This window comes from Mesorhizobium sp. M4B.F.Ca.ET.203.01.1.1, from assembly GCF_004791025.1.
Taxonomy (GTDB): domain Bacteria; phylum Pseudomonadota; class Alphaproteobacteria; order Rhizobiales; family Rhizobiaceae; genus Mesorhizobium; species Mesorhizobium abyssinicae.
In genome coordinates, this window is sequence record NZ_SRUO01000001.1 from 632,855 (window position 1) to 689,837 (window position 56,983).

The window sequence follows — 56,983 nt, forward strand, 5'->3', positions numbered from 1 at the left end:
GGTGACGTAGACCTTCTGCCGCTCGATATCGGCATCCTCTAGCGTGGCGTCGAAGATCCTTCCGGCCGGTCCGACGAACGGTTTGCCGGCCAGATCCTCCTGGTCGCCCGGCTGCTCGCCGACGAACACAAGCTCGGCGCTGTCCGGTCCTTCGCCGAAGACGGTCTGCGTCGCATTGCGCCAGAGCGGGCAACGGCGACAGGCTTTCGCCGCCTCGCGCAAGTCGCCGATCGACGCCTTCTCGCCGGGTGTCGGCTCGATATCGTCCGAACCGCGCCTGGCCGGTGCCTTTGCCTGGGTCGTTGCGGCCATCCTGTGCCTCATCCATTTCAGGGTGAAATGGACCGGGCGGGCTATGGTTCCGCTCAGACCTCGTGCAGATAGAGGTGGTAGTCGAGCTCGCTGACGGTGCGGGCGACGCGCAGATATTCGGCCTGCTTGATGGCGACGAAGGTGCGATGCAGGTCGTCGCCGAGCGCTTCCTTCAGAAAGCTCGATGCCCTCGCCGCCTCGATTGCGGCGCGCCAGTCCACCGGCATGGCGCTGTGCCCGGCCGCCTGCTCATAGCCGTTGCCGGTGGTTTCCGGCCCGGGATCGAGGCCTTCGTCGAGCCCCCTGGAGACACCGGCCAGCACCGTCGCCGCCACCAGATAGGGATTGGCGTCGACGCCCGACGGCCGATGCTCGATGCGCCGGTTCCTGGCGTCGCCCGCAGGCACACGCAGCGCCACCGAACGGTTGTTGACGCCCCAGGTCGGCGCCACCGGCGCGTAGGATTGCGAGACGAAGCGGCGCCAGGAATTGGCGTGCGGCGCAAACACCAGCATCGATTCCGCCATGGTCTGGATCAGGCCGCCGAGGGCGCTCAGCAGTTTCGGCGACCATTTTTCGCCTTCGGCCTCGGCGAAGACGTTCCTGCCGGCATCGTCTTGCAACGAGACATGGAAATGCATGCCGGAACCGGCATATTTCTCGATCGGCTTGGCCATGAAGCAAGCGGTGACGCCGTGGCGGCGCGCCTGTGCCCTGACCAGACGCTTCAGCATGACGAGGTCGTCGGCCGCCCGCATCACGTCCTTGCGGTAGTTCAGCGTCAGCTCGTATTGGCCCGGCGCATATTCGGAAATCACCGTCTCGGCCGGAATGCCTTGTACCCTGGCGGCGGCATAGATGTCGGAAAACAGCGGCTCCATGCCGTGCAAATGGTCAACCGAATAGACCTCGGTCTTGGCCGAGCGGCGCCCGTCGAGAACGGCATGCGCCGGCTGCACCTTGCCGTCGGCATCGCGCTCATTGGCGAGAAGAAAAAATTCGAGCTCGAAGGCGCCGGCCGGATGCAGGCCCTTGGCCGCCAGACGCTCGACCTGCCGCTTGAGCGCCAGACGGGGATCGGAGCTCATCGGCTGGCCGTCGAGATGGTACATCGCCATCAGCACCTGGCCGCGCGGCGGGCTGGTGCCGTGGAGCGGCACCAGCGTGCCGGGGATCGGCCATGCGCGGAGGTCGCCGTCGCCGGTGTCCCAGACCAGGCCGGTCTCGTGCACGTCCTCGCCGGTGATGTCGAGGCCGAGGATCGAGATCGGCAGGTGCCGGCCGCCCTCGAAAATGCCCATCAACTCGTGCCGGCGCACGATCTTGCCGCGGCCGATGCCGTTGGCGTCGGTCAAGACGATGTCGAAAGCCTCGATTTCCGGATGGGTGTCGAGAAAGGCTTTCGCCTCGGTGGGCGTCGAGCCCGAAGGTGAAGTCATGATGGAACTCTGCTTTGGCTGGCCGCCGATCTTCCAGCCGCTTGTCTCATGCCACTTGTCTCATGCCGCTTGTCTCATGCCGCAAGCCTTGCCGCAACGGCGGCGAAAGCGGTGATCAGCCGGTTGACCTGGGCCGCCGTCGTGGCCGGCGAGATCAGCATCATGTTGTGGAAGGGCGCGATCAGCACGCCCTGGTTGACCAGCGCGACATGAATGGCGGCTTCCAGCTCCGGCGCATGCGCCGCCTCCGCCTCGCCGCCGTTGCGCAGTGGTCCCGGCGCGCAGATGAACTCGACACGGGCGCCGACGCGGGCGACATGCCAGGGCAGACGGCAGCGGTCGATGACGGCGGTCAGCCCGGCATCGAGCCGCCGCGCCAGCCGGTCCATGCGGGCATAGGCCGCCTCGGTCATCACCTGTTCGAGTGCCGCGCGCATCGTGGCGAATTGCAGCGGGTTGGCCGACAGCGTCGTGCCCATGCCGGAATAGCCGGGCTCCTTGGTCCGGTTGTAGGCGGCGTAGCGGCTGGCGATCTCGTCGCTCAGGCCCCAGACGCTCGCCGGCACGCCGCCGGCCACCGGCTTGCCGAGGACGAAGAGATCGGGCTCCAGCCCGTGCTTCTTGGTGTAGCCGCCGGGACCGGTGGAGATGGTGTGCGTCTCGTCGATCAAAAGCAGCGTGCCGGCGGCGCGGGTGAGGCGCCGCAGCGCGTCGTGGAAGCCCGGCTCGGGCAGCACCATACAGGAGTTGGTCAGCACCGGCTCGGTGATGACGCAGGCGACATCCCTGTCGGCGAGCGCCGCTTCCAGTGCGGCGACATCGTTGAATTCCACGATCTTCGTTGCCCGCGTCAGGTCGCGGAACTCGCCCGCCAGGCCCGGCCGGTTCACCGGCTTGCCGTCAACCAGCCGCACCATCGTCTCGTCGACCGAGCCGTGATAGCAGCCGTTGAAGACCAGTATCTTCTCGCGCCCGGTCACCGCGCGGGCGACGCGCAGCGCGAAACGGTTGGCGTCGGTCGCGGTGGTGGCGATCTGCCAGAACGGCAGGCCGAAGCGCTGCTGGAGCAGCGGGCCGATGGCCAGCGCATCCTCGCTGGGCAGCATATAGGTCAGACCGCGCCCGGACTGTCGGCGGATGGCGCGGGCGACCGGCGGCGGAGAATGGCCGAACATCGAACCGGTGTCGCCGAGGCAGAAATCGTCGAGCCGGTTGCCGTCGATGTCGGTGATGGTGGCGCCCCTGGCGCTGTCGACAAGGATCGGAAACGGCGTCGGCCAATCGTTCATCCAGTGCATCGGCACGCCGCCGAAAAAGCCGGGCAGGCCGTTGCCGGCCTTGGCCTCGGATTTCGGCCGCGCCTTGCGGAAAACCTCAGCCTCCGTGTCGCGCAGCATGGCAATGCGCTCGCGGCTGATGCCGCCGATCGACGTCTTTGAATGGCTGGTTGAATGCATGAAGACCCCTCTCGCCGTTCACTGTAGACAATCGCCGTCTCAAACCGCAATTGGCCGCCTGCTTGCCGTGCATTGGTTCAGCGGCAGCCGGCTGGCGCTTGACCTCGAGGCAAAGCCCGGCATCAATAAGGGCGTGGCTTGGTTCTGGGGGAGAAAAATGCGGGCGATCATTTGCACTGCGACATTGCTTCTGTCGGCTGGCTCGGCCCTTGCGAGCGGCGGCATCTGGTGCTCCGCCGAGGATGCGGGGGCAATATTCCAGGTCGAAGCCGGCGTCACCAGGGGCATGGGCGGGCCGACGTTCAATTTTCGCGGCGATCTCGAAATTCTCGGCAGGCCTGCCGACGACAGCCTGCGCAAGACCGTCTTCGAGGATTCCAACCTGACGCAATACTGGCTCGACGGCGAGGAATTGCGGCTGAACATCTATCGCGAGCACGAAGTCGCTGAACATATCAACTCGGTCGAACTGACAATCCTGACCAAGACCAGCGACGAAGGCGTCTATGACGGGCGCTATACGCTCGCCATCTACGACGCCGCGGCGGATACGGACCAGGACGGCAAGCCGGTTGAAGTCAAAGGCAAAGTATCCTGCGGGGCAGAATAGCCGCGGCTATGCGGAAATATCGATGACGCCGCAGTCGCCGGCGGCGCTGCCGAAGACGACGCGGCGCTCTTGCCTGTCCCACATCATCGCGGTGATGGCGCCCTTGCCCGGGCGGCGCAGCAGCACTTCCTTGGCGTCGGCGAAGCGCACCGCCATCACCATGCCGTCGTCATAGCCGATCGCCACCACATCCTGGCTCGGATGGCAGGCGACCGTGGTCACCATGGCGTTGCCGCGCGTGCCGAGCTCCAGCGGTGCCTTGCCCATCGGGCCGTCCTTGCCGGTAAACGGCCAGACGATCGCCGCCGGCGCGCCCGAGCTCGCCAGCCATTTGCCCTTCGGCGCCCATGACAGGCTTTTGACCTTTGCCGGATAGCCGCTCATGCGCATGTGCTTGCCGTCGGCGAGCTTCCAGCCGTGCAGCGCGTTTTCCTGCATCGTGGTGACGAGGAAGGCGCCGTCCGGCGAGAAGGTGATGCCGGTATGGGCGCCGGCCCATTCGAGCTCCACCGGCTTGCCCTCGGCGGCGGGGAAATGCAGCGTCGCGCCATTGTAGCGGGCGACGCCGAAGCGCATGCCCTTGGGCGAGAAGGCCAATCCCTCGACCGAGCGCGGGTGGGCGAATTCCTTGGTCTTGCCGTCGGCGAAGCGCACGAAGGCGGTCTTGCCCGAAGCAAAGGCGATCGCGCCCTGCGGGCCGGCGGCGATGCTGGTGATCCATTTCCTGCCGGCGCTCGCCAGTTCCTCGACGTTGCCGCCCGCGGTGGTCGAAAAGACCTTGCCGTCCTCGCCGCCGGTGATCAGCCGGTCATTGGCGGCATCGTGAAAGGAGGCAAGCAGTCCGTCATTGGCCTGAACGGTCTTATGGCCGTTGTCGAGGCGGTGGATTGTGCCATCGGCGAGCGCGAAATGCGGCACATCGCCGAGGAAGACGGCGGCGACGCAATGGCCTTCGAGATCAAGCGGGGCGACAGTGGGCATGGCTATCTTTGTCTGGTGAAAGTGCAGAAGGCGGCTTACTCGACGTTTGTACGTCCGGCAACCATGAGGGGGATATTCGCCAGCGATGGCGCCGCCCCTCATTGTCCTGCCGGACATTTCTCCCCGTATAGTGACGGGGAGAAAGAGGGCTGTCGCGGATGATCTCGCCAATCTTCAGCGCTACAGAATAGGCGTCGACATCGCGGCCAGCCTTCTTCTCCCCGTCACTATACGGGGAGAAGGTGCCGGCAGGCGGATGAGGGGCGGCGCCAACGGTTGGAAATTGTCGCTACAGAATGCTTGGCAGTGCTTCGATCGCCCTAAGCAGCCTGTCCTCTCCCGAACGTTCAAGCCGCCTGGCAGGCCTCGAAGCTCTTGCGCAGCCGCTCGGCGTCGAGCTCGCGGCCGATGAAGACCAGCCGGCTCTCGTGCTTCTCGCCATCCCTCCAGGCGCGCTGGTGATCGCCCTCGATGATCATGTGGACGCCCTGGATGACGTAGCGCTCATCGTCGCCTTTCAGCGCGATGATGCCTTTCAGCCGCAGGATGTTGGGGCCTTCCATCTGGGTGATCTTCTCGATCCACGGGAAGAACTTCTTCGGGTCCATCTCGCCGCCGCGCAGCGACACCGACTGCACCGTCACGTCATGGATGTCCGAAGGATGCGCATGGTCATGATGGTGATCGTGGTCATGGTCATGGTCATGATGATGGTGATCATGGTCATGATCGTGGTGATCGTGATCATGGTCGTGCGCTTCGAGGAAATGCGGGTCGTTCTCCAGCGCGCGGGCAAGGTCGAAGGCGCCGCGATCGAGCACCTCGGCCAGCGCGACACCGGCGCGCGTGGTACGGTGGATCCGGGCCGACGGGTTGATGGCGCGGATCGTCGCCTCGACCTTGGCGAGTTCGTCCGGCGTCACGAGGTCGGTCTTGTTGAGCACCACCACGTCCGCGAATGCGATCTGGTCCTCGGCTTCCTTGGAATCCTTCAGCCTGAGCGGCAGGTGCTTGGCGTCGACCAGCGCCACCACGGCGTCGAGCTTGGTCTTGGAACGCACATCGTCGTCCATGAAGAAGGTCTGCGCCACCGGCACCGGATCGGCGAGGCCCGTGGTCTCGACGACGATGGCGTCGAAGCGGCCGGGACGGCGCATCAGGCCCTCGACGACGCGGATCAGGTCGCCGCGCACCGTGCAGCAGACGCAGCCATTGTTCATCTCGTAGATTTCCTCGTCGGATTCCACGATCAAGTCGTTGTCGATGCCGATCTCGCCGAACTCGTTGACGATGACGGCATAGCGCTTGCCGTGGTTCTCCGACAGGATGCGGTTGAGCAAGGTCGTCTTGCCGGCGCCGAGGTAGCCGGTCAGCACGGTTACGGGGATCTGCGTCTGCGCTTGGCTCATGTCTTGCCTCGAAAAGTCTTCCTGCCTCGGAAAATCCGGGCTTCGAAAAGGGGAGTGTCGGCTCCATATAGGGTGTGTGCCACGCATTTGCACGCGGCAAACCGATGGGCCAGGCAGCAGGCCGGAAAGGCGCCAGATGTCCGACAAGCGAGCTTCCTTGCCAATCTCCCGGCGCCGGGCGCTCGGCCTGATTGCCGTCACCGCCGGCGGCGGCAGCTTTATGCCGTCCACCGCGCCAGCGGCGCAGGTTTCGTCCTATGCCGGGCTTGCCCTTTTCGATGCCGGCGCCGGCGTTTGCGCCATCACGCCCGAGGCGACCGAGGGGCCGTTCTACTTCGACCCGAAGCTCGAACGCGCCGACATCGCCGAGGGAAAGAGCGGTGTCGGCCTGACTGTGAAGCTGCAGGTGGTCGATGCCACCTGCAGCCGCTGGCTGGGGCGCGGGTCGATGTCTGGCATTGCGACGCGCAAGGCCACTATTCCGGCTCCGGGCCAGGGCGACGGCCAGGATGTCGACACGTCAGGCCAGACTTTCCTGCGCGGCTGGCAGAAAACAGACGAACGCGGCATCGTGTCCTTCGCCACCATCTATCCCGGGTGGTATCGCGGCCGCACCACCCATATCCACTTCAAGATCTTCCCGGACGACAGCTCGACGATGACCGGCCAGCTGTTCTTCCCCGACGCGCTCAGCGATCAGATCTTTGCGACCGTGCCGCCCTATGCCGAGCGCGCCGGCAAGCGCGACACGTCGAATGCGCGGGACGGCATCGCGAGACGCGCGGGACCGCTGGCGCAGGCGGCCTTGCGCGAGGCGGCGGACGCCTACCAGGCGCTGCTGGTCGTCGCGGTGAAGTCCGGCTGAGGCTCGGCTTTGCACGCCTCGACGCGCCCGCCGGAAAGCCTTCCCGCAGGGGAAAAGTCGTTTGTCATCTAACTGAAATAAACATCTGGCATCACCTCGGCGGACATCGCAATGCTTGCCGGCAAAGCTGTGCTGCAAGCCGGATTCTTTTTGATCGTCGATTGCCAACCGGCAGGCAGCCTCTATGCTGTCGGCACCGGTTCGGCCGAAGAGGGATGACCATGGCCAAGGCGGACAAGACAGCGACAATGAGCCGGCTGCATTCGGCGGCGCGACTGGCGCGCACGGCGCTCGCAGCGCGTCTTCTGGCGCATGGTTTCTATGCCGGGCAGGACCAGATCATGCTGGCGCTCGACCGCGAGGACGGCCAGACGCCCGGCAACCTCGCCGGCCGCCTGGGGGTGCGCCCGCCGACCATCACCAAGACCATCAACCGGCTGCAGGCGCAGGGTTTTCTCGAAAAGCGCGCCTCCAACGCCGATGCCCGCCAGGCCCACATCTTCCTCACCGATACCGGCCGCGACATCATCCACGCCATCGAGAAATCGGTGAAGAAGACCGAGAAGCAGGCGCTGAAGGGCCTCGACAAGAAGGACCAGAAGGCGCTGTTCAAACTGCTCGCCCGGGTCGAAGCCAATCTTTCGAACGAAGATCTGGTGCTCATCGACGACGACGCCGAGCTGGATGATTAACGAGCGACGCGTCTCGCAGCGACGCGTAAGCGCGACGCGCAGCGTCGTCGCGGTGCAGTGCGCCAGCGTTGCCCTTTAACGAGCGACGCGGTGAGCATGGTCGCTCCAAGTAGCACCCAAGCATCGGCGGCTTAGCGGAAGGGCGACGACGCTGCACGTCGCGCCTGAGAGCTATCACTGGGCGTCTCGCGGTTGAGCGACGACGCTGCGCGTCGCGCTTCGAACCAAGCTCGACCAACGCCCGGGCGTTAGCCCGAACGCCTTCTTGAAATGTCGGTTGAAATGGCTCTGGTCGCTGAAGCCGGCGGCAACGGCGATTTCGGCCAGCGGCTCGCCCGCCTCGATCATCCGGCGCGCCCGCTGCAGCCGGCGCATCACAAGGAAGCGATGCGGGCTGGTGGCGTAAGTGGCGCGGAAATGGCGCGAGAGCGCGTAGCGGTCGAGGCCGGTAACGGCTTCCAGTTCACCTGACCGCACCGGCCGCCCGGCATTCTCCTCGAGATAATCGCGCGCAAGTGCTGCGGCGCGCCATGCCGTCTTTCCCATCGGCTTCGCCGGCTGCCCGGCATGTCGACCGAGGTTCCGCGCCAGCCGCGCGATGAAATCGGCGACGAACAGCTCGTCCAATTCTTCCTCCAGCGGCGCCAGCGCCGACAGCAGCGTGCCGCGCAGCGCCGGATCACTCACCACCGCATCCTCAACGAAAGGCAGCGGCGCGCCGCGCAGGCAATCGATGAGCAGCGACGGTTCGAGATACAGGATCCTGTAGCGCAGTCCGTCCTCCGTGCCGGCGCCGCCATCGTGCAACTCGTCGGGATGCAGCACGATCACCTGGCCGGGCAGGCTGTGCCGCAGCGCGCCGCGATAGCGGAAGCGCTGGACGCCGTGCAGCGTGACGCCGATGGCATAGGTGTCGTGACGGTGCAATTCGAAGGCATTGCCGTGGAAGCGCGCCTCGATGCGCTCGATGCCGGTGCCTGCCGGCGCCGACACGATACGGTCCCCGGTGACCTCGCCCGAGCACGAACGTTCAAGACCCTGCACAGGCTCCGCGGCTAGATCGTGTGGCATCGCTTCATCCAGGCCTGTCACAGGCCGCCTCCCGGAGACTTGAATCTTGGTGTTCGATACGAAATTTGCAATCGTGCTCAGGGACGATCTCGCCGTCTGGCAAAAGCTCAACGTCACCGCCTTCCTCACCAGCGGCATCGTTGCCCAGTTCCCGGAGATCATCGGCGAGCCCTACCGCGACCGTGCCGGCAACATCTACAACCCGCTGTCGATCCAGCCGGTGATCGTGCTGTCGGCGGACGGACCGACGCTGAATGCGATCCATCGCCGGGCGCTGGAGCGCGGCGTGACGACATCGGCCTATGTCGAGGAGATGTTTTCGACCGGGCACGACGCCGCCAACCGCGCCGTCTTCGCCGAATTCGCGCCCGATGACGCCAGGGTCGTCGGCATCGCGCTGCGTGCCGAGAAGAAGCTCGTCGACAAGATCGTCAAGGGCGCCCGCATGCAGTCATGATTGAAGCCCGCAGGCGCTGGTCCACGGAGCGCCTGGACTGAGCCTGTCCGGGGACGCTTGTTGGGCCAGTCGCTTTTGGCTTGCCGGCCAGCGGCGATTGCCGCAAAAGGTGGCGTCTACCTTTCCTCGGCCCGACCTTGAGCATTCCCAAAAATCAAGACGACAGCGCAACGCCGCCGGCGGCGATGCTGCTGATGCTGTGCGTGTATGTCTGCTTCACCTTTCTCGACACCAGCAGCAAATATCTGGTGCTGGCCGGCGTCTCGGCGCTGATCGTCGCCTGGGCTCGCTTCGTCGTTCATGTGCTGCTTGTCGGCGTGTTCCTGCGCGGCTGGCGCGAGCCGTCGCGTTTTCGCGCCAGGAACCTGACCGCGCATATCCTGCGCGGCGCGTTCCTGTTCGGCTCGACCATGTGCAACATTTTCGCGCTGCGAACCCTGCAACTGGCGGAGACGACATCGATCTACTTCTTCGGCCCGATGGTGATCACCGCGCTTGCCGGTCCGCTGCTCGGCGAATGGGCGGGCTGGCGGCGCTGGCTGGCGATCCTCACCGGCTTCGTCGGCGTGCTGATCATCACCCGGCCGGGCGTCGGCGTGTTCGGCATCGGCCATCTCTTCGCGCTCGGCTCGATGCTGTCGAACAGCTTCTATGTCATCATGACCCGCCGCATGTCGGCTACGGAAAGCTCGGAAAGCCTGATCCTGTTCTCGGCACTGGCGCCGACCGTGCTGCTGTTGCCCATGCTGCCGTTCTCAGTGTCGTTGCCGCATGACGGGTGGCACTGGTTCATCCTCCTGATGCTCGGCGTGTTCGGCGCCACCGGCCATTGGCTGCTGGTGCAGGCCTATCGCCTGGCGACCACCACGGCGCTCGCCCCCTACCCCTATTCGCAGATGGTGTGGATGATCATTTCCGGCTGGATCATCTTCAACCAGTTTCCCGACCGCTGGACGCTGCTGGGGGCTGCCATCATCGTCGCCAGCGGCCTTTACATCATTCATCGCGAACACCGGCTTCGCCTGCGCAACAGCGCGACGCTGGACGCAGAGGCCGAAGCCCTGGCAAAAAAACTTTGATTTGCCGGGGATCGATGGCATAAGAGCCGCCTTTAAACAGTTTAAATCGGTTCGGGGAGCGAAGGGCTGGCACAGAAGATCAAGCTTTCGACGATCGCGGATGCGCTCGGTGTGTCCACGGCCACGGTGTCGCTGGCGCTGCGCGACAGCCCGCTGGTGGCGGGCAGCACACGCGACCGCATCAAGGAACACGCCCGCGCCATCGGCTATATCTACAATCGCCGCGCCGCCAGCCTGCGCACCTCGCGCTCAGGCATTGTCGGCGTCGTCGTGCACGACATCATGAACCCGTTCTTCGCCGAGATCCTGCGTTCGATCGAAAGCGAGCTCGACCGCAGCCGGCAGACCTTCATCCTGTCCAACCACTACGACCAGCTCGAAAAGCAGCGCACCTTCATCGACACGCTGCTGCAGCTCGGCGCCGACGGCGTCATCATGTCGCCGGCCATCGGCACGCCGGCCGAGGACATCGTCATGGCCGAGGACAACGGCCTGCCGGCGGTGTTGATCGCGCGCAGCGTCGCCGGGGCCGACGTGCCGGTCTTCCGCGGCGACGACGCCTATGGCACGGCGCTGGCCACCAACCACCTGATCTCGCTCGGCCACAAGCGCATCGCCATGATCGGCGGCACCGACCAGACGTCGACCGGCCGCGACCGTTACCAGGGTTATCTCAACGCCATGGAGGCGGCGGGGCTGGAGGTCAGGCCGTCCTGGCGCATCGCCGGCCCGCGCACCAAACAGGCCGGGTTCGAGGCCGCCGGCCAGTTCTTGGCGCTGAAAGACAAGCCGACCGCCGCCTGCTGCTGGAACGATCTCGTCGCCATCGGCCTGATGAACGGCATCGCCCGCGCCGGCCTGGTGCCGGGCGTCGACATCTCGGTCACCGGCTATGACGATCTCGAGGAGGCGGCAATCGCGACACCGGCATTGACGACGGTCTGGAACGGCCAGCGCGAGGTCGGCCGCCGCGCCGCCAGCGCGCTGCTCGACAAGCTGAATGGACAGACGGTGCGGCCGTCGCAGGAACTGATCAAGCCGGAACTGCATGTGCGCCAGTCGACCGGCAAGCCGGTGGAGCGGGCATGACCAAGACCGAACAGCAGCCGGTCGCCATCCTGGTGGCCGGCCATTTCAACGACCATGCCGTCGGCCGCATCGATCGCACGTTCCGGCGGATCGGGATCGAGCGGGCCGATCCGTCGCTGGTCACCGACGAGATGCGCGAGACGGTGCGCGGCATCGCCTGCTTCGGCGGCATCAACGCAGCCCTGATGGACGCACTACCCCGGCTCGAGATCATCGCGAATTTCGGCGTCGGCTACGATTCGGTCGACGCCCGCCATGCCGGGCAAAACGGCATCATGGTGACCAACACGCCGGACGTGCTGACCGAGGAGGTCGCCGACACCACGATCGGTCTGCTGATCAACACCGTGCGCGAAATGTACGCCGCGGAGAAATGGCTGCGCGACGGCGGCTGGGTGAAGACCGGCCACTACCCGCTGAGCCGGCTCACCTTGCGCGGCCGCAGCGTTGGCATCTTCGGCATGGGCCGCATCGGCCTCGCGGTCGCCCGCCGGCTGGAGGCTTTCGCGCTGCCGGTCTCCTACCACAACCGCCGCAAGGTTGAGGGCCTGCCCTACGGCTACCACGCGACCCTGAAAGGCCTGGCCGAGGCGGTCGACACGCTGATTTGCATCGCGCCGGGCGGCGCCGCGACGGAGAAGGCGATCAATGCCGAGATCCTGTCGGCGCTCGGCCCGAACGGCGTCTTCGTCAACATCGGCCGCGGCAGCACGGTGGACGAGGCTGCGCTTGCCGCCGCCCTTGCCAACGGCACCATCGCCGCCGCCGGACTCGATGTCTTTGCCGACGAACCGAACGTGCCGAGGGCGCTGCTCGAAGCGCCGAACACTTCGCTGCTTCCTCATGTCGGCTCGGCGTCGGAGCACACACGTCGCGCCATGGCGGATCTGTGCGTCGACAATCTCATCTCCTGGTTCAGCGAGCGCCGGCCGCTGACCCCGGTGCCGGAGACGGTTGAGGTCAAGCCGCGCGGTTGACCCCGGTCGGCCCGGCCATATTTCTTAGCGAACGGTTAACCATTTGGAATCACTATGCATACTTCGTTATGCATAGGCAGGCCGAATGGTCGGCCAGGTTTGAGGCGCGCCGGGGCGCTTAAATGTACGGAGAGACAGGGTGAAAGTACTTCCCGTTGTGGTGGCGGTTGCCGCGGTGGCGGGTGGCGCCCAGCACTTTCGCGCCGGCAGCGGCGAAAGCATCGCCGGCGAAACGGCCCCGTCCAGCACCTACCGATTGACGGCCAATGGCGACGAAGCGGCTTGCGCCGTCCGGCGCGGCGCCGAAGTGTCGGGCGGGTTGACGCTGCTGACGGTCGGCCCCAACTGCCGCAAGCTTTTGCCTGGCATCGAGCGGGCGAAATTCTGGCGCGAAGAGGCCGACGGCACGGTCGCCTTCAGCGCGAACGGCATCGATCCGATCGTCACCTTCAGCGTGGCCGATGGCGACGGCTACGAATCCTACGCGCCGGTCACGCCGCTTCTGGCGCTGAACCACGACTGAGGTTGGGCAGACCTACTCCGCCGCCGCGCGGACGCCGGCTTTCGCCGCCGCATGCAGGCGCACGGCATCGCCGAAGGCGCGGAAAATCCTGGCCGAATTGTCGTCCGACTTGACCCAATATTCGGGATGCCACTGAACGCCGACCGCGAACGCGCGAGCGTCGCGAACCGACACCGCCTCGACCGTCCCGTCGGCGGCGAGCGCCTCGACCTGCAGTTTCGACCCGAGCCGGTCGATCCCCTGGCGATGCAGTGAATTGACCTTGATCTCGCCCGCGCCGAAGACGCCGGCGAGGCAGCTGCCCGGCTTGATCGAAATCGTCTGGTGGATGGCGAAGCGCTCGTCCTGATTGTCGCTCACCGGCGCGCGGTGGTCGAGCGATCCCTCGCGCTCCTGGATCTCGGTGCCCAGCGTGCCGCCCAGCGCCACGTTCAGTTCCTGGATGCCGCGGCAGATGGCGAGCAGCGGCACACCGCGCTCGATCGCCTTGCGGATCAGCGGCAGCGTGGTCGAATCGCGGGCCGGATCGTAGGGGCCGTTCCGCTCGCTGGCATCGCCGCCGTAGAGCGAGGGATGCACATTGGACTTCGAGCCGGTGACCATGACCCCGTCGACCGACGACAAGAGTTCGTCGAAGTCGAGCCGGTCGCCAAAAGACGGCACCAGCAGCGGAAACACGCCGGCGCCGACGAGCGCGGCTTCCAGATATTGCTGCGGGGCAGCATGCCAGGTGTAGTTGTCGAATTGGCGGACGTCGGTCGAGATGGCGACGAGCGGCTGCTGCATTTTGGATCCGGTTTCCGTTGAGAGCTAAGGAACTATTCTGCCTACAAAATAGGCGATCCCAAGGCGCTTTTCCATGACAAGTTTCGGCGCGTCGTATGGGCCACGCCGCTGGCCGTTAGACTATAGTTGCAGGTTCTTGCCCAAGCCCGCGGATTTCCCGGCAATGCAGCTGCCAGGCGCCGCCGCCGCGCTGGACTCGACCTGTCGCCCGTGTATTGTCTCGCCCAGGCCGAGCCGGGGTATCGAGGATTCCCCCGAATGTTGGTCTGTTGATCCAAAAGGGAGGAACTTCATGGATCGTCGTTCATTCATCCGCAAGGCCGGCGTGACCGGCGTCGGCGCCGCGGCGGCGGCGGCCACGCTTGCCGCTCCGGCAATCGCCCAATCCAATCCGAAGGTGACGTGGCGGCTGGCGTCGTCCTTCCCGAAGTCGCTCGACACGATCTATGGCGGCGCCGAAGTGTTCTCCAAGATGCTGTCGGAAGCGACCGACGGCAATTTCCAGGTCCAGGTGTTCGCCGCCGGCGAGCTGGTTCCCGGCCTGCAGGCAGCGGATGCGACCGCCGCCGGCACCGTCGAGGCCTGCCATACCGTTGCATACTACTACTGGGGCAAGGACCCGACATGGGCGCTGGGCGCGGCGGTGCCGTTCTCGCTCAACGCGCGCGGCATCAATGCCTGGCACTATCATGGCGGCGGCATCGACCTGTTCAACGAATTCCTCGCCACGCAGGGGCTTTTCGGCCTGCCGGGCGGCAATACCGGCGTGCAGATGGGCGGCTGGTTCCGCAAGCAGATCAACACCGTCGCCGACCTCTCCGGCCTGAAGATGCGCATCGGCGGCTTTGCCGGCAAGGTCGTGGCCAAGCTCGGCGTCGTGCCGCAGCAGATCGCCGGCGGCGACATCTACCCGGCGCTGGAGAAAGGCACCATCGACGCCGCGGAATGGGTCGGCCCCTATGACGACGAGAAGCTCGGCTTCTACAAGGTCGCGCCCTACTACTACTATCCCGGCTGGTGGGAAGGCGGCCCGACCGTCCACCTGATGTTCAACAAGGCCAAGTATGAAGAGCTGCCGGCGTCCTACAAATCGCTGGTGCGGACCGCGGCGCAGGCAACCGACGCCAACATGCTGCAGAAATACGACTTCCTCAATCCGGCGGCGGTGAAGCGGCTGGTGGCCGGCGGCGCCAAGCTGCAGCCGTTCAGCCAGGAGATCATGGCCGCCTGCTTCGAGAAGGCGAACGAGGTTTACGCCGAGATGGAAGCCTCGAACGCGCCGTTCAAGAAGATCTGGGAGTCGATCAAGGGCTTCCGCAAGGAGCACTATCTCTGGGCCCAGGTGGCCGAGTACAACTACGACACCTTCATGATGGTCCAGCAGCGCCAGGGCAAGCTGTAGGCTGGGATTAGCCCCTTCTCCCCGTCACTATACGGGGAGAAGGTTCTGGCAGGGGATGAGGGGCGGCGTAGACTTCGGCGACTGATCGCCCCGGGCTTTGCAGGCGCCTGGTTCAGCCTGGCACCACCAGCACCTTGACCTCGCCCGGCGCGGGCGGATTGGCGATCACCGCCGGCGCCTCCTCGAGCGATACCTGTCTCGATATCAGCCGGTCGACCTCGATCGCGCCCGAGGCGATGAGCCCGGCGGCGCGGCCGTGGGTGTAGGGGTTGAGGAAGGAGCCCAGAACCTTCAATTCGCGAAATAGCAGGTCGAAGGGCTCGAACACGACCTGCATGCCTTGCGGCACGACGCCGACGATGACGACGGTGCCGCCGGCCTTCGCCAGCCGCAACGACTGCTCGACCGTATCGCGCACGCCGGCGCATTCGAACACCACGTCGGCACCGCCCGGCACCAGCCCGTCTGGTCCGGCAATGGCATCGATAACGTCGCCGGCGCCTGGATCGACTGAGGCCGTCGCGCCGAGCTCCTCGGCGAGCGCGCGGCGCGAGGCCTGGCGTGTCGACAGCACGATGGTCTTCGCCCCGGCAAGCCTTGCCAATTGCACGGTGAGCAGGCCGATGACGCCGCCACCGAGCACGACGACCGAGCCGCCCGGCTTGATCGCGGCGAGGTCGACGCCGTGCAGGCAGCACGCCAACGGCTCGCAGAATGCGCCATGCGTCGGCTTGAGGCTCGCCGGCAGAAGGAAGGCCTGCTTCTGCGGCATCACGACATAATCGGCGAAGCCGCCGTCGCGATGAATGCCGATGGCATTGAGATTGCGGCAGAGGTTGACCCGCCCGGCATGGCAATGCGGGCATCGTCCGCAGGCGATGTTGGGATCGCCGGTGACGCGGTCGCCGACGGAGAAGCCGATCACCGACGCCCCGACCGCCTCGACGATGCCCGAAAACTCATGCCCGGGCGTTACCGGCGGCTTGCAAGGAAACTCGCCGTGGAAGAGATGGCGATCGGTGCCGCAGACGCCGCAGGCCTCGATCCGCACCAGCAGATCGTCCGCACCGGCCGACGGCTTGTCGACCTCGCGCAGCGCTATGCTGCCGACAGCCTCGAGGCGAACCGCTTTCATAACTGTCGGGCCTCCCCCATCAATTGAAGTTCGGCGGCTGCGACAGATCGGGCGCCGGTGCCGCCGGCGTGGCGGGCGGCGTGTCGCCGAAGCTCGGTGGCTGGGACAGGTCGGTGGCCGGCGGTGCCGGTGCCGCCCCGCCAGAGGCCGGAGCGGCGGCGCCATCCGCCGGCGGCGTGCCGAGCGGCGACAGGCCCGGCATCTGCGGCAACTGGATGTCGATCGTGCCCGGATCAACCGCCGCGCCCTTGTAGTGCATCACCATCTGCGGGAAGGCGATGGTGAGCCCGATCATGATCACCTGGATGCAGACGAAGGGCACCGCGCCCCAATAGATCTGGCCGGTGGTGACCGGCGCGATCTGCTTGCCGGTGATGCGGTCGAGATAGGGCACGCGCGCGGCGACCGAGCGCAGGTAGAACAGCGCGAAGCCGAAGGGCGGATGCATGAAGGAGGTCTGCATGTTGACGCCGAGCAGCACGCCGAACCAGATCAGGTCGATGCCGAGCTTGTCGGCGGCGGGCGCCAACAGCGGCACGATGATGAAGGCGAGCTCGAAGAAATCGAGGAAGAAGGCAAGCACGAAGACCAGCGCGTTGACGCCGATCAGGAAGCCGACCTCGCCGCCCGGCAGCGAGGTGAGCAGATGCTCGACCCAGAGGTGGCCGTTGACGCCGTAGAAGGTCAGCGAGAAGACGCGCGCGCCGATCAGGATGAACAGCACGAAGGAGGACAGCCTGGTCGTCGCGGTCAGCGCCTGCTTGATCACATCCAGCGACAGCCGCCCCTTTGCCGCCGCCATGATCAATGCGCCGACGGAGCCCATGGCGCCGCCCTCGGTCGGGGTGGCGATGCCAAGGAAGATGGTGCCGAGGACCAGGAAGATCAGCGCCAGCGGCGGGATCAGCACGATGATCACCTGCTGCGCCAGCCGGGACATCATGTTGATGTTCAGGCCCTTGTCGGCAATCGCCACGACATAGATCAGGATCACGCCGACGCAGGCGCCGAGAATGTCGGCATTGTCGCCATGCGCCGGCGCCAGATAGCGATAGGCGGCGTAGGACACAGCGACCGCAACCGCCAGCGCCACGATCAGCGACACCACGCCATGGCCGAGGGTGCGGGCTTCGAGCGGCAGGGCCGGCATCGATTTCGGCCGGACGATCGACATGATCAGGATGTAGAGCATGTAGATGCCGGTGAGCACGAGGCCGGGGATCAGCGCGCCGGCATACATGTCGCCGACGGAGCGGCCGAGCTGGTCGGCGAGCACGATCAGCACCAGCGAGGGCGGGATGATCTGGGCGAGCGTGCCCGACGCCGCGATGACGCCCGACGCCACACGGCGGTCATAGCCGTAGCGCAGCATGATCGGCAGCGAGATCAGGCCCATGGCGATGACGGACGCCGCCACGACACCGGTGGTCGCCGCTAGCAGCGCGCCGACGAAGATGACGGCATAGGCAAGGCCGCCGCGGATCGGCCCGAACAGCTGGCCGATCGTGTCGAGCAGGTCCTCGGCCATGCCGGATCGCTCCAGCACGATGCCCATGAAGGTAAAGAACGGGATCGCCAGCAGCGTGTCGTTCGACATCACCCGGCTGCCGTAGAAATTGTCGGGCAGCGCATGCAGCAGGGGCCAGGCCAGGTTTATCGAGCCGCCCGAATAGGGCGACAGCAGGACGCCGATGGAGAAGAACAAAAGGCCGTTGGCTGCGAGCGAGAAGGCGACGGGGTAACCGATCAAAAGGAAGATGATCAGCGAGGCGAACATGATCGGCGCCATGTTCTGGGCGATGAACTCGATCATGGGCGCACCTCGCCGGCCAGCGCCTTGGCTTCTTCGGCGAGTGCTTTCGCCTCGAGTTCGGCCTGTTCATGCGCCGATATGAAGGGATTGGGATCGTCCATGTCACCGCGCATGATGGCGATCTTCTTGATGATCTCGGAGATGCCCTGCAGCGCCAGCAGGAAGAAGCCGACAAGCAGGATCGCCTTCGCCGGCCAGACGATCAGCCCGCCGGCATTGGTCGACATTTCGCCGCTGCGGAAGGACAGCGACACATAGGGCACGAAATAGATCACCATCAGGGTGACGAACGGCATCAGGAACAGCATGTGACCGAGCAGGTCGATCCAGTGCTGCACCCGGCGCGAGAACATGCCGTAGACGATGTCGATGCGGATATGGTCGTTCTGCTTCAGCGTATAGGCGGCGGCCAGCATGAAGGCGGCGCCGAACAGATACCATTGCAATTCAAGCCACGCGTTCGACGATATGTCGAAGACCTTGCGGATGATCGCGTTGCCGGCGCTGACCAGGATCGCCAGCAGGATCAGCCACGACACCCATCTGCCGATGAACTCGTTCACACGGTCGATCGTTCTGGATAGAGCGAGCAGCCCTGCCATGCATTTCCTCCCTCCGCGCATCGGCCCGAAAATCGGTTTCGATTTCCGGAAATCGCGATGCGCAATTCAAAATGTCGGAGGCGCGCCGGCTCCCCTTATTTTCCGACGTGCCGCAGTGGCCCAACGGTATGCCGTGCGTGGCACGGCGGGTCAACACGGCAGAGGGGCGGTCAACATGGTTGTGAGACGGGGACGCCGGCAAACCGCCGGCTAGCGGGGCACGATGCAACCAAAGTCTGATAGGTCAGGCGATTTTCTGCTGGTCGCGGCCGGCGCCGATCAGCACCAGCATGGCGACGAGGAACAGATACATCCAGGCATCGCGCCATTCGAGCGGGAAATAGCCGGCCCACAGCGATTCGGCCATGCCGAAGGCGGCGGCACCGAGCGCGGCGCGAGGCGGCGAGAGATAGCCGCCGACCGCCGTCACGAACAGCACCTTCAACCCGTAGACCAGGCCGGTGCCGAAGCTGATGTTGCCATAGTAGATGCCGGCCAGCACGCCGGCGAGCGCGGCGCAGAAGCCGCCGAGCAGAACCGCCTGGCGGAAGACCGAGCGCACGTCGACGCCGCACATCGCCGCCGCCCTGGGATCGTCGGAGACGGCGCGCCAGGAGCGTCCGAACCGGGAGCGGGCGAACGCCCAGGCGGCAAGCGCGATGGCCGCCAGCACGGCGGCGCAGTCGAGCAGCTGGATCAGCGTCAGCGTCGCCTTGAAGCCGTCGTGCTCGGCGAAGACGACCGGCACGGCCAGCATCGGCGGCAGCCACAGGTCGTGCGTGTCGGCGGCGATGCGGCTTGACTCCGAAAGCACCAGCAATACGCCCAGCGTCGTCACCACGATGGCGTTGGGCGAGCGGTCGGCCAGCGGCTCGAAGACGTTGCGCGACAGGACGCGGCTGATCAGCGCCGCATAGAGGAAGGCCGCAAACACGCCGAGCGCGACAGAGGCATAGAGCGTCAGCCAAAGCGCCTGGTAGCCGAAGGCGGCGGTCAGGATCATTGTGTGGCCGCAGAAGGCGAAGACCGCGCCATAGGCGAGGTTGGTGCGGTGCAGGATGCCGTTGGTCAGTACATAGCCGAAGGCGAGAAGCGCATAGAGCGCGCCCGAATGCAGCCCGTTCAGAACCTGCTGGAAGAAATAGAGCATGCGCAGACCTCGGAGCATGTCGCCCAAAAGTGCCTAGCGGTTTTGGGGCAACGACATGCTCGAAACAGGGGCAGCGGCAACTCGCAACCCTGCGCGGAACGTTGCATTCGGAATCTAACTTGTCAAACGCGATTTATCGGTTAGGTTTCTGTCATGACGGTATCCTGGACCCCGCACCGCTTCACCGGCGGCATTCTCGCGCTCGACACCGCGAACACCGTCGTGCTGCGCAACGACCCGGAGAAGACCTTCGACCGTTTCGACAATCCGGCCGAGATCGCCCGTTTCGCCGAGGCGGCGAGCGGCTTCCGCGCCAGCGAGCTCGGCGGTCGCAAGCTGGAAGCGCCGGCGCCCGAGGCGATCGCACCGGTGGTGCTGTCGATCCGCGAGACCACCGACCGCCTGTTCCGCAACGCGGTGGCAAAGGGCGCGATCGCCACCGGCGACCTGCCCGATTTCCTGGCGGCCTGCGCCGACGGACTGGCGCAAAGCCGCACCGAAATCGGCGCTTCGGGGCAGCCGTTCGGCGACCCGGCGACACCGATGGCCTTCGAGTCGGCGCTGGCCGTCTCGGCGCTGTCGCTGCTGCGCGAGGAGACGGTCGCGCGGCTCAGGATCTGTCCCAACTGCAGCTGGCTGTTCGTCGACCGCAGCCGCAATTCCAGTCGCCTCTGGTGCGACATGGCGGTGTGCGGCAACCGGCAAAAGGCAAACCGTTATTACCGCCGCCGCACGGCGGCCAGGGAGGCTACCGATGTCTAGGAAAAATTCGCGCTCGATCGTTCTCGGCGCCGCTCTGCTGGCGGTGGCAATGCTTGGCGCCTGCCGCGATTCCGGCAAGGAGCAGCTGTTCGCTATTTCCGGCAAGCTGTTCGAGTTCAATTACCGGCTGGGCATCGCCACCTATGTCGTCACCCTCAACCCGCTGCGGCCGATGGGAGAAGGCCAGGTTGCCGTGGTCAGCTTCCAGAACCCGGCCGGGGGAGATCCGATCATCGTCAACCAGAAGATCTGGCCCAAGCTGCCGCATATAACGCTGACCAGTCCGCCGCTCACCTGCGTGGTCAAGGACAAGCCCTATTCGATCTCGATCCGCATCGAGGACGCCAATGGCACGCTGCTGCAGAGCTTCGAGACGACGCTGACTTCGTCGATGGATCAGTCGGTGCTGCCGGACCGTCCGCTGGTGGTCGGGCCGGTCTACGAGCTCAACAAGGACATGATCGGCCATGTCGACGGCAAGCTGCCGGGCGAGCCCAAGCCCGATTGCTCGAAGGCCGCCTGAGGTTCAGGGGCCGGAATTTTCGTGCTCGGCTGAACCGCCCCCGGTGCCGTTGCATGCGTCAACCGCCGCCGATTTGACCGTTTGTTGCGCGTCGTCTGGCACCTGCGATTTCGTTTGACCTCTCCGGCAAGGGGAGAAAGACTGCGGCGTCCCACTCCGACGTAGGCCGCGCGATTCCGTGCGCCCTCCGCGAAGGAAATGCCTGATGACGCTGCATGACGTCGCGCTCGACGACAAGTTCGACCTTGGCAAGGAGCGCATCTTCCTTTCCGGCGCGCAGGCCGTCATCCGCATGCTTCTGATGCAGCGCGAGCGCGATCGCCGCGCGGGGTTGAACACCGCCGGCTTCGTCTCCGGCTATCGCGGCTCGCCGCTCGGCGGCCTCGACATGCAGCTGTGGAGGGCCAAGAAGCAGCTGGCGCAGTCCGACATCGTCTTCCAGCCCGGCCTCAACGAAGAGCTTGCCGCCACCGCCTGCTGGGGCACGCAGCAGGCCGAATTGCTGGGCGAAGGCACGCATGACGGCGTCTTTTCGGTCTGGTACGGCAAGGGGCCGGGCGTCGATCGCTCCGGCGACGTGTTCCGCCACGCCAACCTCGCCGGCTCGTCGAAGCATGGCGGCGTGCTTGCCCTGATGGGCGACGACCACATGGCCGAATCGTCGACCAACGCGCACGCCACCGAATTCCTGTTCGTCGACACGATGGTGCCGATCCTCAACCCGGCCGGCGTCCAGGAGATCATCGACTACGGGCTCTACGGCTTCGCCATGTCGCGCTTCGCCGGCACCTGGGCGGCGATCAAATGCGTCAAGGACAACATCGAATCGACGGCCTCCGTCGACGCCTCGCTGGGGCGGCTGAACATCGTGGTGCCGCCGTTCGACATGCCGCCCGGCGGCCTCAACATCCGCCACGAGATCGATATGCTCGGCCAGGAGGAGCGGCTGCATGAGTACAAGCGCAACGCGGCCTCCGCCTTCATCCACGCCAACGGGCTGAACCGCATCATCTATTCCGGCGGCCGCAATCCGAAGCTCGGCGTCATCACCATCGGCAAGAGCTATCTCGACGTACGCCAGGCGCTGGAGGATATCGGCATCGACGAGGCGGCGGCCAACCGCATCGGCATCCGGCTGTTCAAGGTCGGCTGCCCGTGGCCGCTCGACCTGCAGCATGTCGCCGACTTCGCCCGCGGCCTCGACACCATCGTCGTCGTCGAGGAGAAGCGCTCGCTGATCGAGGTGCAACTGCGCGAAAGCCTCTACGGCACCGCCAGCCAGCCGGCGATCGTCGGCAAGAAGGACGAGCGCGGCGACTGGCTGTTCCCGGCCAAGGGCGCGCTCGATCCGAACGAGATCGCGATCGCGCTCGGCGAGCGGATCCTGCGCACCATCGGCCCGTCGGAAGAGATCGCGGCGCGGGTGGCGAAACTGCGCCAGTTCCAGGCCATGCTCGCCGATACAGTCGATATCGGCTCGCGTACGCCCTTCTTCTGCTCCGGCTGCCCGCACAATTCCTCGACCAAGGTGCCGGACGGGTCGCTGGCCGCCGCCGGCATCGGCTGCCATTTCATGGCGCTGTGGATGGACAGGAACACCGTCGGCTTCACCGCGATGGGTGGCGAAGGCGCGCAGTGGGTCGGCCAGGCGCCATTCTCGAAACGCGACCACATCTTCCAGAATCTCGGCGACGGCACCTACAATCACTCCGGCGCGCTGGCGATCCGCTTCGCGCTGTCGAGCGATGCCAACATCACCTACAAGATCCTCTACAACGACGCTGTGGCCATGACCGGCGGCCAGCCGCATGAGGGCGGGCTGACCGTCGACATGATCGCCAGGCAGGTGCGGGCCGAAGGCGTCGAGCGCATCGCCATCGTCACCGACGAGCCGGACAAATACGCGGGGAAGGCCGACTTCCCGGCAGGCGCGACCATCCATCACCGCGACGACCTCGACCTCGTCCAGCGCGAATTGCGCGGGGTCAAGGGCATCTCCGTGCTTCTCTACGACCAGACCTGCGCCGCCGAGAAGCGCCGCCGCCGCAAGCGCGGCACCTTCCCCGACCCCGACAAACGCATCTTCATCAACGAGCTGGTGTGCGAGGGTTGCGGCGATTGCGGGGTGCAATCCAACTGCGTGTCGATCCAGCCGGTCGAGACCGAATTCGGCCGCAAGCGGCGCATCGACCAGTCGAGCTGCAACAAGGATTTCTCCTGCGTCAACGGCTTCTGCCCGTCTTTCGTCACCGTGCACGGCGCCAAGATCAGAAAGGCCGAGGGCATCGCCGGCAGGACCGACCCGCTCCATGGCGTGCCCGCCCCGGCCGAGTTCCCCCTCGGCGCGCAGGGATGGGCCGGGATCATCGACGGCGTCGGCGGCACCGGCGTCGTCACCATCGGCGCGGTGCTCGGCATGGCGGCGCATCTCGAGGACAAGGGCTGCGGCATGATCGACATGGCCGGCCTCGCCCAGAAGGGCGGCTCGGTGTTCACCCATGTGCGCATCGCACGCACGCCGGACGAGATCCACGCCATCCGCGTTTCGGCGGGGAAGGCCGACCTGGTGCTCGGCTGCGACCTCGTCGTGTCGGGCGCGCAGAAGGTGCTGGCGGCGGTGCGCGAGGGCCATACGATCTTCCTCGCCAACACCGCCGAGATCATGCCCGGCGAATTCACCCGCTCCGCCGACTTCTCGCTGCCGGTCGAGCGGCTGAAAAAGGCGATCCGCACTGCCGCAGGCGACGGCAAGGCGCATTTCTTCGACGCCACCCGCACCGCCACCCAATTGTTCGGCAACTCGCTCGGCGCCAACATGTTCATGCTCGGCTTCGCCTTCCAGCATGGCGGGCTGCCGCTGTCGGCCGAGGCGGTCGAGAAGGCGATCGAGCTCAATGGCGAGGCAGTGGCGATGAACGTCGCCGCGTTCCGCTGGGGCCGCCGCGCCGCGCATGAGCCGGATTTCGTGCGCGGCCTCGTCAGCCAGCCGGGCAAGGCGGCCGCCGCGCCCTCCGAGACGCTGGACGAGATCATCGCCCGCCGCGTCGCCTTCCTCACCGCCTATCAGAACCCAGCCTACGGCAAGCGCTATGCCCAAAGGCTCGCCGCGCTGCGCCAGGCCGAGGGCAAGGCGGCGCCTGGCTCGACGGTGGTGACCGAGGCCGCCGCCCGGAACCTGTTCAAGCTGATGGCGATCAAGGACGAATACGAGGTGGCGCGCCTCTATACCGACGGCACCTTCGCCGCCGAGCTATCGAAACAGTTCCAGAGCTACGACAAGCTCGAATTCCATCTGGCGCCGCCGATGCTGGGCCGGCGCGGCAATGGCGGCCGCCCGAGGAAATCGAATTTCGGCCCCTGGATGATGAAGGGGTTTCGCCTGCTTGCGGCGCTGAAAGGCTTACGCGGCACGGCTTTCGACATCTTCGGCCACAGCGCGGAAAGGCGCATGGAGCGGCAGCTCCTGGCACAGTACGAGGCCGACCTGGAGTTGATCGCCGGCGCGCTGGCGCCTGGCAGAATCGAGGCGGCCACCGCGCTTGCCTCGGTGCCGGCGCTGATCCGCGGCTACGGCCACGTCCGGCAGGTGAGCGCCGAAAAGGCCGCCGGCGAGCGTTCGAGACTGCTGGAGCGCCTGGCGAAAGCGCCGGCAAGGTCGGAACTGCAGGCCGCCGAGTGACCCCAAAAGCGCCCGGAAACCAGGCGTTTCAGCCCAGGCTAAAGATTTTTTAATGGGACTATGGCAAGGCTGGGGCTCAATGGGCGCCAGTAATGGGCAGAACAAAAACCGATAACATCCCTGTGGATGTTTATATCCAGTTTGTGCGCTCGTTGTTCGACAACGCGCACATGCTGGTCATCGGCGCGAGCTGCCACGCCGTCGTCAGCCTCATGGTCTACTGGCGCAACGGCCAGCCGGTTTTCCTGGCGCTCGCCGGCGCGTTGCTCGGCGTCGGCGTCTGGCGCTACTTCAGCCTGCGGCGCTTCCATCGCTCGGGCGGCGAGATTCGCGACGCCGCCGATGCGACGAAATGGGAGCGCGAGTACATCCTGAAGGGTAGCCTGCAAGGGCTGCTGCTGGGGATTTTTTGCTTCATATCCATCTATGTCTACTCGGATTCCTATGCCGAGATCGGCGCGTTGTCGGTAACGCTGGCCTCCCTGGTGACCGTCGTTGGCCGAAATTACGGCTCGCCGCGCATGGTCATGATCTTCGCAGTGACCTTCGTCGGACCTATCGCTGCCGCCCTCATTCTCAGGGTCGACATCCCCTATGTCGTGCTCGGCCTGCTGATCATCCCGTTCATGTTCATCATCAAGGGCAGTGCCGACCACGTCCGCAATGTGCTGTTCTCGGCCGTCGTCGGGCACAAGCAGGCCAGGCAGCTCGCGCAGCGCTTCAACCGCGCCCTCAACACCATGTCGCATGGCCTGGTCATGCTTGGCCCGGACGGCAAGGTGGTGGTCGGCAATGCCGAGGCCGCCCATCTGATGTCGCTGAAATCGCCGGAGCAACTGCTCGGGCGGTCGATCCATTCGCTGCTGATGCGCGGCGTTGCCGGCGGCATGCTGGCGCCGAAGGACTGCCGCTATGTCGAGGCGCAGCTGACGCGCGCGCTGCGCGAAGGACGCGACCGCAAGGTGCTGGTGTCCTTCTCCAACGGCCAGCACTTCGAATTCTCGGCGCGCGAAGGCAGCCAGGACCTTGGCGTCATCACCTTCGAGGACGTCACTGCGCGTGTCGAGGCGGAGGAAAAGATCCGCTTCATGGCGCGCTACGACAACCTCACCGGCCTGCCCAATCGCGCCTATTTCCATGAGCTCGTCGGGGAACTGATGGCCTCTGGCGACCGGGATCGCCTGTGCGGCCTGTCGGTGGTCGACCTCGACGATTTCAAGAGCGTCAACGACACGCTCGGCCATCCCGTTGGCGACGGCCTGATCTACGCCGTGGCGGAACGGCTGGCAGCCGTAGCCGGGCAAGGCATCACCGTCAGCCGCTTCGGCGGCGACGAGTTCATGATCTTCTTCGATCGCATCGAGGACGAGAGCCATCTGACCGGCCTGCTCGACCAGATATTCGCCGACCTGCAGGGTGAAGTCGACGTCGCCGGTCACGGGCTGCGCATCCAGGCCAGCGCGGGCGCCGTGCTGTCCAAGGTCGCGGACACCGACGTCGATGCCATGATCGTCAAGGCCGACCTTGCGCTCTACAAGGCCAAGGAGCTCGGCAAGAACAACTGGCGGCTGTTCGAGGCGTCGATGGACGCCGCCTTCCGCAACCGCCAGCTGATGAAGGCTGACCTGCGCAGCGCCGTGGAAAGCAAGGGCCTGCGGGTTGTCTATCAGCCGATCGTGTCGATGCACACGATGCGCATCGCCAGCTGCGAGGCGCTCTGCCGTTGGGATCATCCCGATCTCGGGCCGATTTCGCCGAGCATCTTCATCCCGCTGGCCGAGGAGATGGGCATCATCTCCGAGATCAGCACCTTCGTGTTGCAGGCGGCCTGCGCCGAGTGCGCCAAATGGCCGGACCAGACCAGCGTCTCAGTCAATCTGTCCGCCAAGGATTTCCGCAACCACGACGTCATCCAGAAGGTCCGTGACGCGCTGGCCGCTTCCGGGCTCGCGGCGGGCCGCCTGGAGATCGAGGTCACCGAAACCGCGCTGCTCGACGACAAGTCGCTGACGCGGCAGTACATCGAGGAGCTGAAGCAACTCGGCGTGCGCATCGCCCTCGACGACTTCGGCACCGGCTATTCGAGCCTGAGCTATCTGCACAAGCTGCCGCTCGACAAGATCAAGATCGATCGCTCGTTCCTGATGGACGTCACCCAGAACCCGCGCTCGCTCGACCTCCTGAAGGGCGTCGTCGATCTTACGCGGATCCTCGGTCTCACCGTCACCGTCGAAGGCGTTGAAACCTTCGAACAGCTCAAGATCCTGCTGCATTCGGTCAAGCCGGACCTGGTCCAGGGCTTCCTCTTCGGCGCCGCGCTGAGCGCGTCGGGCATCGAGACCATGTCCAACGTGACCTGGCCTTTCGCCGCTGAGTTGCGGCCGGCCGCGAAGCTCGCCGCCACCTGAAATATCCCGCGAAACGCCCCGAAGCCGCGCATCCTTTGGGTTTAACCATTTGTTAACGTTAATTTAGGGTAAACTCAAAAGCTCGGAATTTCGCTTCTGGTTCTTTCGCCTGTTCGCTATGGTCCTCTTGCGGCGGCACGAGGATTTACAAAGTGGAAGCTCAGTTGGTGGGTACGCCTCTGGCGGCGGCTAAAGCCAGGGGTCAGCAGCGTCCCTCGGTGTTTTCAGATCACATCATGGAAGTTCTGGAGCACATCGAGTATCGCCTTTGCGACGGCGCCGAAGACCTCGAGGCAATCTATCGGCTTCGCTACAATTCCTACCTTCACGCCGGCATGGTGAAGCCCGATGCTTCCCGCATGGTGAAGGACAGCTTCGACGACCTTCCCAATTGCTATCGCTTCGGCGTGTTCTTCGACGGCTCGCTGGTCAGCACCATCAGAATTCACCATGCCAACGCGAAGCATCCAGTTTCGCCCAGCACCGATGTCTTCGGCGACGTGCTGGCGCGGCGCCTGGCGGCCGGCGAGACCTTCGTCGATCCGAGCCGGTTCGCCGCCGATCTCGAATGGTCGAGCAGCCTGCGGGTGCTGCCCTATGTGACGCTGAGGCTGGCGGTGGTTGCCTGCAGCCATTTCAAGCCGACCTATTGCCTGACGGCGATCAAGGAAGAGCATTCCGCCTTCTATCATCGCATCTTCCGATCGGAGCAGGCGGTGCCGCCGCGGAACTATCCCGGCCTGACCGTTCCCGTGCATCTGTTCCAGTCGAAGTGCTCCGAGAACATGCAGGCGACGCTGGACCGCTTCCCGTTCTTCAACTCCACGACGTTCGAACAGCGCATGCTTTTCCAACGCCCCAAGCGGGGCGAGCTGGCGCCGCTGACCATCCTGCCGACCGCCAAATACTTCGAGGCGGCCTGACCCCCGCGGCTTTTTTGCCCCTGTCGTCGTGCCGAAACCCGCGGCATTTTCTTCGGCGACATGCGTCGGCTGGAGCCTTCCGGGCGCGCCGGCGTTGTAAGGGGCGACAGGCACCACCTGCAGATTGTATCGCCACGGATTGGTGATCACCGCTTTTGGAAAGGACCCCCGACATGACCATTTCCGCGCTTACGCTGACCCCGTTGATCTCGCTGATCGCCGGCGTGCTGATCCTGGTCATGCCCAGGCTGCTGAACTACATCGTCGCGCTCTATCTGATCATCGCCGGCCTGCTCGGACTGTTCCCGCATCTCGGCGGCTGAAGGTCTGAAGGCCGTCATCGCCCCTTCACTGCCAGCGGGCCGGTCGGGGTCGCGGTCTTCAACTTTCCTTTGAGGCTGTTGTGCCGGGCGATGCGGCAATAGCGCCATTGCTCTGCGTCCAGCTTTTCGCTATGTGCCTCCAAGATGTCTTCGAAGGGGTATTCCTATGGCTGATCACACGCCGACCGGTCCTGTCGAACTGGGCGCGAAGATGGACTATGCCGAGCATGACCGCACCTATGCGGGCTTCCTGGCGCTGGCCAAATACGGTTCGCTCTTTTGCCTCGCCGTGATGATTTCGATGGCTTTCGGCTTCTTCGTAGGCGGCTTCTTCTCGGCGGTCATCCTCTGGGCCGTGATCCTGGCCGCCGGCTTCTTCATCCTCCGATAGACCTTACAAATCTCTTGCCTCGGACGTCGCCGGAGGCCCCGGCCGGCGTCCCGCGCAGACAGGTTCCAGCCGAAAGGATCATGCGGTGGGGCAGACGGTTTTCATCCCTCGTGAGCTTGACGCGAACGAGCAGCGCGTTGCTGCCTCGCCGGACACGGTGAAGCGACTGGCCGGCCTCGGCTTCGAGGTGGTGGTCGAAAAAGGCGCGGGCACCGGCTCGCGCATTCCCGACCAGGACTTTGCCGCGAACGGCGCCAAGATCGGCACGGCCGGTGATGCCAAGAAGGCCGACGTGGTGCTGAAGGTGCGCCGCCCGACCGATGCGGAGCTGAAAGGCTACAAGCAGGGCGCCGCCGTCATCGCCATCATGGATCCTTACGGCAACGACGCGGCCGTCGCCGCCATGGCCAAGGCCGGCATCACCGCTTTCTCGATGGAGTTCATGCCGCGCATCACCCGCGCGCAGGTGATGGATGTGCTGTCCTCGCAGGCCAATCTCGCCGGCTACCAGGCGGTGATCGATGCGGCCGCCGAATATGACCGGGCGCTGCCGATGATGATGACGGCGGCCGGAACCGTGCCGGCGGCCAAGGCCTTCATCATGGGCGTCGGCGTCGCCGGCCTGCAGGCGATCGCCACCGCGCGCCGGCTTGGCGCCGTCGTCACCGCCACCGACGTGCGTCCGGCGGTGAAGGAACAGGTGCAGTCGCTCGGCGCGAAATTCCTGGCGGTCGAGGACGAAGAGTTCAAGGCGGCCGAGACGGCCGGCGGCTACGCCAAGGAAATGTCGAAGGAATACCAGGCCAAGCAGGCGGCGCTGACCGCCGAGCACATCGCCAAGCAGGACATCGTCATCACCACGGCGCTGATCCCCGGCCGGCCGGCGCCGAAGCTGGTCTCGGCGGCGATGGTCGCCTCGATGAAGCCGGGCTCGGTGATCGTCGACCTCGCCGTCGAGCGCGGCGGCAATGTCGAGGGCGCGCAAGCCGGCAAGGTCGTGACGACGGCGAACGGCGTCAAGATCGTCGGCCATCTCAACGTGCCGGGCCGCGTCGCGGCGTCGGCCTCGCTGCTCTACGCTAAGAACCTGTTCGCCTTCCTCGAGACGCTGGTCGACAAGGAGAACAAGACGCTTGCCATCAAGCGCGACGACGAACTGGTCAAGGCGACCATGCTGACCGATGCAGGCCAGGTGGTGCACCCCAATTTCGCCAAGGCCGACCAGCAGCCGCGCGTTGAACCGGCGGCTGTGCCCGCCACGACCCTGGTCGCTGAGGCTTCCGAGAAGAAAACGGCGCCCAAAAAGACCGCAGACAAGAAAACCGCTACGAGCAAGTCCGCTGCCAAGCCGAAGGGGATCGCGTGATGGACGCCTTGCAGAAAGCCCTCGACCAGCTCGACCAGGCAACCGCCGCCGTCAGGCTCGCCGTGCAGGACCTGGCCACAGCGCCCGGCGCCGAGGCGGCGGGTGATGCAGCCCATGCACTCTCCGGCGGCGCCATCGACCCCTTCGTCTTCCGCTTCGCCATCTTCGTGCTGGCGATTTTCGTCGGCTACTATGTCGTCTGGTCGGTCACGCCGGCGCTGCACACGCCGCTGATGGCCGTCACCAACGCCATCTCGTCCGTCATCGTCGTCGGTGCGCTGCTTGCCGTCGGCATCTCGGCCTCCGGCCTTGCAACCGGCTTCGGCTTCGTTGCGCTGATGCTGGTGTCCGTCAACATCTTCGGCGGCTTCCTCGTCACCCAGCGCATGCTGGCGATGTACAAGAAGAAGGACAAGTGACGTGAACGCCAACTTCGCTTCCTTCCTCTATCTGGTCTCCGGCATCCTGTTCATCCTGGCGCTGCGCGGCCTGTCGCACCCGACCACCAGCCGGCAGGGCAATCTCTACGGCATGATCGGCATGGGCATCGCCATTGCCACCACGCTGGCACTGGCCATTCCATCGGCCGGCGGCTTCGGCCTGATCGTGCTCGGTCTTGCCATCGGCGGTGGCGTCGGCGCCGTCACCGCGCGCCGCATCGCCATGACCTCGATGCCGCAGCTGGTCGCCGCCTTTCACTCGCTGGTCGGCCTTGCCGCCGTGATGGTGGCAGCCGCCGCGATCTACGCGCCGGAAAGCTTCGGCATCGGCACGGCGGGCGACATCCATGCCCAGGCGCTGATCGAGATGAGCCTTGGCGTCGCCATCGGCGCCATCACCTTCACCGGCTCGGTCATCGCCTTCCTCAAGCTCGACAGCCGCATGTCCGGCAAGCCGATCATGATCGGCGGCCGCCACTTCATCAACGCGGCGCTCGGCATCGCGCTGGTGGTGCTGATCGTGCTTCTGGTGACCACCGAAGCCAAGCTGGTGTTCTGGCTGATCGTCGCCGCGTCGCTGGTGCTCGGCGTGCTGCTCATCATCCCGATCGGCGGCGCCGACATGCCGGTCGTGGTGTCGATGCTGAATTCCTATTCGGGCTGGGCTGCCGCGGCGCTCGGCTTCACGCTCGGCAACCTGGCGCTGATCATCACCGGCGCGCTGGTCGGCTCGTCGGGCGCGATCCTGTCTTACATCATGTGCAAAGGCATGAACCGCTCCTTCATCTCGGTCATCCTCGGCGGCTTCGGCGGCGAGACGGCGGCAGCTGCCGACGACGGCATCGAGCGCACCGTCAAGCAGGGCTCGGCCGACGACGCTGCCTATCTGATGATGAACGCGCAGAAGGTCATCATCGTGCCCGGCTACGGCATGGCGGTGGCGCAGGCGCAGCATGCGCTGCGCGAGATGGCCGACAAGCTCAAGGCCAACGGCGTCGAGGTCAAGTACGCCATCCATCCGGTTGCCGGCCGCATGCCCGGCCACATGAACGTTCTGCTCGCCGAGGCCAACGTGCCCTATGACGAGGTGTTCGAGCTCGAGGACATCAACTCCGAATTCGCGCAGGCCGACGTCGCCTATGTCATCGGCGCCAACGACGTCACCAACCCGTCCGCGCGCGACGACAAGTCCTCGCCCATCTACGGCATGCCGATCCTCGACGTCGACAAGGCCCGCACCTGCCTGTTCGTCAAGCGCTCGCTCGGCTCCGGCTATGCCGGCATCGACAACACGCTGTTCTACAAAGACGGCACCATGATGCTGCTCGGCGACGCCAAGAAAATGACCGAGGAAATCGTCAAGGCGTTTGATCACTGATCAAGCCGCAACCTTCTATAGGAAGGTTGTCGGCCCGGACGGATCTCAGGATCCAGAAAAAAGCCCGGCTTCGCGCCGGGCTTTTTCGTATCCAGGAACCGCCGCTGCCGGTTAGGCCAGCTTGGCCAGCAGGCGCATGAAGGTGGCGGCTTCCTTGGCCGATAGCGGCGCCAGCGTCTCCTCGGTGATGGCGCGGGCAAGCGGGATCAGCCGCTCGATCGCCTCGCGGCCTTGCGCCGTCAAATTGACCAGCAGGCGGCGCTTGTCGACCTCGTGCTTGGAAAGCTCGACCAGGCCGCGCGCCTTCAGCCGGTCGATGACGCCCTTCACGGTGGCGGCATCCATCGCGATCAGCGTGCCGAGCTGGTTCTGCGAGGTCTCGCCTATGTCGTGGAGCTTGGCCAAAGCCGCGAATTGCGGCGGCGTCAGATCGCCGATCTGCGAGGCGAAGATCGCCACATGGCGCTGATGCGCCTTGCGCAGGATGAAACCGACCTGGTCCTGCAGGTGATAGCCGTTCTCGTCCGGCTCCTCGGCTTCGACCAGCCGCAGCAGATTGTCCTCGCCGCTCATCTCAGCCCGTCCCATGCCTTGATGTCCTTGGCCGCGAGGCCGCCCATGCGGTCGTGCACGCGCGGGCCGCAGGTCATGGCGAGGCAAAACAGGATCTCGTCGGGACGCGGCCCATCGCTTATGCCGACCTCCATGGCGTCGAAATGGCTGCGCACATAGGCGGCGTTGATGTGGCCGAGCGGCACGTCGAGCCGCGAACCGAAGGCGCCCACCTTCTTGGCCGACGGCACGATCGCCTTGGCATCGCCGAGCCGCTCGCGCATGGCGTAGCCGCCCGGCACATGCCACAGCGCGCCGTGCTCCAGTTCGCCGGCGGAGCCGACGATGGCGCCCTTGCCGTAGCCGTCGATCTGCTTGACGTCGCCGCCAAGCGCCGCAATCAGCCGATCGGCCAGCAGCAGCCCGAGCGGCTTCAGGTCGTCCATGGCGCTCTGCAGATCTTCGACGTAGCGGCCGGCGAAGGGGTTCTTCACCACCGCCAAGGCAGCGGCACGGCGGCGTGGCGCTGCCGCGACTGGACCGCCATCGTGAAAAATCTCTTCGGTCAGGACGGCGATCTTGCGGATCGGGAATTCAGGCATGGGCAGTTTCCTTCGCTGTATGCTTGTTGGGCGCGGCGAGCGCCACCGAACCACTGATGCGTGTCTCACCGGCAAGGAACAGCGCCGAGGCCGATATCAGGCCGCGCCGGCGAAAATCTTCGGCGACGGCAAGCCCGTTGTCCAGCGCCCGCGCCACTTCGCCCGGCGAAAGCGCGCCGACGCCCTGCGTCACCAGCCGATCGCCGAGATCGCTGTCGGGCGCGAGATCGCGCGCCAGCGCCCGTTCGACCGCAGGGTGACCGGGCAGGTCGACGGCGTTGGCGACGAGCGTTGCGGCGGCATCGGCGTCGGCACCGGTCCGCGCCAGGACGGTGACGGCATCGGCGATACCCAGCGAAAACGAACGGCCGCGCCAGCCGCTGGTCGCCACGCCGCGAACGCCATCCTCGGCGCGTATGGTAACGCGATCGGCCATGCCATGCCCGGTGCCGGCAATGGCCGATATCATCGACTGGCCGCTGCTGAGATGGAGGGCGCAATCACCGCCATTGTTGACATAGGCGCGGTCCAGCCGGCGGCCGGCGAGCAGCGCCGCCAGAATTTCGTCGGCTACCGAACCGGCAACAGCGGCCATCGGGGTGATAAAGCATTCCGCCAGCGGCATGACGGCTGCTTCCATGCGGCGCGCCGTCGGCCCCGCGAAATCGCGCGGCGCCAGGAAAAATGCCGGGAGCCGCAATTCGGGAAGCTCCTTGACCAACTCAATCAGGATGGTCTCGAACCGCGCGACGGCCTGGGTGTAGGCGGCCCGGCATTCATCCGGCTCGCCAAAGGCCTCGACGATCAGGTCGATCGGCCCATGGTTGAGATGGAGCCGCCTGCCGTCGGCAAGCCAATGCGCCTGCGGGCTGTTCATCCTCCGGCCCCGTTCGCCGCTGCCCGCCGCAACTGCGCCAGCGGCGGCCAGGGATTGTTGACGGGAGCGCCGGTGCCGTGGCGCGGGTTGAGGTACTCGCCACCCTTCGCAAGGATATCTCCGACGCTGCGGATCTCTGCCTCGTAGCCGCCCAGCCTGACATAGTCGTCGCGGCGCAAGGTGAATTCGATCGGCGCCACCAGCGCCGGCGTCGGCACATAGCCGAAGGCGCCTTCCGGCACGCGGGTGACGTCGACCATCAGCGTGATGCCGCCGCCCGGCCAGACATAGACCGGCGCGCCGCCGACGGTCACGTAAGTCTTCAGGCCCTGCACCGAGCGGGTCAGGTTGACCGGGTTCTCGGTGACGCCGGCGCGCAGCGAGCCGCCGGCGCCGCCGATGAACAGCACCGTGCAGAGCGCCGGCTCGCAATTGTCCTCGATCAGGCCGACGGATTTCTGCAGCCGTTCGGGGAACGGCTTTTCGACCGGCTTCAGGTCATCGTCGAGCTCGTAGTAGGCAAACTGCTCGCCGGTGGTGGAAACCATCAGCAGCGACAGGCCGGGCCGCGCGCCCTTCTTGGCGTTCCAGTCGCCCAGGATCGACAGCGGGTCGGAGATCGAGGTGCCGCCCCAGCCGAGGCCGGGCTCCGAAACCTTGAAGTAGCGGCCAGGCGTCGAGCGGCGGCCGATGATCTTGATGCCGGTGTCCTGCCAGCCCAGCACCTTGCCGGCCTGGTGCTCGGAAACGACGCCGGTGATGTGGTCGTCGACCACCACCACCTCGTCGACCAGCCCGCGCCATTGCGTGGCGAACATGCCGATGGTGGCCGAGCCGCAGCCGACGCGCATGCGATGCTCGACCTTGCCGTCGATGACCGGCGCCTTGCCGGCCTCGACGATGACCGTCGCGCCGCCATCGATGGTAAGCTCGACCGGCTTGCGGTTGCAGAGGTTGAGCAGCGCGTCGCATGTGGCGCGACCTTCCTGCTTGGAGCCGCCGGTCAGGTGATGCACGCCGCCGAGCGACAGCATCTGCGAGCCGTATTCGCCTGTCGTGACGTGGCCGATCGCCTCGCCTTCCGAGCGTACCGTCGCCGTCTCGTCGCCGATGTGGCGGTCGGTGTCGATCTTCACCTTGACGCCGCAGTAGGAGAAGATGCCCTCGGTAACGACGGTGACGAGATCGACGCCCTCGACCTCCTGGCTGACGATGAAGGGCGCCGGCTTGTAGTCGGGATAGGTGGTGCCGGCGCCGATCGCGGTGACGAAGCGGCGCCCAGTGTTGACCAGCTCGCCGTTCCAGGCCTCGCCCTCGGCGACGAACGGCACGACGGCGCCACCGGTCTCGGCGGCGTGGTCGAGGATGGTCAGCGGATCCATGCGCACGATGCGGCCGCCGATATTGCCGTAGCGGTCGCAAGCGCCGGTGCGGCCGTCGGCGATGTAGCACATGACCGGGCAGGCATCGCAGCGGATCTTCTCCGCCACCTGCTTCTCGCCGGGGTCGTGGGTTTCGAAACGTTCGGCAAGCTCGCTCATCGGCGTGCCTCCTTGTCGCGGATCGCCGCGCGGATGCGGCTAGGTGTCGCCGGCACCTTGGTGACCAGAACGCCGGTGGCGTGGCGGATGGCATTGAGGATCGCCGGTGCGGTCGGGATCAGCACATGCTCGCCCAGGCCCTTGGCGCCGAAGGGTCCTTCCGGGTCCGGAACCTCGACCAATATGTGCTCGACCGGCGGCACGTCGCCAATGGTCGGGATGAGATAGTCGTGCAGGTTCTCGGTGCGGCCGGGGATGTATTCCTCCATCAGCGCCATGCCGATGCCTTGCGCGATGCCGCCCTCGATCTGGCCTTCGACCAGGACGGGATTGATCGCCTTGCCGACATCATGCGCGGCGGTGATCTTGATCAGCTTCACGGTGCCGAGCTTGAGATCGACCTCGAGCTCGGCGAGCTGCGCGCCATAGCCGTAGACGGCGTAAGGCTTGCCCTGGCCCTTGGCGTCCAGCGGCAGCGTCGGCGGGTCGTAGGTTTCTTGCGCCACGAAGACCAGTCCGGCGGCGTCAGCCTTCAGCTCAGACAGATCGATGCGCCGCGCCGCGTCGCCCTCGCGGATGAAGATGCTGACGCCGTCGAGCGCGAGGGTCGCACGGTCAGAGACATTGGCGAAGCGCAGGATCTGCTCGCGCAGTGCCCTGCCGGCCTTCTCGGCTGCCTTGCCGGTGACGAAAGTCTGGCGCGAGGCGGACGTCTTGCCGGCGTCCGGCGTGATCGCGGTATCGGCGCTCTTCAGTTGGAATCTGTCCAGCGGCAGGCCGAGCGCATCAGCGCAGATCTGGGTGATGACGGTGTTCGATCCCTGGCCGATGTCGACGGCGCCCTGATGCAGCACGACCTCGCCCGTGGCCGAGATGCCGACCTTGATGGTCGAAGGGTTGGGCAGCGAGGTGTTGCCGCAGCCATACCAGCAGGAGGCGACGCCGACGCCACGCTTTCTGTCCTCGCCGGCGGCGTTGAACGCTTCGGCCTCGGCCAGCGCGCGAGCCCAATGCGGGCGAAGCGATTCCAGGCATTCGCCGATGCCGACGCCCGATTCCAGGCGCTGCCCGGTTACCGTTTCGGATCCGTTACGAAGGCAGTTTTTCAAGCGGAAATCGAGGCGATCCAGGCCAAGCTTGCCGGCCAGCTCGTCGTAGAGCGTCTCCTGCATGATCGTCGCCTGCGGCACGCCGAAGCCGCGGAAAGCGCCGGAGATCGGGCCGTTGGTGTGGATGGCGCGACCCTCGGCACGGTAGTTCGGCGTCAAATAGGGGCCGGAGGCATGCACCGGAACGCGATTGGCGACCGTCGGCCCCCAGCTGGCATAGGCGCCGGTGTTGAAATCGCCGGAAAAGACCATGCCGGTGACGCGGCCTTCGGCATCGGCGCCGACGGTTGCCTGCATCTCGGCGGGATGGCGCTTGGTGGTCGAGATCATGGATTCGTTGCGGGTGTAGGCGAGGGCCGCGGGCCGGCCGGTCTTCATCGCCACCAGGCCGATCAGCGGCTGCAGCGAGACGTCGAGCTTGGAGCCGAAGCCGCCGCCGGTGGCGGTCGGCACGATGCGCACCTTGTCGACGGCAAGACCGAGCACCTTCGCCGTGTCGTCACGGTCCATATAGGGCGCCTGGGTGCAGGCGACGACAACGAGCGTGTCGCCGTCCATGTAGGCATAGCCGGCTTCCGGCTCGATATAGGCGTGCTCGACATAGGAGGTTTCGATGGCGCCGGACACGGTGACGGCGGCGCCGGCAAGCGCTGCGTCGGGATCGCCGCGTTCGACGAAGCCGGAGGTGAGCAGGTTCGCCGGACGGTGCCGGTGCAGCAGCGCCGCGCCATCGGCCTTCGCATCCGAGGGCTGCAGGACATGCGGCAGCTCGGTCCATGAAACCGGAAAATCCGTCAGATCGAGATCGAGGATCGCTTCGCGCTCGCCCGCCACCAGCGCAACCGCCTCGCCGCGAAAGCGCGCGACGCCTTCCGCGAGCGCCGGCTGGTCGGCAAAGGGACCGATGACGCCGAAGCAGTTGTGGCCCGCAATGTCGGCGGCGGTGAAGACGCCGGCGATGCCGGGACGGGCGTCCGCCCAGGCCCCGATGTCGCCGAAGGCGAAGCGGGCACGATAGTGCGGCGAGCGGACCACCAGCACGGCGAGCGCATCGGCCGGAAAGGAGTCGCCGCCGAATTTCTCATCGCCGGTGACCTTCGGCACGCCATCGAGGCGGATCGGCGAGGCGCCGACGGCGCGACCCGTCTCGGGCATGCGATGGTCAAGCCCATCGACGTGGCGCCAGGCATCCATCACCGCCGCCACGATCTTCCGATAACCGGTGCAGCGGCAGAGCACGCCGCCCAGCGCGTCCTGGGTCTCGGCCTCGCTCGGCTGCGGGTTGCGTTCGAGAAGCGCGGTCGCCGCCACCAGCAGGCCGGGCGTGCAGATGCCGCATTGCGCCGCGCCGTGCTCGAGGAAGGAAGCCTGCAGCGCCGACAGCCTGCCATTGGCAAGGCTCTCGACCGTGGTCAGGGTCGCGCCCGACACGGAGGCCGCCGGCACCAGGCAAGCGCAGACCGGGTTGCCGTCGACCAGCACGGTGCAGGCGCCGCAATCGCCGGCATCGCAGCCGACCTTGGTGCCGGTCAGCCCCAATTCGTCACGCAGCACCTGGGAAAGGCGGCGGACCGGCGGCACGGAGACGCTGACGGCGGCGCCATTGACCTCGAAGGCGATGTCGGCGCGTTCCATGCCCGTGCCGGACTGGTCTACGCTCACAAGAGGCTGAACCTGGCTCATGCGGCCACCTTATCGCCAGCAGCGTGGCCTATGGCGCCGGCGACGGCGCGGGCGACGATCTCGCGCGCCGCGTCGAGCCGGTATTCGGCGCTGCCGCGCACATCGCCGATCGGCGACAGTTCGTCGATCGGCGCGGCGAGCACCGCGCCGGCAAGGGCATCGTCGGCCGGCAGGCCGAGCAAGGCCGCCTCGACACCCGCGAGCCGCCTGGCGACCGCCGAGCAGGCGCCGACGGCGATGGCCGCTTCAGCGACGGCGCCATCGTCGACGACAAGGCGCGCCGCCGCCATGGCGATGGAGATGACTAGATAGCGTCGGGCGCCGAGCTTGACGAAGGCAGATGTGCCGGCAGCCGCCGGTTTCGGGATGCGAATGGCGGTGGCCATCTCGCCCGACGCCAGGGCGGTGCGGCGATTGCCGAGAATGAACGCGCCGAGCGGCAGATGGCGCGTCGCCTTCGCCGATCGCAACTCGACATCGGCGTCGAGCACCAGCAGCGCCGGCACGCCATCGGCGGCGGGCGAAGCGTTGCAGAGATTGCCGGCGATGGAGGCGACATTCTGGATCTGCACGGAGCCGACATCCCGCGCCGCCGCCTTCAGCGCATCGAAGGCCGCCGGAAGCGGATGGCGGACGAGGTCGGTCCAGGTGGTGCGCGCGCCGATCCGCCAATGCGCCTCGCTTTCCGCGATTCCTCGCAGCGCTGTCAGGCCGTTGATGTCGAGGATGTTATCGCGAAACGGCTTGTTGCCTTGCGCCGGGTAAAAGTCCGTGCCGCCGGCCAGGATTCGCCAGCGATCCTCGCCAAGCAAGGCGAGCGCCTCGTCGACCGTGGTGGGTTTCGCGTAACGGATCACGCTTTGCCTTCCCAGAAAGGTGCCCTTGCGAGGGAACCTGCCGGCGTCCCACCGGCCAAAATTCATTCGTATGCAAATGATATCAAGTCGGCAGGAATTGTCAAAGCCGGAGTTTCCTGTCGCCGCACAGGCTGACGGTCTCCACGCGATTGTTATGCCGCTGGAGGTTGACGCAGCCCGCCATCTGGTCGAGTTTCTGCGTCCGGTCGCGACAGCGGCATTCTATCAAAGCCTACGCCGAGACGAGAAGGAGGCCCCATGGCCGACGAAGCGCTTGTTGTCATCGACCTGCAGAACGACTTCTGCCCGGGCGGCGCGCTGGCGGTGGCCGGCGGCGACGAGATCGTGCCGCTGGTCAACGACCTGATCCGGCGAACCGACCACGTCGTGCTGACGCAGGACTGGCACCCCGCCGGCCATTCGAGCTTCGCCTCCAGCCATCCCGGCAAGCAGCCCTTCGAGACCATCGAGATGCCCTACGGGCCGCAGACGCTGTGGCCCGACCATTGCATCCAGGGTAGCCTCGGCTCGGACTTTCATTCCGGGCTTGCCTGGACCAAGGCGGAGCTGGTTATCCGCAAGGGGTTCCGCCCGGCGATCGACAGCTACTCGGCCTTCTTCGAGAACGATCACACGACCCAGACCGGCCTGGCCGGCTATCTGCGCGAACGCGGCGTCGACAAGGTGACGCTGGTCGGGCTGGCGACCGACTTCTGCGTCGCCTTTTCGGCGCTGGACGCCGTGAAGCAGGGCTTCAAGACAACCGTGCGGCTAGACGCCTGCCGCGGCATCGACCTCAACGGCTCGGTCAATGCGATGCTGACGCGAATGCGCGATGCCGGCGTGGTGCTCGAAGACCACCTGTCGGACTGACCGGACTGTGGAGCGTCGAGGGGGCTTCAAACAATTGGCGAGGACACTGACGGCAGGCCTACCCGCCCTGGCTGTCCTTCTGTTTCCGCAATTCGCCTTCGCAGCGGCGGACCACGAACTGCCCGGCGCGGCGATGTCGCTCTGGTGGGTGCTGCCATTTGCCGGCCTGCTGCTGTCGATCGCCACCGGCCCCCTGCTCTTCCACCATGTCTGGGAGCATCACTACGGCAAGATCGCGGCCGGCTGGGCGGCACTGGTGGTGATGCCGCTGGCGATCGCCTTCGGCATCCCTTCGGCCATGGAAGCGGTGCTGCACACGCTGCTCACCGAATACATGTCGTTCATCATCCTGTTGTTCGCGCTCTACACGATTTCGGGCGGCATCCTGCTTGCCGGCAACATCCACGGCACGCCCCTGGTCAACGCCGGGCTTCTGCTTGCCGGCGCGCTGCTTGCCTCGGTGATCGGCACGACCGGCGCCTCGATGATCCTGATCCGGCCGATCCTGCGCGCCAACGACAACCGGCCGTTCAACGCGCATGTCGTGATTTTCTTCATCTTCCTGGTTTCCAACATCGGCGGCTCGCTGACGCCGCTCGGCGACCCGCCGCTGTTCGTCGGCTTCCTGCGCGGCGTCGACTTCTTCTGGACGACCGCCAATCTCTGGCGCGAGACGCTGTTCACCGGCAGCCTGGTGCTCCTGGTCTTCCTGGCGATCGACACGATGCTGCACCGACGCGAGGCCGGTATGGCGAAGATCAAGGATCCGACGCCGGACAAGACCGTGCGCCTGCGCGGCGTCGCCAACCTGCCGCTGCTGGCCGGCGTCATCGGCGCGATCCTGCTCTCCGCAACCTGGAAGCCGGGCGTCAGTTTTTCCATCTTCGGCGTCGGGCTCGAGCTGCAGAACCTGGCGCGAGACGCCGTCATCCTGGCGCTGGCGTTCGCCTCGCTCGCCGTCTCGCGCAAGAGCCATCGCGAGGCGAACGGCTTCACCTGGGGGCCGATCGCCGAGGTGGCGAAACTGTTTGCCGGCATCTTCATCGCAATCGTGCCGGTGATCGCCATCCTGAGAGCCGGCCATGATGGCGCGCTGGCGCCGCTGGTCGCGCTTGTCACCTCCGATTCCGGCCAGCCCAACGACCTCGCCTATTTCTGGCTGACCGGAGCGTTGTCGTCCTTTCTCGACAATGCGCCGACCTATCTGGTGTTCTTCGAGCTTGCCGGCGGCGATCCGCAGCGCCTGATGGGCGAATTCGCAACCACGCTTGCGGCGATCTCGGCAGGCGCGGTGTTCATGGGCGCCAACACCTATATCGGCAATGCCCCGAACTTCATGGTCTATGCGATTGCCAGGCATCGCGGCGTGAAGATGCCGGGCTTCTTCGGCTATATGGCGTGGTCGGGAACAGTGCTGATCCCGACGTTTCTGATCGCGGGACTTCTGTTCTTCGGTTGAGTTCGGCGGCCACCGGCATGGGGGTCGCTGGCGGCCGATAGCGCTTGCGTATGCGCGGTCAGCAATTTCTGCTATTGGCGAAGCGAGGTGCGGGATAGGTTCGATTGAACCTGAGGAATGCTTATCGAACGCAAGCCATTCTTGGGGCGACGATGACCATCAAAGCCGAGAGCCTGCCCTATCTGTCAGCCGAATTCCTGGACAGCTTGGCGATTTCCACGTCCGACGTGGTCGACGAAATCGAGCGGCAGATCATCGGTCAGAGGCGAGGCGAAGTATGGTGTGCGCCGAAGGCGGTGGTACTGCCGGGCGACGACCGCTACATCATGGCTACTCTCGCCGTCGCGACCGAACCCCGGGTGCTGGCCACCAAGTCGCTGGTGGTCAATCCCCGCAACTCCGGGCGGGGACTTGCAACGCTGAACTCGCTGGTCACCCTTCTCGACGCTGAGACAGGACTGCCGCTTGCCTTGGTCGACGGCAATTGGGTGACTTCGAAGCGCACGGCTGGGCTGAGCGCGGTAGCGGCCAGGCGTCTGGCCCGCGCCGACTCGGCGTGCGTCGCGTTCATCGGATGCGGCGTGCAGGCGCGCGCTCATCTCGAAGTTCTGGCCGATCTTTTTCCGCTGCAGGAGATCCGGGCCTTTGCTCGCAGCAAAGCCAGTGGTGAAGCACTGTGTCGGATGGCCGAGGCGCGTGGTCTGACCGCGGTAGCGAGCGATACTGCCAAGGCGGCGGTCGAATCCGCCGACATCGTGGTGACGACAGTCACATTGATACCCGAGCCCGCTCCGTTTCTGGATGCGCGATGGCTGCAGACCGGAGCCTTCGCCACCATGACCGATCTGGCCCTGCCCTGGGTGCCTGAAAGCATGGCCATCTTCGATCGCATCGTCATAGACGATCTGGCGCAAGAGGCGCAGATGAGCAAGCCGATGGTGAGGCCCGAACTCGTGGCCGGCGACCTGACGGGTTTGGTCGGTGGCGACCTGCCGGGTCGCCAAGGCGCGCGTGAGCGAACAGCATTCGTTTTTCGTGGCATGGCGGTCGGCGATCTCGCAATTGCCGGCCTGGCATTTGCACGCGCGAAAGCAATCGGCGCGCTGGACGCCTAGGGGTTGAACCGCCGTCCGCCTCAACCCACCCCCACATAGCGCCGCACCGCCGACGGATCGGCGCGCAATTGCTCGACATCGACCGTCTCGCGGTTGCGGCCGTTCTCGATGAAGCAGACGCGGTCGGCGACCGAAAGAACCGCATCGACGCGCTGCTCGACCAGAATGGTGGAGACGCCGCGTTCGCGCAGCTTGGCCACCGTCTCGCGGATCTTGGCGATCATCGACGGCATCAGCCCTTCGGTCGGCTCGTCGAGCAGTAGCACCTGCGGTTCGAGGCAGAGCGCGCGCGCCATGGCCAGCATCTGCTGCTCGCCGCCGGACAGCGTGCCGGAGCGCTGCCTGAGGCGCTGGCGCAGCAATGGAAAAAGGTCGAGGACATTTTCCCGCACGGCCTTGCCCTTGCCGCGCGCCATCAGGCCGATCTCGATGTTTTCCGCCACCGTCATCTCGGCGAACAACCGCCTGCCCTGCGGCACATAGGCGACGCCGGCTTTCGGCACGTCGTGCGCCGCCAAGCTGGTCAGCTCCGTGCCGTCCAGCCTGATCGAACCCGCGGCCGCCGGAACCAGGCCCATGATCGCCTTCAGCGTCGTCGTCTTGCCGGCGCCGTTGCGGCCGAACAGGCAGAGCACCTCGCCCTTCTCGAGCACGAGGTCGAGCCCATAGAGGACCTGGACCTCGCCGTAGAAGCAGTCGAGCCCGGCAATGGCCAGCGCCTTGGACCCCGCCTCAGTCATGGCCGGCCCCGAGATAGGCGTCCTGCACCTGGCGGTTCTCGCGCACCTGCTCCGGCGTGCCTTCGGCGAGGATGCGGCCGGCATTGAAGACGGTGATGCGGTCGGCAAGCTGCATGACGACCGGCATATTGTGCTCGATCAGGAGCACGGTGGCGCTTTTGGCGATCTCGCGCACCAGCTCGATGAAATTGTCGATCTCGCTGTCAGCCAGGCCTTGCGTCGGCTCGTCGAGGATCAGGAGGCGCGGCTTGAGCGCCAGGCCCATCGCCACTTCGAGCAGCCGCTGGTGGCCATAGGAGAGCTGGCCCGCCGGCATATGGGCGCGATCGGCAAGGCCGGTGCGCTCGAGCGCGGCCATGACGCCGGCCTTGACCGCGCCCTTGGAGCGGCCGTCGGTCAGCGTGCGCTGCACCGGCAGCGCGACATTGTCGTAGGCGGAAAGATTGGCGAAGACGCTGGTGATCTGGAAGGTGTAGGCGACGCCAAGGCGAACCCGTCTGTAGGCCGGCAGGCCGGTGATGTCGGCGCCGTCGAAGACGATCATCCCGGACGAAGGAGGGATACGTCCGCTGACCAGGCTGACGAAGGTGGTCTTGCCGGCGCCGTTGGGGCCGATGACGGCGCGGATTTCGCCCGGCATCAGGGCGAAGTCGACATTGTCGACGGCGCGCAGGCCGCCGAAATTGCGGGACAGGCCCCTGGTGGTCAAAAGCGGCATCATGGCAGCCACCCGAGCCAGCGCTGGCGGATGCTGCCCATGATCCCCTTGGGGAAGAACAGCACCAGAAGGATCAGCGCGACGCCGACGATCAGCAGATAGGCGGAGGTGAAGCCGCTGGTGATGTCGGTGACATAGTACATGAACAGCGTGCCGATGAGGGGCCCGAGCGCAGTGGCGGCGCCGCCGAGCAGCACCCAGAGCAGCGGCAGGATCGAATATTGCACCGAGGCGAAGCTGGAGCCGACATAACCGAACAGAAGCGCGTAGGCCGCGCCGGAGGCCGCGCAGATGGTGCCGGAGACGACGACGGCGGCGAGCTTGTTGGAGAAGGTGTCGTAGCCGAGCATCTTCGTCCGCTCCTCGTTCTCGCGGACGGCGACCAGCACGCGGCCATAGCGGGAGCGGACGACGGCAAGCGTCGCCAGCAGGACGATGGAGAACAGGGCCAGCGCGCTCATGTAGCGCACGGTCGGGTTGGTGAGGTCGAGGGTCGTGCCGCCCAGGGTCAGCACCCGCGCCGCTTGCTGAACGACCAGGCCCTGGTCGCCGCCGGTCCAGACGGCGAAATAGAGCATGAGCAGCGAAAACACCTGCGCGAACATCATGGTGACGATCATGAACGCCACACCCGAAGTGCGCAGCGCCAGCACGCCGATGACCAGGGCCAGCAGCGCGCCGCAGGCGATGCCGGCGAGGAAGGCGGCCGGCACGCTCCAGCCGAGATGATAGACGCTTAAGCCCGCACCATAGAGGCCGGCGGCGAAGAACATGGCATGGCCGAGGCTGAGCAGGCCGACATAGCCGAACAGCAGATTGTAGCCCATGGCGAACACCGCCAGCACCATGATGCGGGCGATGAGGCCGTGATGATAATCCGGCAGCACGAAGCTCAGCGCGAAGAGCAGGGCGATGACGCCGAGATGCAGCGAATAGGCCTTTGCCGGCGAAGCTTCCGTCATCGCGAGGCCGTCCCGAACAGGCCTTGCGGCCGGAACACCAGCACCATGGCAACGACAAGTGTGGCGATGATCTTGGCCAGCGTCGGCGAGAAGAACATCGAGATGATGCCGTCCGACAGGCCGATCAGCACTGCGGCGACGAGGGTGCCGCGCAGTGAGCCGAGGCCGCCGATGATGACGACGATGAAGGACAAAAGCAGCGGATCCTGACCCATCAGATAATGCGCCTGGCTGATCGGCACGATCAGCACCGCGGCTATTGCCGCCAGCATGGCGCCGAGGGCGAAGACGCCGCCATAGACGCGGTCGACCGGAATGCCGAAGGCTTGCGCGGTCTCGCTGTCATACTGGGTGGCGCGCATCAGCAGCCCAACCTTGGTCCGTGTCAGCACCAGCCAGGTGGCGACGAGCAGCAGCGCGGAGGCCGCGACCACCGACAGCTTGTAGCCGGAATAGCCGAACCAGGGCAGCAGGATGCGGTAGCTGAAGGGCGGCTCGACCGGGCGCGCCTCCGGACCGTAGAAGGTCAGCGCCAGCTGCTGGATGATGTAGAGCATGCCGATCGTGGCGACGATGGTGGCTTCCGGATTGTAATTGAGCCGGCGCAGCACCATCCGCTCGGCGACCAGCGCGACCGCGCCGACGATGAGCGGCGCGATGACCAGCGCGGCGACGAAGCCGAGTGCAGGATGGCCCGAGATCGCCGTCGAGAGCGCCCAGGCCAGCACCGCGCCGAGCATGAAGAACTCGCCATGGGCGACATTGACGACGCGCATGACGCCGAACACCAGCGACAGGCCAAGCGCCGTCAGCGCCAGCACGGCGGAAGTGACGAGGCCTTCGAGGGCGGCGAGGAGGAGATGGGGTCCGAAATGCATGCTACACGCAGGCAGGTGCCAAGCGCACCCCTCTCTGCCCTGCCGGGCCCGGCCCTGCGCTATCGCTCCGGGCGTTCGTCGCTCGGAAAGCCAAGCAATTGGCTTCCCGTCCGCTTCGCGGACCGCTCCTCACCCTCCTCAAGGGGGGAGATTGGCTGTCACTATCACTTTCGCCAATCGCAAAGGCCGACAGAGTGCCGCCTTCGCATGAGCTGCTGATCTCCCCCCTTGAGGGGGAGATGTCCGGCAGGACAGAGAGGGGTGGCTTGGCGCTCACGCTTGTCGGCGTAACTAAGTCACAGCGCCTGCGTCGTGTAATCCCCCTCGGCCTCGTAGAGGCCGTCCTCGATCTTCGTCTTGTGCACCACCTTGAGCTTGCCGCCCTCGACCTTGGAGATGTTCTGGATGCCGAAGCATTGGTGGATCTTGCCGTTGAAGGTCTTCGGACCCTGCGGATGCTCCGGCCCTTCGGCGAACTCCTTCAGCGCCTCGGTCGCCTCGACCAGCTTGGCGCGATCCTCAGGCCCCTTGTAGCCGGCATCCTCCATCGCCTTCTTGACGACATAAAGCGTTTCCCAGCAGCCGAACATGTGCGAGGCGGTGGAGACGTCCTTGGCATCGCCGACGGCGGCGCCATTGTCGTCGATGCCGACGGCGGCGCGGTAGGCCTTCTGGGCGGGGGAATCGTCGGCCTGCGCATAGCGCGGCGAACCTTCCCAGAAATGGCTTCCGTCGAGGAATTCGAGGCCGGGGCTGTTGATGTCGGTCGCCTCGAGCGAATCCATGAAGCCGAACAGCTGCGGCCGCGACGAGCCGTAGAATTCGCCGAGCTCCTTGACGAAGGTGAGCACGGCCGGGCCGACCATGACGTGGTAGATCACCTCGGTCTCGGCCGGGATCTGCGGGAAGTATTTGGTGAAGGACGACTCCGTCGGCGGGATGGCGATCTGGGCGATAACGTCGGCGCCCTGCGCCTTCAGTGCCGGCGGCAGGTAGTCGCGATGGTCGTAGCCGAAGGCGAAGTCGGGGAAGATCTGCGTCACCTTCTTGCCGGCATTGGCCGCGATCCACGGCGCCATCGACTGGATCTGGCTCTTCACGTCGGTGATGCCGGGCTGAAAGACGTAGCGGTTGAGCTTGGTCGAGGCGACGTGGTGGCCTTCGCTGACGACGAAATAGGGGATCTTGTTTTCGCCGGCGGCGGGTGCCGAGCCGATGACGACATGCGAGAACAAGGTGCCGAAGACGATGTCGGTCTTGTGCTGGGTGGCGAACTTGCCGACAACCTCGGCGCCGCGGGCGGGATCGGTGCCGTCATCCTCGATGACCAGCTCGACCTGGCGGCCGTTGATGCCGCCGGCATCGTTGATGGCCTTGACCGCGGCGGCGCTCGTCTTCTCGTACCAGCGGCCATAGGCGGCGCCGATGCCGGTGCGGTGCGACTGGAAGCCGATCTTGACCGGCGCCGAGCTCTGCGCCTGGCTGTAGCGGACGAAGCCCGGCGCGACGGCAAGGCCGGCGCCGGCGGCGAGGCCCTTCAGCGCGGTGCGGCGCGAAAGAGTGGTCTTGGAAAGATCGAAAAACCCATTCTTGTCAGACACGGCAGTTCCCCTGTTTTTTGAGTTTTGACCAATGGCTGTAACGAGGCAAAAATTGCATGTGTACAAACTAAATCACCAAAGCCTCGACGTGGCAAGCGTACTTCCCGACAGGCATTGAGGCCGCCCTTTTTCACCCGGCGGTCGGCGTGGCAAGCAGCCAAAGGCCAAAGACCGTATAGGCGATCATCAGCACCGTGAGCGGCAGTTGGCTGAGCGCGGCACGCGCCGCGGCCGGATGCAGCCGCCAGGCCAGACCATGGGCGACGAGGACGGCCAGCATATGGCCAAGAATGATGACGCCGGCCTGGAGATTCCACAGCCACCAGGCCGAGTCGGCGCCGGCGACCACGCCGGCTTCGACTTCCATGTCAGCGGTGCCGAACAGGTTCCAGCCGAGCGCGAAGGGATCGGACAGGGCGGCCAGCGCATATTGGCCGTCGACCAGCAGCGCCGTCAGGTAGTGGGCGAAATGGTAGGCGAGCGCGATCGGCACGATAGACCAGACCAGCAAGCCGGCGGCTTGCGCGAATGAATGCCGGTCGCCGGCGAGGCGCTGGCCGACATGGACGGCAAGCGCGAACACCGCTGCCAGCAGGACGAAGGTCAGGACAAGGCCGAAGCTGCCGATGCCGATCAGCGCGGTGCGCCCGGGAAACTCCAGCGGATTGACGCCGAACAAGCCGAGCCAGAAGAAGGTCTTCGACAGGCCGTCGAAGGAGACCGAGGACAGCGCAAGCAGCAGGAAGGCGATGCCGGCTGTCGGCAACGGCTCGGCGGAGAGCAGTTTGGCGCCCGGCCAGCAGAGACTGAGGCGGCACTTCGCATCGCGCTCAACAACAGCAAAGCGCGCGACCATGGCGAAGAACACGCTCAGGAACTCGCCGCGCCGGCTCCATTCGCGATGGCCGAAGACGAGCATCAGGATGAAGTTCTGCAGCCAGTAGAGGCCGGCGGCGTATGCCAACCGGGCCGGGTCGTCGGGCGCCGGGTCGATCAACTCGAACCAGGCGAAGGCGAAGAACAGCCCGACGGCCGGCCAGCAGGCTAGCCATGCGGGCAAGCGTCCGTCCTGTTCACCGCCGCGTCCGATCAGGCGGCTGACGACCCGCCACGGTCCGTACCAGGGGTTCAGCCACGACCAGAGATCACCGAGCGCGCCCTGCAACAAAGCCAAGCCCACCCAGAGCAGCGTCCATATGACGAGCGGCAGCGGGTTGGACAGTGGATCGCGGCTGCCGAACAGGCCGGCGGCAAGGAGGATTGCGAAGCCGGCAAAAGATATCGCGCTGACGATCGTGCGAGAGGCGTCACCGAGGGCAAAGAGCGGCAGGCGCCGGCGCCAGAAGCGATCGAGCGCTTCCGGCGGTAGCAGGGCCAGGACGAGGAAGCTGACGGCGACGGCGAGCGCGCCGCCGGCGACGTAATAGCCGGTGGGAAGGAGGAGGACATGGCCGCGATCTGAGGCGTGGGCGAAGGCGGAAGTGGGGAGGGATGCGAAGGCTGCTGCGAGAGCCAATCGCGAAGGTTCGCGCCCTACGGCGTCCCCCTCAGTCCTGCCGGACATCTCCCCCACTTGGGGGGAGATCGCACTATCTTCAGAGGCAAGCGTCTGCAATTGAGAAGTGGCGCCTGCTCGGATGGCTTGGCACCCTTCCTCTCCCCCGTCGATCGGGGGAGAGGTGTCGAGCGTAGCTCGACGGAGTGGGGGTCGACCCTGGCGCGGGTCAGGACGACGCGTGCAAGCGATCCTCTTTCCTATGCCCGTTGCGGCGGTTGCCAGGTGGTTCCCCCACTCCGTCGCCACTTCGCGGCGCCACCTCTCCCCCCTCCGGAGGGAGAGGAAAGCAGCCTCAGTGGGGGAGATGTCCGGCACGACAGAGGGGGGCGCGAAGAAACTCGGCATATCGAGCCTTGCAATCTCGCTTGACGATGCGGGATCAGCACAGGCCACAGGCGCAGCCTTTAAACCTTGACCAGCTGCCTCACCCGGTCCTTCTCGCCGAATATCCTCAGGTAGCGCTTGATCTCCTTCAAGTCCCCGGTCGCCTTGGCCGGATTGTCGGAGAGCTTGACCGCAGGCCTTCCATTGGCCTCGGTGACCTTGCAGACCAGCGAGATGGCATCCAGGCTGTTGGTTTCGGTCGGCGCGCAGCCCTCGAAATCGTTGGTGAGGTTGGTGCCCCAGCCGAAAGACATGCGCACCTTGCCGCGGAAGTGGCGGTAGGTCTCCTCGATCGTCTCGACCTCGAGCCCGTCGGAGAAGATCAGCAGCTTCTGCCTGGGGTCCTTGCCCCTCTCGCGCCACCACTCGATGATCTTCTCGCCACCCTCGATCGGCGGCGCGCTGTCGGGGCGGAAGCCGGTCCAGTCGGCGACCCAGTCCGGCGCGTCACGCAGGAAGGATGCGGTGCCGAACGCGTCCGGCAGCACGATCAGCAAATTGCCGCCATAGTAGCGCTGCCAGTCCTGCAGCACCTTGTAGGGCGACTGCTTGAGCTCCTCTTCCGAATTAGCGAGGGCGGCAAACACCATCGGCAGCTCATGCGCGTTGGTGCCGAGCGCCTCGAGGTCGTTGTCCATGGCAAGCAGGACGTTGGAGGTGCCGGTGAAGGCCTGGCCGATGCCTTCCTTCAAGGCTTCCACACACCAGCGTTGCCACAGGAAGGAGTGGCGGCGGCGGGTGCCGAAATCGGATATGCGGATGCCCGGCAGCGCCTTCAGCCGCTCGGTCTTTGCCCACATCTTGGCCTTGGCGCGGGCATAGAGCACGTCGAGCGCGAACGGGCCGAAGGCGCGCATGGCCGCGCGCGATCGCAGTTCATTGATGATGGCCAGCGCCGGGATCTCCCACAGGGTCGTGTACATCCAGGGGCCGCTGAAGGAGAGCTCGTACTGGCCGTCGCGCTTGGACAGCTCGTATTCGGGCAACTGGAAATCCTCCAGCCAGGCAAGGAATTCCGGCTCGAAGATCTGCTTGCGGCCATAGAAGGTGTTGCCGCCGAGCCAGATCATCTCCTTCTTGGAGAAGCGCAAGGTGCGGGCGTGGTCGAGCTGGTCGCGCAGTTCCTGCTCGTCGATCTCGTCGGCGAGGCGCACCGAGGTGGTGCGGTTGATCAGCGAGAAAGTGGTTTCGACCTTGGGATACATGCCCCAGATCATCTGCAGCATCAGAAGCTTGTAGAAATCGGTGTCGAGCAGGCTGCGGACGATCGGGTCCAGCTTCCAGGTGTGGTTGTAGACGCGCCGCGCAATATCGGTCTTTGCCATCTCGTCCTGCCGCCTTCGCTGCTCACTCTAGCGCTTGCCTGCGCATTTCCGGCCGCTTTTCCTGGAACTGCTTCAACCAAGCCTCTTAGCATTGAATTTTCGGCAACGCCTCCCGCTTTGCGGGCTGGCCCGACAAAAAGAGGCCGCCCCGGTCCAGCCGTCAGGACGCCGTCCTGGCGCCGATCACCCTCAGCGCCGGGCGCTTCCGGCGGCTGCCGATGCGCCCCGCGACCGGTGCGTCGGCGCGGCCGTCGGCCTGTTCCTTCTCGGCGAACAGCCAGTCGATGAAGAGCTGAACGATCGGCGTCGACCTCATCTCGTTGCGGCAGACGACGTAGAAGTCGTCGACCGCCGGCACCGACAGGCTGAACGGAGCGACCAGCAGGCCCCTGGCCAGCAGCGTGCTCGCGGTGACGGAATCGCCGAGCGCGACGCCGTGGCCATGCACGGCGGCCTCGGTCGCGGTGCGCGCGTCGCCCAAATGATGGCGGCGGCCGCGCTCCAGGTCCAGCGCGTCGGCGGCGGCCAGCCAGGTGTGCCACTCGCGGCCGTCATCGCCGTGCAGGATGACATGGTCGGCGAGATCGCGAACGGTGCGGATCGGGCGGTTGTTGATCAGCGTCGGACTGACCACGGGGAACAGTTCGAGGCCGGACCATTTGCGCATCCAGCAATCGCTCCAGCTGCCATCGCCATAGTGCACGCAGACATCGATATGCGGGGCGCGAATGTCCCTGGCGTCGTTGGAGGGAAGCAAGGTGAGCTGGATGTCGGGATATTGCGCGGTGAACGAGCCCAATCGCGGCGTCATCCACAAGAGCAGCAGCGCCGGCACGCAGGATATTGAGAGCTTGCCGGCGCTGGCCGGCCGCGTCATGCGCTGCGTGGCGGCGGCGATGCCGTCGAAGGCGCTCGACACCGCCGGCAGAAGCTCGGCGCCGTGCGGCGTCAGCTTCACCCGCTGGCCGGCGCGCTCGAGCAGCTTGACGCCGAGCGACTGCTCGAGCGCCTTGATCTGGTGGCTGACGGCGCCGTGCGTGACATTCAGCTCCGCCGCAGCCTTGGTCAGCGAGGCATGGCGGGCCGTGGCCTCGAAGGCGCGCAGCGGATTCAGCGGGGGCAGACGCTTGGCCATGGTGCACTCAAGTAGTGTGAGATTTTCTCACAACAAACACCCTAACAATATCAATTGATTTTTCAATGGAGCTGCCGGAAACTTTGTCCCGGAACATCATCAAGACGTGAAATCTGCAGGCAGCCAGGGCGGGACCGCGGTCCGGCCGGATGGCCGTCAGCATCATAGGTGTTGCTTCACTACCAGCCAGACGGAGGAGACCGACATGGGTTACGATCGCGGCAAACTTGAAGCGTTGCGTCGCAAGTATGGCGAGGGCCATGGCGGCGAGATGTTCGACCCGAAGTTCCGCAAGGTCGCCGACAAGATCTTCTCCAAGTCGGGCACCAGGCTGGCGCCCTATTCCGGCATCCCGACCTTCCTCACCGCGCCCTACCGCGAGGTGGCCGCCGACAAGCCGGATTTCGGCGATCTGCAGGTGGCGATGATCGGCGTGCCGATGGATCTCGGCGTCACCAACCGTCCGGGCTCGCGCTTTGGGCCGCGGGCGCTGCGCGCCATCGAGCGCATCGGCCCCTACAACCATGTGCTGGAGTGCGCGCCGACGCATGAGCTTCGCGTCGCCGACATCGGCGACGTGCCGTTCCAGAGCCGCTACCGGCTGGAGACCAGCCATGAGGACATCGAGCGCCGAGCCAACCAGATCGTCGACGCCGGCGTCATCCCGCTCTCGGTCGGCGGCGACCACTCGATCAGCCATCCGATTCTGAAGGCGGTCGGCAAGAAGGCACCGGTCGGCATGATCCATATCGATGCCCATTGCGACACCAGCGGCCTGTTCGACCTGACCAAGTTCCACCATGGCGGGCCGTTCCGCAACGCGGTGCTGGACGGCGTGCTCGATCCCTCGCGCACCATCCAGATCGGCATCCGCGGCTCGGCCGAGTATCTGTGGGAGTTCTCCTACGAGTCCGGCATGACGGTCGTGCACGCCGAGGAAGTGACAGGGTTGGGCATGCCGGCCATCATCGAGAAGGCGCGCAAGATCGTCGGCGACGGGCCGACCTACATTTCCTTCGACGTCGACAGCGTCGATCCGGCCTTCGCGCCGGGCACCGGCACGCCGGAAGTCGGCGGGCTGACGACGCGCGAGGTGCTCGAACTGCTGCGCGGCCTCAAGGGCCTCAACATCGTCGGCGGCGACGTCGTCGAGGTGGCGCCGCAATACGACGCGACCACCAACACCGCCCATGTCGGCGCCCAGGTCTTGTTCGAGATCCTGAGCCTGATGGTGTTCAGCCCGGCCATCAAGAAAGGCTGAGGCGGCGCCAGACCAATACGGCCGCCGCGCTGGAGCCGGCGGCCGGTTTCAACAACAAGCTTCCAGAAGGGGAACTAAAATGACACTTCGCACCACGCTGAAATCCGCCATCACGGCAATGCTGATGCTCGGCGCCGCCGGCCTCGCCTCGCAGGCGGCCAGGGCCGACGCCATCGACGACATCACCAAGGCCGGCACCATCAATGTCGGCATCTTCTCCGACTTCCCGCCCTTCTCCTCGGCCAGCGCGGACATGAGCATCAAGGGCTATGACATCGACGTGGCGCAGGCCATCGCCGACTCCCTGAAGGTGAAGCTGAACCTCGTCAGCGTCACCGGCCAGAACCGCATTCCCTATCTCACCGACAAGCGCGTCGACTTCCTGATGAGCGTCGGCTACTCGAAGGAGCGCGCCGAGGTGATCGACTTCGCCGCCGCCTACGCGCCCTACTACATTGCCGTCATCGGTCCGGCCGCGCTTGCCGTCAAAGGCAAGGAGGACCTTGCCGACAAGTCGATCGCCGTCAATCGCGGCACGCTGGAGGACACCTCGCTGACCGAAGCGGCACCGGCCTCGGCGGACATCCGCCGCTTCGACAACTACAACTCCGTCATCCAGGCCTTCATCTCCGGCCAGACCCAGCTGATGGTGGTCGGCAACGATGTCGGCGCCCAGGTTCTGGCCAAGCAGGACGCGCTGCAGCCGGAGCAGAAGTTCCAGCTGCTCACCTCGCCCTCGCATATCGGCCTCAACAAGAACGAGGACCGACTGAAGCAGGCGATCAACGACGCGGTCGCCAAGATGCTGGCCGACGGCAAGCTGGACGAGAGCTCGAAGGCCTGGCTGAAGACGCCGCTCAACCCCGACAACCTCAAGGACTGATCCTGGGACAGCAGGGGGCATTGCCATGGGCTACAGCCTCGACTTCGGCTGGCTTGCGGGTGCGGTAGGCGCGATCGCGCGCGGCGCGGCGACGACGATCCTTTTGATCGCCGTCACCACGCTGGCGGGAACCTTCCTCAGCATCCTCGGCGCCGCCGGCAAAAGAAACGGCCCGAAGCCGCTCAGGCTGGCGATCGCGGCCTATGTCGAGGTAATGCGCAACACGCCGTTCCTGGTGCAGCTGTTCTTCATCTTCTTCGGGCTGCCCAGCCTCGGCATAAGGCTCGATCCGATCCTGGCCGCCATGCTGGCGATGATGCTCAACATGGCGGCCTACACGATCGAGATCGTCGGCGCCGGGCTGGACGCGGTGCCGCGCGGGCAGACGGAAGCCGCACTGGCGCTTGGGCTCAGGCCTCGTCTGGTGTTCGTCAAGATCGTGCTGCCGCAGGCGCTGAAGGTGATCTACCCGGCGCTGACCAGCCAGATCGTCATCATGATGCTGGAATCGGCCGTGGTGTCGCAAATCGCGGTGCGGGAACTGACCTACGAGGCCGATATGCTGCAGGCACGCACCTTCCGCGCCTTCGAGACCTATTTTGTGGTGACGCTGGTCTATCTCGGCCTGTCGATGGGGCTGCGCCGGCTGCTGGTCGGCGGCGGGCGCCGTGTTCTGGGAGCCGGCGTGTCATGATCGAGTTCACCTTCTGGGACATATTGCGCAACCTGCTGCTCGCCGCGCGCTGGACGGTGCTGTTGTCGCTCGCCGCCTTCGTCGGCGGCGCACTGGTCGGCCTGGCCGTGCTGTTCTTGCGCATCGCCAAGACCAAATGGACCCGGCGGATTGCCTCCGGCTACATCGCGCTATTCCAGGGAACGCCGCTCTTGATGCAACTCTTCCTGATGTTCTTCGGCCTGCCGATGCTCGGGCTGCGCATCGAGCCGTGGACGGCGGCGGCGCTCGGCCTCACCTTCTTCGCCAGCGCCTATCTGGCCGAGATCTGGCGTAGCGGCGTCGATGCGCTGCCGCGCGGCCAGTGGGACGCCGGCGCCAGCCTCGGGCTGCACTACCTGCAGGAGCTCAGGCTGATCATCCTGCCGCAGGCGTTCTCGATCACCCGCGCGCCGACCGTCGGCTTCCTGGTGCAGCTCATCAAGTCGACGGCGCTGACCTCGATCATCGGCTTCGAGGAACTGGTCAGGACCTCAAACGCCATCAACAACGCGACCTTCGAACCGTTCACCGTCTACGGACTGGTGGCGCTGATCTTCTTCGTCATGTGCTTTCCACTGACGCAATACGCCCGCGCGCTCGAGCAACGAGCGGCGGCACACTGATCCGCCGGACGGCGGAGAAACGCAACCAAGGGAACCCGCCGGACAACCGGCACAAACAGAGGAGAATTGAGATGAACAGACTGATCGCAACACCCATCACCCGGCGCGGCGTGCTTGGCGCCGGCCTGGCCGCCGCCGGCGTGCTCGCCATGCCCGCGGTGCTGCGGGCGCAGGACAAGTCGCTGAAGGTCGGCGTCTATGGCGGCTACTTCAAGAAATCGTTCGACGAGCATGTCTTTCCGGAATTCACCAAGGCAACCGGCATCGCGGTGGAATCGGTCGCCGAGCCGACCGGCGAGGCCTGGCTGGTACAGCTCGAACAGGCGGCCAAGGCCGGACAGGCGCCGGCCGACCTTTCGATGATGTCGCAGACCTCGACGCTCAAGGGCCAGTCGACCGAACTGTGGACGCCGCTCGACACCTCGAAGTTCAAGCACTATGGCGACCTCCTGCCCCGCTTCATCAACAAATATCCGGACGGCCGCGTCGCCGGCATCGGCGCGGTGGCCTGGTGGATCACGCTGGTCACCAACACCGACGTCTACAAGGACGCGCCGACCTCGTGGGCAGCACTCTGGGACAAGGCCAACGAGGACAAGCTCGGCCTGCTGGCGCTCGCCTCCAACTCGTTCCTGCTCGAAGTAACGGCCAAGACCTTCATGGGTGGCACCAACGCGCTCGACACCGAAGACGGGCTGAACAAGGCGTTCGAGAAGCTCGCCGAGCTCAAGCCGAATGTCCGGCTGTGGTATCGCGACGAGGCGCAGTTCGAGCAGGCGCTGAAGTCGGGCGAGATCCCGATGGGCCAGTACTACCACGACGTCACCGGGCTTGCGGCCGCCGACGGCTTCCATGTCCGCTCGACCTTCCCGAAGGAAGGCGGCATCCAGGATTCCGGCAACTGGGTGCTGTCGCGCGCCTCGACCAAGGTCGAGGAAGCGCACGCCTTCATCGACTTCATGAGCCAGCCTTCGATGCAGGGCGTGATGTCGCGCAAGGTCGGCACCACGCCGACGTTGAAGAAGGAAGTGCTCGACCTCAAGCCGGAGGAGTTCGCCGCCGTGTCGTCCGACATCGAGCCGATCATCCCGCGCTACGACCTCTATACGTCGAAGGCCGACTGGATCAACCAGAAGTGGACCGAGCTGATCGTCGGCTAAGCAGCCGGAACGCATGAAGCCGGCCGCCGGGCATCTGCCCGGCGGCCCTTGCGGTGCAACGTCCTGAGAGAGGGGTGAGCATGTCCGGATTGAACATAAACGCCATCACCAAGAAATTCGGCGTCTTCGCCGCCGTCGACAATGTCCAGCTCAACGTGCCGCACGGCACGTTCGTCTGCCTGCTCGGCCCGTCGGGCTGCGGCAAGACCACGCTGCTGCGCATGATCGCCGGGCTGGAGGAACCGACCAGCGGCGCCATCGTGCTCGATGGCGAGGACATCACGCCGCTGCCGACGCACAAGCGCAATCTCGGCATGGTGTTCCAGTCGC

53 protein-coding genes (2 of these 53 cut by a window edge) are annotated in these 56,983 nt (G+C 65.7%); 28 read left to right on the plus strand and 25 right to left on the minus strand.

Annotated elements, in window-relative coordinates; genetic code table 11:
• The 3 genes from EN846_RS02915 to EN846_RS02925 all read right to left on the minus strand — a co-directional run.
• A protein-coding gene (locus EN846_RS02915) for a UdgX family uracil-DNA binding protein (protein ID WP_127391967.1) crosses the window boundary here: on the minus strand, positions 1–312 show its 5' portion. 351 nt of this gene lie to the left of the window's left edge; 312 of the gene's 663 nt are visible here — the first part of the coding sequence; the start codon lies at positions 310–312; the stop codon falls past the left edge of the window.
• Between the two features lie 53 nt (positions 313–365).
• Positions 366–1,751 (minus strand): glutamine synthetase family protein, encoded by a 1,386-nt coding sequence (locus EN846_RS02920; RefSeq protein WP_127391968.1) that lies wholly within the window; start codon positions 1,749–1,751, stop codon positions 366–368.
• 74 nt (positions 1,752–1,825) lie between these two features.
• Positions 1,826–3,208 carry an aspartate aminotransferase family protein gene (locus EN846_RS02925; RefSeq protein WP_128346224.1) on the minus strand — a complete coding sequence of 461 codons (1,383 nt, stop codon included), beginning with the start codon at positions 3,206–3,208 and terminating at the stop codon, positions 1,826–1,828.
• Here EN846_RS02925 and EN846_RS02930 point away from each other — a divergent pair.
• Positions 3,168–3,818 (plus strand): hypothetical protein, encoded by a 651-nt coding sequence (locus tag EN846_RS02930; RefSeq protein ID WP_245518502.1) that lies wholly within the window; start codon positions 3,168–3,170, stop codon positions 3,816–3,818. The genes EN846_RS02925 and EN846_RS02930 overlap by 41 nt on opposite strands.
• 6 nt (positions 3,819–3,824) lie before the next feature.
• Here EN846_RS02930 and EN846_RS02935 read toward each other — a convergent pair whose 3' ends face one another.
• Entirely contained in the window at positions 3,825–4,799 is a 975-nt protein-coding gene (locus EN846_RS02935; protein WP_127285862.1) for a WD40 repeat domain-containing protein, read from the minus strand.
• Positions 4,800–5,146: 347 nt separating this feature from the next.
• Positions 5,147–6,208: a GTP-binding protein gene (locus EN846_RS02945; protein WP_127392661.1), complete on the minus strand. Its 1,062-nt coding sequence runs from the start codon at positions 6,206–6,208 to the stop codon at positions 5,147–5,149.
• Positions 6,209–6,344: 136 nt separating this feature from the next.
• Here EN846_RS02945 and EN846_RS02950 point away from each other — a divergent pair, with 136 nt between their 5' ends.
• Positions 6,345–7,073 (plus strand): protocatechuate dioxygenase, encoded by a 729-nt coding sequence (locus tag EN846_RS02950; protein ID WP_348630818.1) that lies wholly within the window; start codon positions 6,345–6,347, stop codon positions 7,071–7,073.
• 221 nt (positions 7,074–7,294) lie between these two features.
• A complete protein-coding gene (locus EN846_RS02955; RefSeq protein ID WP_127392660.1) occupies positions 7,295–7,765 on the plus strand; it encodes a MarR family winged helix-turn-helix transcriptional regulator in 471 nt (156 codons plus the stop codon).
• A 174-nt stretch (positions 7,766–7,939) separates the two neighbouring features.
• On the opposite strand, the gene EN846_RS02960 is transcribed toward EN846_RS02955, so the two are convergent.
• A complete protein-coding gene (locus tag EN846_RS02960) occupies positions 7,940–8,836 on the minus strand; it encodes an AraC family transcriptional regulator (protein ID WP_127392659.1) in 897 nt (298 codons plus the stop codon).
• Between the two features lie 49 nt (positions 8,837–8,885).
• Here EN846_RS02960 and EN846_RS02965 point away from each other — a divergent pair, with 49 nt between their 5' ends.
• The 5 genes from EN846_RS02965 (at position 8,886) to EN846_RS02985 (ending at position 12,961) form a co-directional block, all read left to right on the plus strand.
• Complete coding sequence (locus tag EN846_RS02965; RefSeq protein ID WP_127285867.1) at positions 8,886–9,293, plus strand: DUF2000 family protein; 408 nt, start codon at positions 8,886–8,888, stop codon at positions 9,291–9,293.
• Positions 9,294–9,487: 194 nt separating this feature from the next.
• The gene (locus tag EN846_RS02970) at positions 9,488–10,372 is read left to right on the plus strand and encodes a DMT family transporter (protein ID WP_187331356.1); all 885 of its coding nucleotides are present in this window, start codon (positions 9,488–9,490) and stop codon (positions 10,370–10,372) included.
• Between the two features lie 66 nt (positions 10,373–10,438).
• A complete protein-coding gene (locus EN846_RS02975) occupies positions 10,439–11,461 on the plus strand; it encodes a LacI family DNA-binding transcriptional regulator (protein ID WP_127285869.1) in 1,023 nt (340 codons plus the stop codon).
• Positions 11,458–12,438: a 2-hydroxyacid dehydrogenase gene (locus tag EN846_RS02980; protein WP_127392658.1), complete on the plus strand. Its 981-nt coding sequence runs from the start codon at positions 11,458–11,460 to the stop codon at positions 12,436–12,438. The genes EN846_RS02975 and EN846_RS02980 overlap by 4 nt, the downstream gene beginning before the upstream one ends.
• A gap of 139 nt (positions 12,439–12,577) precedes the next feature.
• Positions 12,578–12,961 (plus strand): hypothetical protein, encoded by a 384-nt coding sequence (locus EN846_RS02985; protein ID WP_128346225.1) that lies wholly within the window; start codon positions 12,578–12,580, stop codon positions 12,959–12,961.
• A gap of 12 nt (positions 12,962–12,973) precedes the next feature.
• Here EN846_RS02985 and EN846_RS02990 read toward each other — a convergent pair whose 3' ends face one another.
• Positions 12,974–13,747, minus strand: a complete 774-nt coding sequence (locus EN846_RS02990; protein ID WP_127309655.1) for a gamma-glutamyl-gamma-aminobutyrate hydrolase family protein — start codon at positions 13,745–13,747, stop codon at positions 12,974–12,976.
• Positions 13,748–14,039: 292 nt separating this feature from the next.
• Here EN846_RS02990 and EN846_RS02995 point away from each other — a divergent pair, with 292 nt between their 5' ends.
• Positions 14,040–15,149 (plus strand): TRAP transporter substrate-binding protein, encoded by a 1,110-nt coding sequence (locus EN846_RS02995; protein ID WP_127287189.1) that lies wholly within the window; start codon positions 14,040–14,042, stop codon positions 15,147–15,149.
• A 112-nt stretch (positions 15,150–15,261) separates the two neighbouring features.
• Here EN846_RS02995 and EN846_RS03000 read toward each other — a convergent pair whose 3' ends face one another.
• From EN846_RS03000 to EN846_RS03015, 4 genes are all read right to left on the minus strand, one after another.
• Positions 15,262–16,284: a zinc-dependent alcohol dehydrogenase family protein gene (locus EN846_RS03000; RefSeq protein WP_127392757.1), complete on the minus strand. Its 1,023-nt coding sequence runs from the start codon at positions 16,282–16,284 to the stop codon at positions 15,262–15,264.
• A 19-nt stretch (positions 16,285–16,303) separates the two neighbouring features.
• Positions 16,304–18,097 carry a TRAP transporter large permease subunit gene (locus EN846_RS03005; protein ID WP_127392756.1) on the minus strand — a complete coding sequence of 598 codons (1,794 nt, stop codon included), beginning with the start codon at positions 18,095–18,097 and terminating at the stop codon, positions 16,304–16,306.
• Positions 18,094–18,699 (minus strand): TRAP transporter small permease subunit, encoded by a 606-nt coding sequence (locus EN846_RS03010; RefSeq protein ID WP_127282913.1) that lies wholly within the window; start codon positions 18,697–18,699, stop codon positions 18,094–18,096. The genes EN846_RS03005 and EN846_RS03010 overlap by 4 nt, the downstream gene beginning before the upstream one ends.
• 244 nt (positions 18,700–18,943) lie before the next feature.
• Positions 18,944–19,849 (minus strand): branched-chain amino acid ABC transporter permease, encoded by a 906-nt coding sequence (locus EN846_RS03015; RefSeq protein WP_127392758.1) that lies wholly within the window; start codon positions 19,847–19,849, stop codon positions 18,944–18,946.
• Positions 19,850–20,002: 153 nt separating this feature from the next.
• Between EN846_RS03015 and EN846_RS03020 the strand changes: the two genes are divergently transcribed.
• From EN846_RS03020 to EN846_RS03065, 10 genes are all read left to right on the plus strand, one after another.
• Positions 20,003–20,611: a CGNR zinc finger domain-containing protein gene (locus EN846_RS03020; RefSeq protein ID WP_127392755.1), complete on the plus strand. Its 609-nt coding sequence runs from the start codon at positions 20,003–20,005 to the stop codon at positions 20,609–20,611.
• Positions 20,604–21,134, plus strand: a complete 531-nt coding sequence (locus tag EN846_RS03025) for a hypothetical protein (protein ID WP_127392754.1) — start codon at positions 20,604–20,606, stop codon at positions 21,132–21,134. The genes EN846_RS03020 and EN846_RS03025 overlap by 8 nt, the downstream gene beginning before the upstream one ends.
• A gap of 205 nt (positions 21,135–21,339) precedes the next feature.
• Complete coding sequence (locus EN846_RS03030; protein WP_135857941.1) at positions 21,340–24,813, plus strand: indolepyruvate ferredoxin oxidoreductase family protein; 3,474 nt, start codon at positions 21,340–21,342, stop codon at positions 24,811–24,813.
• A 92-nt stretch (positions 24,814–24,905) separates the two neighbouring features.
• On the plus strand, positions 24,906–27,221 hold the full coding sequence (locus tag EN846_RS03035) for an EAL domain-containing protein (protein WP_127282908.1): 2,316 nt from the start codon (positions 24,906–24,908) through the stop codon (positions 27,219–27,221).
• 167 nt (positions 27,222–27,388) lie between these two features.
• Positions 27,389–28,144 (plus strand): hypothetical protein, encoded by a 756-nt coding sequence (locus EN846_RS03040; protein ID WP_245478321.1) that lies wholly within the window; start codon positions 27,389–27,391, stop codon positions 28,142–28,144.
• Positions 28,145–28,317: 173 nt separating this feature from the next.
• Positions 28,318–28,467, plus strand: coding sequence for a DUF3096 domain-containing protein (locus EN846_RS03045; protein WP_127222595.1), 150 nt, complete (start codon positions 28,318–28,320; stop codon positions 28,465–28,467).
• Between the two features lie 166 nt (positions 28,468–28,633).
• Positions 28,634–28,858, plus strand: a complete 225-nt coding sequence (locus EN846_RS03050) for an aa3-type cytochrome c oxidase subunit IV (RefSeq protein ID WP_126057003.1) — start codon at positions 28,634–28,636, stop codon at positions 28,856–28,858.
• Positions 28,859–28,943: 85 nt separating this feature from the next.
• Positions 28,944–30,224, plus strand: coding sequence for a Re/Si-specific NAD(P)(+) transhydrogenase subunit alpha (locus EN846_RS03055; RefSeq protein WP_128346265.1), 1,281 nt, complete (start codon positions 28,944–28,946; stop codon positions 30,222–30,224).
• A complete protein-coding gene (locus EN846_RS03060) occupies positions 30,224–30,643 on the plus strand; it encodes a proton-translocating transhydrogenase family protein (RefSeq protein WP_127282905.1) in 420 nt (139 codons plus the stop codon). Before EN846_RS03055 ends, EN846_RS03060 begins: the two co-directional genes overlap by 1 nt.
• A gap of 1 nt (position 30,644) precedes the next feature.
• Positions 30,645–32,042 carry an NAD(P)(+) transhydrogenase (Re/Si-specific) subunit beta gene (locus EN846_RS03065; RefSeq protein ID WP_128346264.1) on the plus strand — a complete coding sequence of 466 codons (1,398 nt, stop codon included), beginning with the start codon at positions 30,645–30,647 and terminating at the stop codon, positions 32,040–32,042.
• 111 nt (positions 32,043–32,153) lie between these two features.
• Here the strand turns inward: EN846_RS03065 and EN846_RS03070 are convergent, their stop codons facing one another.
• The 6 genes from EN846_RS03070 to EN846_RS03095 are packed head-to-tail and all read right to left on the minus strand — an operon-like array spanning position 32,154 to position 39,263.
• Complete coding sequence (locus tag EN846_RS03070) at positions 32,154–32,615, minus strand: MarR family transcriptional regulator (RefSeq protein ID WP_127282916.1); 462 nt, start codon at positions 32,613–32,615, stop codon at positions 32,154–32,156.
• Entirely contained in the window at positions 32,612–33,196 is a 585-nt protein-coding gene (locus EN846_RS03075) for an amino acid synthesis family protein (protein ID WP_127282903.1), read from the minus strand. Before EN846_RS03075 ends, EN846_RS03070 begins: the two co-directional genes overlap by 4 nt.
• Positions 33,189–34,073 (minus strand): UPF0280 family protein, encoded by an 885-nt coding sequence (locus EN846_RS03080; RefSeq protein ID WP_127282902.1) that lies wholly within the window; start codon positions 34,071–34,073, stop codon positions 33,189–33,191. The genes EN846_RS03075 and EN846_RS03080 overlap by 8 nt, the downstream gene beginning before the upstream one ends.
• On the minus strand, positions 34,070–35,614 hold the full coding sequence (locus EN846_RS03085; RefSeq protein WP_128346263.1) for a 6-hydroxynicotinate reductase: 1,545 nt from the start codon (positions 35,612–35,614) through the stop codon (positions 34,070–34,072). Before EN846_RS03085 ends, EN846_RS03080 begins: the two co-directional genes overlap by 4 nt.
• Entirely contained in the window at positions 35,611–38,406 is a 2,796-nt protein-coding gene (locus EN846_RS03090) for a molybdopterin-dependent oxidoreductase (RefSeq protein WP_128346262.1), read from the minus strand. Before EN846_RS03090 ends, EN846_RS03085 begins: the two co-directional genes overlap by 4 nt.
• The gene (locus tag EN846_RS03095) at positions 38,403–39,263 is read right to left on the minus strand and encodes a xanthine dehydrogenase family protein subunit M (protein ID WP_128346261.1); all 861 of its coding nucleotides are present in this window, start codon (positions 39,261–39,263) and stop codon (positions 38,403–38,405) included. Before EN846_RS03095 ends, EN846_RS03090 begins: the two co-directional genes overlap by 4 nt.
• 258 nt (positions 39,264–39,521) lie before the next feature.
• Between EN846_RS03095 and pncA the strand changes: the two genes are divergently transcribed.
• The 3 genes from pncA to EN846_RS03110 all read left to right on the plus strand — a co-directional run bounded on the left by pncA (position 39,522) and on the right by EN846_RS03110 (position 42,710).
• On the plus strand, positions 39,522–40,136 hold the full coding sequence (pncA, locus tag EN846_RS03100) for a bifunctional nicotinamidase/pyrazinamidase (protein ID WP_127392082.1): 615 nt from the start codon (positions 39,522–39,524) through the stop codon (positions 40,134–40,136).
• Between the two features lie 46 nt (positions 40,137–40,182).
• The gene (locus EN846_RS03105) at positions 40,183–41,595 is read left to right on the plus strand and encodes a sodium:proton antiporter (protein ID WP_245493340.1); all 1,413 of its coding nucleotides are present in this window, start codon (positions 40,183–40,185) and stop codon (positions 41,593–41,595) included.
• A gap of 152 nt (positions 41,596–41,747) precedes the next feature.
• Entirely contained in the window at positions 41,748–42,710 is a 963-nt protein-coding gene (locus EN846_RS03110; RefSeq protein ID WP_127392084.1) for an ornithine cyclodeaminase family protein, read from the plus strand.
• Positions 42,711–42,730: 20 nt separating this feature from the next.
• Here the strand turns inward: EN846_RS03110 and EN846_RS03115 are convergent, their stop codons facing one another.
• The 8 genes from EN846_RS03115 to gcvA all read right to left on the minus strand — a co-directional run bounded on the left by EN846_RS03115 (position 42,731) and on the right by gcvA (position 52,011).
• Positions 42,731–43,450: an ABC transporter ATP-binding protein gene (locus EN846_RS03115; protein ID WP_127392085.1), complete on the minus strand. Its 720-nt coding sequence runs from the start codon at positions 43,448–43,450 to the stop codon at positions 42,731–42,733.
• The gene (locus EN846_RS03120; protein WP_127282895.1) at positions 43,443–44,171 is read right to left on the minus strand and encodes an ABC transporter ATP-binding protein; all 729 of its coding nucleotides are present in this window, start codon (positions 44,169–44,171) and stop codon (positions 43,443–43,445) included. The genes EN846_RS03115 and EN846_RS03120 overlap by 8 nt, the downstream gene beginning before the upstream one ends.
• Entirely contained in the window at positions 44,168–45,130 is a 963-nt protein-coding gene (locus EN846_RS03125) for a branched-chain amino acid ABC transporter permease (RefSeq protein WP_127392086.1), read from the minus strand. Before EN846_RS03125 ends, EN846_RS03120 begins: the two co-directional genes overlap by 4 nt.
• Positions 45,127–46,008 (minus strand): branched-chain amino acid ABC transporter permease, encoded by an 882-nt coding sequence (locus tag EN846_RS03130; protein ID WP_127392087.1) that lies wholly within the window; start codon positions 46,006–46,008, stop codon positions 45,127–45,129. Before EN846_RS03130 ends, EN846_RS03125 begins: the two co-directional genes overlap by 4 nt.
• 296 nt (positions 46,009–46,304) lie before the next feature.
• Complete coding sequence (locus tag EN846_RS03135) at positions 46,305–47,609, minus strand: ABC transporter substrate-binding protein (RefSeq protein ID WP_127392088.1); 1,305 nt, start codon at positions 47,607–47,609, stop codon at positions 46,305–46,307.
• A gap of 130 nt (positions 47,610–47,739) precedes the next feature.
• The gene (locus tag EN846_RS03140) at positions 47,740–49,173 is read right to left on the minus strand and encodes a hypothetical protein (RefSeq protein ID WP_127392089.1); all 1,434 of its coding nucleotides are present in this window, start codon (positions 49,171–49,173) and stop codon (positions 47,740–47,742) included.
• 398 nt (positions 49,174–49,571) lie between these two features.
• Entirely contained in the window at positions 49,572–50,876 is a 1,305-nt protein-coding gene (gene pncB / locus EN846_RS03145) for a nicotinate phosphoribosyltransferase (RefSeq protein WP_128274948.1), read from the minus strand.
• A 160-nt stretch (positions 50,877–51,036) separates the two neighbouring features.
• On the minus strand, positions 51,037–52,011 hold the full coding sequence (gene gcvA / locus EN846_RS03150) for a transcriptional regulator GcvA (protein ID WP_127309076.1): 975 nt from the start codon (positions 52,009–52,011) through the stop codon (positions 51,037–51,039).
• Between the two features lie 205 nt (positions 52,012–52,216).
• Here gcvA and speB point away from each other — a divergent pair, with 205 nt between their 5' ends.
• From speB to EN846_RS03180, 6 genes are all read left to right on the plus strand, one after another.
• Positions 52,217–53,272 carry an agmatinase gene (gene speB, locus EN846_RS03155; RefSeq protein ID WP_127309075.1) on the plus strand — a complete coding sequence of 352 codons (1,056 nt, stop codon included), beginning with the start codon at positions 52,217–52,219 and terminating at the stop codon, positions 53,270–53,272.
• 79 nt (positions 53,273–53,351) lie between these two features.
• Complete coding sequence (locus EN846_RS03160; RefSeq protein WP_127285605.1) at positions 53,352–54,155, plus strand: transporter substrate-binding domain-containing protein; 804 nt, start codon at positions 53,352–53,354, stop codon at positions 54,153–54,155.
• 25 nt (positions 54,156–54,180) lie between these two features.
• Positions 54,181–54,849: an amino acid ABC transporter permease gene (locus tag EN846_RS03165; RefSeq protein ID WP_127392177.1), complete on the plus strand. Its 669-nt coding sequence runs from the start codon at positions 54,181–54,183 to the stop codon at positions 54,847–54,849.
• A complete protein-coding gene (locus tag EN846_RS03170) occupies positions 54,846–55,493 on the plus strand; it encodes an amino acid ABC transporter permease (protein WP_126057022.1) in 648 nt (215 codons plus the stop codon). The genes EN846_RS03165 and EN846_RS03170 overlap by 4 nt, the downstream gene beginning before the upstream one ends.
• 71 nt (positions 55,494–55,564) lie before the next feature.
• On the plus strand, positions 55,565–56,653 hold the full coding sequence (locus EN846_RS03175; protein ID WP_127285607.1) for an extracellular solute-binding protein: 1,089 nt from the start codon (positions 55,565–55,567) through the stop codon (positions 56,651–56,653).
• Positions 56,654–56,733: 80 nt separating this feature from the next.
• Positions 56,734–56,983, plus strand: the start of a protein-coding gene (locus EN846_RS03180) for an ABC transporter ATP-binding protein (protein WP_127392176.1). The gene runs 788 nt beyond the window's last position; the window shows 250 of its 1,038 coding nt (coding positions 1–250); the start codon lies at positions 56,734–56,736; its stop codon lies off the right edge, out of view.

Bases quoted from the DNA above. Each gene is read 5' to 3' on its own strand.
- EN846_RS03090 (WP_128346262.1), bottom strand. From the start codon at position 38,406: ATGAGCCAGGTTCAGCCTCTTGTGAGCGTAGACCAGTCCGGCACGGGC.
- EN846_RS03010 (WP_127282913.1), bottom strand. From the start codon at position 18,699: ATGGCAGGGCTGCTCGCTCTATCCAGAACGATCGACCGTGTGAACGAG.
- EN846_RS03035 (WP_127282908.1), top strand. From the start codon at position 24,906: ATGGGCAGAACAAAAACCGATAACATCCCTGTGGATGTTTATATCCAG.
- speB (WP_127309075.1), top strand. From the start codon at position 52,217: ATGGGTTACGATCGCGGCAAACTTGAAGCGTTGCGTCGCAAGTATGGC.
- EN846_RS03160 (WP_127285605.1), top strand. From the start codon at position 53,352: ATGACACTTCGCACCACGCTGAAATCCGCCATCACGGCAATGCTGATG.
- EN846_RS02945 (WP_127392661.1), bottom strand. From the start codon at position 6,208: ATGAGCCAAGCGCAGACGCAGATCCCCGTAACCGTGCTGACCGGCTAC.
- EN846_RS03080 (WP_127282902.1), bottom strand. From the start codon at position 34,073: ATGAACAGCCCGCAGGCGCATTGGCTTGCCGACGGCAGGCGGCTCCAT.
- EN846_RS03025 (WP_127392754.1), top strand. From the start codon at position 20,604: ATGTCTAGGAAAAATTCGCGCTCGATCGTTCTCGGCGCCGCTCTGCTG.
- EN846_RS02925 (WP_128346224.1), bottom strand. From the start codon at position 3,208: ATGCATTCAACCAGCCATTCAAAGACGTCGATCGGCGGCATCAGCCGC.
- EN846_RS03170 (WP_126057022.1), top strand. From the start codon at position 54,846: ATGATCGAGTTCACCTTCTGGGACATATTGCGCAACCTGCTGCTCGCC.
- EN846_RS03000 (WP_127392757.1), bottom strand. From the start codon at position 16,284: ATGAAAGCGGTTCGCCTCGAGGCTGTCGGCAGCATAGCGCTGCGCGAG.
- EN846_RS03110 (WP_127392084.1), top strand. From the start codon at position 41,748: ATGACCATCAAAGCCGAGAGCCTGCCCTATCTGTCAGCCGAATTCCTG.
- pncA (WP_127392082.1), top strand. From the start codon at position 39,522: ATGGCCGACGAAGCGCTTGTTGTCATCGACCTGCAGAACGACTTCTGC.
- EN846_RS03130 (WP_127392087.1), bottom strand. From the start codon at position 46,008: ATGCATTTCGGACCCCATCTCCTCCTCGCCGCCCTCGAAGGCCTCGTC.
- EN846_RS03070 (WP_127282916.1), bottom strand. From the start codon at position 32,615: ATGAGCGGCGAGGACAATCTGCTGCGGCTGGTCGAAGCCGAGGAGCCG.
- EN846_RS03060 (WP_127282905.1), top strand. From the start codon at position 30,224: ATGGACGCCTTGCAGAAAGCCCTCGACCAGCTCGACCAGGCAACCGCC.
- EN846_RS03165 (WP_127392177.1), top strand. From the start codon at position 54,181: ATGGGCTACAGCCTCGACTTCGGCTGGCTTGCGGGTGCGGTAGGCGCG.
- EN846_RS02920 (WP_127391968.1), bottom strand. From the start codon at position 1,751: ATGACTTCACCTTCGGGCTCGACGCCCACCGAGGCGAAAGCCTTTCTC.
- EN846_RS03015 (WP_127392758.1), bottom strand. From the start codon at position 19,849: ATGCTCTATTTCTTCCAGCAGGTTCTGAACGGGCTGCATTCGGGCGCG.
- EN846_RS02960 (WP_127392659.1), bottom strand. From the start codon at position 8,836: ATGCCACACGATCTAGCCGCGGAGCCTGTGCAGGGTCTTGAACGTTCG.
- EN846_RS03020 (WP_127392755.1), top strand. From the start codon at position 20,003: ATGACGGTATCCTGGACCCCGCACCGCTTCACCGGCGGCATTCTCGCG.
- EN846_RS03050 (WP_126057003.1), top strand. From the start codon at position 28,634: ATGGCTGATCACACGCCGACCGGTCCTGTCGAACTGGGCGCGAAGATG.
- EN846_RS03175 (WP_127285607.1), top strand. From the start codon at position 55,565: ATGAACAGACTGATCGCAACACCCATCACCCGGCGCGGCGTGCTTGGC.
- EN846_RS03045 (WP_127222595.1), top strand. From the start codon at position 28,318: ATGACCATTTCCGCGCTTACGCTGACCCCGTTGATCTCGCTGATCGCC.
- EN846_RS02955 (WP_127392660.1), top strand. From the start codon at position 7,295: ATGGCCAAGGCGGACAAGACAGCGACAATGAGCCGGCTGCATTCGGCG.
- EN846_RS03075 (WP_127282903.1), bottom strand. From the start codon at position 33,196: ATGCCTGAATTCCCGATCCGCAAGATCGCCGTCCTGACCGAAGAGATT.
- pncB (WP_128274948.1), bottom strand. From the start codon at position 50,876: ATGGCAAAGACCGATATTGCGCGGCGCGTCTACAACCACACCTGGAAG.
- EN846_RS03115 (WP_127392085.1), bottom strand. From the start codon at position 43,450: ATGACTGAGGCGGGGTCCAAGGCGCTGGCCATTGCCGGGCTCGACTGC.
- EN846_RS02980 (WP_127392658.1), top strand. From the start codon at position 11,458: ATGACCAAGACCGAACAGCAGCCGGTCGCCATCCTGGTGGCCGGCCAT.
- EN846_RS02950 (WP_348630818.1), top strand. From the start codon at position 6,345: ATGTCCGACAAGCGAGCTTCCTTGCCAATCTCCCGGCGCCGGGCGCTC.
- gcvA (WP_127309076.1), bottom strand. From the start codon at position 52,011: ATGGCCAAGCGTCTGCCCCCGCTGAATCCGCTGCGCGCCTTCGAGGCC.
- EN846_RS03085 (WP_128346263.1), bottom strand. From the start codon at position 35,614: ATGAGCGAGCTTGCCGAACGTTTCGAAACCCACGACCCCGGCGAGAAG.
- EN846_RS02990 (WP_127309655.1), bottom strand. From the start codon at position 13,747: ATGCAGCAGCCGCTCGTCGCCATCTCGACCGACGTCCGCCAATTCGAC.
- EN846_RS02935 (WP_127285862.1), bottom strand. From the start codon at position 4,799: ATGCCCACTGTCGCCCCGCTTGATCTCGAAGGCCATTGCGTCGCCGCC.
- EN846_RS03140 (WP_127392089.1), bottom strand. From the start codon at position 49,173: ATGTCCGGCAGGACTGAGGGGGACGCCGTAGGGCGCGAACCTTCGCGA.
- EN846_RS02930 (WP_245518502.1), top strand. From the start codon at position 3,168: ATGCCGCCGATCGACGTCTTTGAATGGCTGGTTGAATGCATGAAGACC.
- EN846_RS02995 (WP_127287189.1), top strand. From the start codon at position 14,040: ATGGATCGTCGTTCATTCATCCGCAAGGCCGGCGTGACCGGCGTCGGC.
- EN846_RS02970 (WP_187331356.1), top strand. From the start codon at position 9,488: ATGCTGTGCGTGTATGTCTGCTTCACCTTTCTCGACACCAGCAGCAAA.
- EN846_RS03120 (WP_127282895.1), bottom strand. From the start codon at position 44,171: ATGATGCCGCTTTTGACCACCAGGGGCCTGTCCCGCAATTTCGGCGGC.
- EN846_RS03005 (WP_127392756.1), bottom strand. From the start codon at position 18,097: ATGATCGAGTTCATCGCCCAGAACATGGCGCCGATCATGTTCGCCTCG.
- EN846_RS03125 (WP_127392086.1), bottom strand. From the start codon at position 45,130: ATGACGGAAGCTTCGCCGGCAAAGGCCTATTCGCTGCATCTCGGCGTC.
- EN846_RS03030 (WP_135857941.1), top strand. From the start codon at position 21,340: ATGACGCTGCATGACGTCGCGCTCGACGACAAGTTCGACCTTGGCAAG.